57 protein-coding genes and 1 tRNA gene (2 of these 58 cut by a window edge) are annotated in these 55,213 nt (G+C 68.5%); 29 read left to right on the forward strand and 29 right to left on the reverse strand.

All coding sequences use genetic code 11. From position 1 onward, the window contains the following. Positions 1–814 carry the 3' portion of a MocR-like pyridoxine biosynthesis transcription factor PdxR gene (gene pdxR, locus ABFT43_RS10770; protein ID WP_347960343.1) on the forward strand. The gene continues 692 nt to the left of window position 1, outside the view, so the window shows 814 of its 1,506 coding nt (coding positions 693–1,506); the start codon falls outside the window, past its left edge; its stop codon occupies positions 812–814. Here pdxR and ABFT43_RS10775 read toward each other — a convergent pair. Further along, the gene (locus ABFT43_RS10775; protein ID WP_347960344.1) at positions 773–1,555 is read right to left on the reverse strand and encodes an isoprenyl transferase; all 783 of its coding nucleotides are present in this window, start codon (positions 1,553–1,555) and stop codon (positions 773–775) included. The genes pdxR and ABFT43_RS10775 overlap by 42 nt on opposite strands. A 145-nt stretch (positions 1,556–1,700) precedes the next feature. Here ABFT43_RS10775 and trhA point away from each other — a divergent pair, with 145 nt between their 5' ends. The 3 genes from trhA (at position 1,701) to ABFT43_RS10790 (ending at position 4,579) form a co-directional block, all read left to right on the forward strand. Further along, positions 1,701–2,369: a PAQR family membrane homeostasis protein TrhA gene (gene trhA, locus ABFT43_RS10780; RefSeq protein WP_347960345.1), complete on the forward strand. Its 669-nt coding sequence runs from the start codon at positions 1,701–1,703 to the stop codon at positions 2,367–2,369. A gap of 20 nt (positions 2,370–2,389) precedes the next feature. Then, a complete protein-coding gene (locus ABFT43_RS10785; RefSeq protein ID WP_347960346.1) occupies positions 2,390–2,932 on the forward strand; it encodes a hypothetical protein in 543 nt (180 codons plus the stop codon). Positions 2,933–3,127: 195 nt separating this feature from the next. Then, the gene (locus ABFT43_RS10790; RefSeq protein ID WP_457590136.1) at positions 3,128–4,579 is read left to right on the forward strand and encodes a PepSY-associated TM helix domain-containing protein; all 1,452 of its coding nucleotides are present in this window, start codon (positions 3,128–3,130) and stop codon (positions 4,577–4,579) included. Positions 4,580–4,637: 58 nt separating this feature from the next. Here the strand turns inward: ABFT43_RS10790 and ABFT43_RS10795 are convergent, their stop codons facing one another. After that, complete coding sequence (locus ABFT43_RS10795) at positions 4,638–5,726, reverse strand: 3-deoxy-7-phosphoheptulonate synthase (RefSeq protein WP_347960347.1); 1,089 nt, start codon at positions 5,724–5,726, stop codon at positions 4,638–4,640. Positions 5,727–6,000: 274 nt separating this feature from the next. Further along, positions 6,001–6,447, reverse strand: coding sequence for an Lrp/AsnC family transcriptional regulator (locus ABFT43_RS10800; protein WP_347960348.1), 447 nt, complete (start codon positions 6,445–6,447; stop codon positions 6,001–6,003). A 97-nt stretch (positions 6,448–6,544) separates the two neighbouring features. Between ABFT43_RS10800 and rocD the strand changes: the two genes are divergently transcribed. Beyond that, positions 6,545–8,623 (forward strand): ornithine--oxo-acid transaminase, encoded by a 2,079-nt coding sequence (rocD, locus tag ABFT43_RS10805; protein ID WP_347960349.1) that lies wholly within the window; start codon positions 6,545–6,547, stop codon positions 8,621–8,623. A gap of 35 nt (positions 8,624–8,658) precedes the next feature. Here rocD and ABFT43_RS10810 read toward each other — a convergent pair whose 3' ends face one another. The 3 genes from ABFT43_RS10810 to mca all read right to left on the reverse strand — a co-directional run bounded on the left by ABFT43_RS10810 (position 8,659) and on the right by mca (position 10,475). Then, complete coding sequence (locus ABFT43_RS10810) at positions 8,659–9,111, reverse strand: TspO/MBR family protein (protein ID WP_347960350.1); 453 nt, start codon at positions 9,109–9,111, stop codon at positions 8,659–8,661. 93 nt (positions 9,112–9,204) lie between these two features. Then, positions 9,205–9,579: a hypothetical protein gene (locus ABFT43_RS10815; protein ID WP_347960351.1), complete on the reverse strand. Its 375-nt coding sequence runs from the start codon at positions 9,577–9,579 to the stop codon at positions 9,205–9,207. Continuing rightward, the gene (gene mca / locus ABFT43_RS10820) at positions 9,579–10,475 is read right to left on the reverse strand and encodes a mycothiol conjugate amidase Mca (RefSeq protein WP_347960352.1); all 897 of its coding nucleotides are present in this window, start codon (positions 10,473–10,475) and stop codon (positions 9,579–9,581) included. The genes ABFT43_RS10815 and mca overlap by 1 nt, the downstream gene beginning before the upstream one ends. A 48-nt stretch (positions 10,476–10,523) precedes the next feature. Between mca and ABFT43_RS10825 the strand changes: the two genes are divergently transcribed. The 3 genes from ABFT43_RS10825 to greA all read left to right on the forward strand — a co-directional run bounded on the left by ABFT43_RS10825 (position 10,524) and on the right by greA (position 12,380). Beyond that, on the forward strand, positions 10,524–10,985 hold the full coding sequence (locus ABFT43_RS10825; protein WP_347960353.1) for a DUF4307 domain-containing protein: 462 nt from the start codon (positions 10,524–10,526) through the stop codon (positions 10,983–10,985). Then, positions 10,982–11,743 carry a queuosine precursor transporter gene (locus tag ABFT43_RS10830; RefSeq protein ID WP_347960354.1) on the forward strand — a complete coding sequence of 254 codons (762 nt, stop codon included), beginning with the start codon at positions 10,982–10,984 and terminating at the stop codon, positions 11,741–11,743. Before ABFT43_RS10825 ends, ABFT43_RS10830 begins: the two co-directional genes overlap by 4 nt. Positions 11,744–11,888: 145 nt before the next feature. Beyond that, entirely contained in the window at positions 11,889–12,380 is a 492-nt protein-coding gene (gene greA / locus ABFT43_RS10835) for a transcription elongation factor GreA (protein WP_347960355.1), read from the forward strand. A gap of 69 nt (positions 12,381–12,449) precedes the next feature. On the opposite strand, the gene ABFT43_RS10840 is transcribed toward greA, so the two are convergent. Beyond that, positions 12,450–13,223 carry a DUF4352 domain-containing protein gene (locus ABFT43_RS10840; protein ID WP_347960356.1) on the reverse strand — a complete coding sequence of 258 codons (774 nt, stop codon included), beginning with the start codon at positions 13,221–13,223 and terminating at the stop codon, positions 12,450–12,452. Between the two features lie 191 nt (positions 13,224–13,414). Further along, a complete protein-coding gene (locus tag ABFT43_RS10845; protein WP_347960357.1) occupies positions 13,415–13,852 on the reverse strand; it encodes an Ltp family lipoprotein in 438 nt (145 codons plus the stop codon). Between the two features lie 241 nt (positions 13,853–14,093). Here ABFT43_RS10845 and ABFT43_RS10850 point away from each other — a divergent pair, with 241 nt between their 5' ends. Next, on the forward strand, positions 14,094–14,228 hold the full coding sequence (locus ABFT43_RS10850) for a hypothetical protein (RefSeq protein WP_347960358.1): 135 nt from the start codon (positions 14,094–14,096) through the stop codon (positions 14,226–14,228). 395 nt (positions 14,229–14,623) lie between these two features. Beyond that, the gene (locus ABFT43_RS10855) at positions 14,624–15,142 is read left to right on the forward strand and encodes an SRPBCC family protein (protein ID WP_347960359.1); all 519 of its coding nucleotides are present in this window, start codon (positions 14,624–14,626) and stop codon (positions 15,140–15,142) included. 9 nt (positions 15,143–15,151) lie between these two features. Here ABFT43_RS10855 and ilvA read toward each other — a convergent pair whose 3' ends face one another. From ilvA to ABFT43_RS10870, 3 genes are read right to left on the reverse strand one after another with little or no spacing between them, the layout of a single operon-like run. Next, the gene (gene ilvA, locus ABFT43_RS10860) at positions 15,152–16,360 is read right to left on the reverse strand and encodes a threonine ammonia-lyase (RefSeq protein ID WP_347960360.1); all 1,209 of its coding nucleotides are present in this window, start codon (positions 16,358–16,360) and stop codon (positions 15,152–15,154) included. Between the two features lie 59 nt (positions 16,361–16,419). Further along, positions 16,420–17,592, reverse strand: coding sequence for a cystathionine gamma-synthase (locus ABFT43_RS10865; protein ID WP_347960361.1), 1,173 nt, complete (start codon positions 17,590–17,592; stop codon positions 16,420–16,422). A 13-nt stretch (positions 17,593–17,605) separates the two neighbouring features. Continuing rightward, positions 17,606–19,000: a cystathionine beta-synthase gene (locus ABFT43_RS10870; protein WP_347960362.1), complete on the reverse strand. Its 1,395-nt coding sequence runs from the start codon at positions 18,998–19,000 to the stop codon at positions 17,606–17,608. Positions 19,001–19,064: 64 nt separating this feature from the next. On the opposite strand from ABFT43_RS10870, the gene ABFT43_RS10875 reads away from it, so the two are divergent. Continuing rightward, positions 19,065–20,012, forward strand: coding sequence for an SGNH/GDSL hydrolase family protein (locus ABFT43_RS10875; RefSeq protein WP_347960363.1), 948 nt, complete (start codon positions 19,065–19,067; stop codon positions 20,010–20,012). Between the two features lie 42 nt (positions 20,013–20,054). Next, positions 20,055–21,278, forward strand: a complete 1,224-nt coding sequence (locus ABFT43_RS10880) for an acetyl-CoA C-acetyltransferase (protein WP_347960364.1) — start codon at positions 20,055–20,057, stop codon at positions 21,276–21,278. On the opposite strand, the gene ABFT43_RS10885 is transcribed toward ABFT43_RS10880, so the two are convergent. From ABFT43_RS10885 to ABFT43_RS10910, 6 genes are all read right to left on the reverse strand, one after another. Next, positions 21,271–21,828 (reverse strand): DUF6790 family protein, encoded by a 558-nt coding sequence (locus ABFT43_RS10885; protein WP_347960365.1) that lies wholly within the window; start codon positions 21,826–21,828, stop codon positions 21,271–21,273. The two genes, ABFT43_RS10880 and ABFT43_RS10885, sit on opposite strands and share 8 nt — an antisense overlap. 141 nt (positions 21,829–21,969) lie before the next feature. Beyond that, complete coding sequence (locus tag ABFT43_RS10890; RefSeq protein ID WP_347960366.1) at positions 21,970–22,791, reverse strand: PaaI family thioesterase; 822 nt, start codon at positions 22,789–22,791, stop codon at positions 21,970–21,972. 114 nt (positions 22,792–22,905) lie between these two features. Continuing rightward, positions 22,906–23,769 (reverse strand): Bax inhibitor-1/YccA family protein, encoded by an 864-nt coding sequence (locus ABFT43_RS10895; RefSeq protein WP_347960367.1) that lies wholly within the window; start codon positions 23,767–23,769, stop codon positions 22,906–22,908. A gap of 98 nt (positions 23,770–23,867) precedes the next feature. Then, positions 23,868–24,608, reverse strand: coding sequence for a TetR/AcrR family transcriptional regulator (locus tag ABFT43_RS10900; protein ID WP_347960368.1), 741 nt, complete (start codon positions 24,606–24,608; stop codon positions 23,868–23,870). After that, positions 24,565–26,922, reverse strand: a complete 2,358-nt coding sequence (locus ABFT43_RS10905) for an MMPL family transporter (RefSeq protein ID WP_347960369.1) — start codon at positions 26,920–26,922, stop codon at positions 24,565–24,567. Before ABFT43_RS10905 ends, ABFT43_RS10900 begins: the two co-directional genes overlap by 44 nt. A gap of 53 nt (positions 26,923–26,975) precedes the next feature. Continuing rightward, positions 26,976–27,389 (reverse strand): oxygenase MpaB family protein, encoded by a 414-nt coding sequence (locus tag ABFT43_RS10910; RefSeq protein WP_347960370.1) that lies wholly within the window; start codon positions 27,387–27,389, stop codon positions 26,976–26,978. A gap of 293 nt (positions 27,390–27,682) precedes the next feature. On the opposite strand from ABFT43_RS10910, the gene ABFT43_RS10915 reads away from it, so the two are divergent. Further along, positions 27,683–27,756, forward strand: a tRNA-Leu gene (locus tag ABFT43_RS10915). A gap of 19 nt (positions 27,757–27,775) precedes the next feature. On the opposite strand, the gene ABFT43_RS10920 is transcribed toward ABFT43_RS10915, so the two are convergent. Next, a complete protein-coding gene (locus tag ABFT43_RS10920) occupies positions 27,776–28,336 on the reverse strand; it encodes a TetR/AcrR family transcriptional regulator (RefSeq protein ID WP_347960371.1) in 561 nt (186 codons plus the stop codon). A 116-nt stretch (positions 28,337–28,452) separates the two neighbouring features. On the opposite strand from ABFT43_RS10920, the gene ABFT43_RS10925 reads away from it, so the two are divergent. Further along, positions 28,453–29,859: an MFS transporter gene (locus ABFT43_RS10925; protein ID WP_347960372.1), complete on the forward strand. Its 1,407-nt coding sequence runs from the start codon at positions 28,453–28,455 to the stop codon at positions 29,857–29,859. Here ABFT43_RS10925 and ABFT43_RS10930 read toward each other — a convergent pair. Next, complete coding sequence (locus tag ABFT43_RS10930; RefSeq protein ID WP_347960373.1) at positions 29,835–30,656, reverse strand: SDR family NAD(P)-dependent oxidoreductase; 822 nt, start codon at positions 30,654–30,656, stop codon at positions 29,835–29,837. The two genes, ABFT43_RS10925 and ABFT43_RS10930, sit on opposite strands and share 25 nt — an antisense overlap. Before the next feature lie 136 nt (positions 30,657–30,792). Here ABFT43_RS10930 and ABFT43_RS10935 point away from each other — a divergent pair, with 136 nt between their 5' ends. After that, the gene (locus ABFT43_RS10935) at positions 30,793–31,029 is read left to right on the forward strand and encodes a hypothetical protein (RefSeq protein WP_347960374.1); all 237 of its coding nucleotides are present in this window, start codon (positions 30,793–30,795) and stop codon (positions 31,027–31,029) included. Between the two features lie 17 nt (positions 31,030–31,046). Here the strand turns inward: ABFT43_RS10935 and ABFT43_RS10940 are convergent, their stop codons facing one another. Then, entirely contained in the window at positions 31,047–31,367 is a 321-nt protein-coding gene (locus ABFT43_RS10940; RefSeq protein WP_347960375.1) for a putative quinol monooxygenase, read from the reverse strand. A gap of 202 nt (positions 31,368–31,569) precedes the next feature. Here ABFT43_RS10940 and ABFT43_RS10945 point away from each other — a divergent pair, with 202 nt between their 5' ends. Beyond that, entirely contained in the window at positions 31,570–32,994 is a 1,425-nt protein-coding gene (locus ABFT43_RS10945; RefSeq protein ID WP_347960376.1) for an aldehyde dehydrogenase family protein, read from the forward strand. Positions 32,995–33,094: 100 nt separating this feature from the next. Here ABFT43_RS10945 and ABFT43_RS10950 read toward each other — a convergent pair whose 3' ends face one another. After that, positions 33,095–34,330, reverse strand: coding sequence for a benzoate/H(+) symporter BenE family transporter (locus ABFT43_RS10950; protein WP_347960377.1), 1,236 nt, complete (start codon positions 34,328–34,330; stop codon positions 33,095–33,097). 140 nt (positions 34,331–34,470) lie between these two features. Between ABFT43_RS10950 and ABFT43_RS10955 the strand changes: the two genes are divergently transcribed. The 3 genes from ABFT43_RS10955 to ABFT43_RS10965 are packed head-to-tail and all read left to right on the forward strand — an operon-like array spanning position 34,471 to position 37,307. Then, the gene (locus ABFT43_RS10955; RefSeq protein WP_347960378.1) at positions 34,471–35,412 is read left to right on the forward strand and encodes an alpha/beta fold hydrolase; all 942 of its coding nucleotides are present in this window, start codon (positions 34,471–34,473) and stop codon (positions 35,410–35,412) included. Beyond that, positions 35,349–36,830: an alpha/beta hydrolase gene (locus ABFT43_RS10960; protein ID WP_347960379.1), complete on the forward strand. Its 1,482-nt coding sequence runs from the start codon at positions 35,349–35,351 to the stop codon at positions 36,828–36,830. The genes ABFT43_RS10955 and ABFT43_RS10960 overlap by 64 nt, the downstream gene beginning before the upstream one ends. 36 nt (positions 36,831–36,866) lie before the next feature. After that, positions 36,867–37,307, forward strand: coding sequence for a hypothetical protein (locus ABFT43_RS10965; protein ID WP_347960380.1), 441 nt, complete (start codon positions 36,867–36,869; stop codon positions 37,305–37,307). Positions 37,308–37,413: 106 nt separating this feature from the next. Here the strand turns inward: ABFT43_RS10965 and ABFT43_RS10970 are convergent, their stop codons facing one another. Both ABFT43_RS10970 and ABFT43_RS10975 read right to left on the reverse strand, forming a co-directional pair. Further along, on the reverse strand, positions 37,414–38,244 hold the full coding sequence (locus ABFT43_RS10970; RefSeq protein ID WP_347960381.1) for an alpha/beta hydrolase: 831 nt from the start codon (positions 38,242–38,244) through the stop codon (positions 37,414–37,416). A gap of 94 nt (positions 38,245–38,338) precedes the next feature. Beyond that, positions 38,339–38,728, reverse strand: coding sequence for a hypothetical protein (locus tag ABFT43_RS10975; RefSeq protein WP_347960382.1), 390 nt, complete (start codon positions 38,726–38,728; stop codon positions 38,339–38,341). Between the two features lie 168 nt (positions 38,729–38,896). On the opposite strand from ABFT43_RS10975, the gene ABFT43_RS10980 reads away from it, so the two are divergent. The 3 genes from ABFT43_RS10980 (at position 38,897) to ABFT43_RS10990 (ending at position 41,014) form a co-directional block, all read left to right on the forward strand. Then, the gene (locus ABFT43_RS10980; RefSeq protein ID WP_347960383.1) at positions 38,897–39,868 is read left to right on the forward strand and encodes a pirin family protein; all 972 of its coding nucleotides are present in this window, start codon (positions 38,897–38,899) and stop codon (positions 39,866–39,868) included. Then, a complete protein-coding gene (locus tag ABFT43_RS10985) occupies positions 39,868–40,446 on the forward strand; it encodes a MarR family winged helix-turn-helix transcriptional regulator (protein ID WP_347960384.1) in 579 nt (192 codons plus the stop codon). Before ABFT43_RS10980 ends, ABFT43_RS10985 begins: the two co-directional genes overlap by 1 nt. A 67-nt stretch (positions 40,447–40,513) precedes the next feature. Beyond that, positions 40,514–41,014, forward strand: a complete 501-nt coding sequence (locus ABFT43_RS10990) for a pirin family protein (protein WP_347960385.1) — start codon at positions 40,514–40,516, stop codon at positions 41,012–41,014. A 22-nt stretch (positions 41,015–41,036) separates the two neighbouring features. On the opposite strand, the gene ABFT43_RS10995 is transcribed toward ABFT43_RS10990, so the two are convergent. From ABFT43_RS10995 to ABFT43_RS11015, 5 genes are all read right to left on the reverse strand, one after another. After that, on the reverse strand, positions 41,037–41,681 hold the full coding sequence (locus tag ABFT43_RS10995; RefSeq protein ID WP_347960386.1) for an HAD family hydrolase: 645 nt from the start codon (positions 41,679–41,681) through the stop codon (positions 41,037–41,039). Then, positions 41,678–43,033 carry an aspartate aminotransferase family protein gene (locus ABFT43_RS11000; RefSeq protein WP_347960387.1) on the reverse strand — a complete coding sequence of 452 codons (1,356 nt, stop codon included), beginning with the start codon at positions 43,031–43,033 and terminating at the stop codon, positions 41,678–41,680. Before ABFT43_RS11000 ends, ABFT43_RS10995 begins: the two co-directional genes overlap by 4 nt. Positions 43,034–43,112: 79 nt before the next feature. Next, positions 43,113–44,084, reverse strand: coding sequence for a choline/ethanolamine kinase family protein (locus ABFT43_RS11005; protein WP_347960388.1), 972 nt, complete (start codon positions 44,082–44,084; stop codon positions 43,113–43,115). Beyond that, positions 44,081–45,001 (reverse strand): phosphotransferase, encoded by a 921-nt coding sequence (locus tag ABFT43_RS11010; protein ID WP_347960389.1) that lies wholly within the window; start codon positions 44,999–45,001, stop codon positions 44,081–44,083. The genes ABFT43_RS11005 and ABFT43_RS11010 overlap by 4 nt, the downstream gene beginning before the upstream one ends. Further along, complete coding sequence (locus ABFT43_RS11015) at positions 45,001–46,434, reverse strand: amidase family protein (RefSeq protein ID WP_347960390.1); 1,434 nt, start codon at positions 46,432–46,434, stop codon at positions 45,001–45,003. The genes ABFT43_RS11010 and ABFT43_RS11015 overlap by 1 nt, the downstream gene beginning before the upstream one ends. Before the next feature lie 185 nt (positions 46,435–46,619). On the opposite strand from ABFT43_RS11015, the gene ABFT43_RS11020 reads away from it, so the two are divergent. The 7 genes from ABFT43_RS11020 to solA all read left to right on the forward strand — a co-directional run bounded on the left by ABFT43_RS11020 (position 46,620) and on the right by solA (position 54,308). Beyond that, the gene (locus ABFT43_RS11020; protein WP_347960391.1) at positions 46,620–47,465 is read left to right on the forward strand and encodes a GntR family transcriptional regulator; all 846 of its coding nucleotides are present in this window, start codon (positions 46,620–46,622) and stop codon (positions 47,463–47,465) included. Positions 47,466–47,672: 207 nt separating this feature from the next. After that, positions 47,673–47,918: a hypothetical protein gene (locus tag ABFT43_RS11025; RefSeq protein WP_347960392.1), complete on the forward strand. Its 246-nt coding sequence runs from the start codon at positions 47,673–47,675 to the stop codon at positions 47,916–47,918. Beyond that, positions 47,918–49,504: a sodium:solute symporter family protein gene (locus ABFT43_RS11030; protein WP_347960393.1), complete on the forward strand. Its 1,587-nt coding sequence runs from the start codon at positions 47,918–47,920 to the stop codon at positions 49,502–49,504. Before ABFT43_RS11025 ends, ABFT43_RS11030 begins: the two co-directional genes overlap by 1 nt. A 219-nt stretch (positions 49,505–49,723) precedes the next feature. Continuing rightward, entirely contained in the window at positions 49,724–51,181 is a 1,458-nt protein-coding gene (locus ABFT43_RS11035; protein WP_347960394.1) for an amidase, read from the forward strand. Beyond that, positions 51,178–51,954 (forward strand): SDR family NAD(P)-dependent oxidoreductase, encoded by a 777-nt coding sequence (locus ABFT43_RS11040; RefSeq protein WP_347960395.1) that lies wholly within the window; start codon positions 51,178–51,180, stop codon positions 51,952–51,954. The genes ABFT43_RS11035 and ABFT43_RS11040 overlap by 4 nt, the downstream gene beginning before the upstream one ends. A gap of 33 nt (positions 51,955–51,987) precedes the next feature. Next, positions 51,988–53,142, forward strand: a complete 1,155-nt coding sequence (locus tag ABFT43_RS11045; RefSeq protein ID WP_347960396.1) for a tyramine oxidase subunit B — start codon at positions 51,988–51,990, stop codon at positions 53,140–53,142. Further along, on the forward strand, positions 53,139–54,308 hold the full coding sequence (solA, locus tag ABFT43_RS11050) for an N-methyl-L-tryptophan oxidase (RefSeq protein WP_347960397.1): 1,170 nt from the start codon (positions 53,139–53,141) through the stop codon (positions 54,306–54,308). Before ABFT43_RS11045 ends, solA begins: the two co-directional genes overlap by 4 nt. A gap of 95 nt (positions 54,309–54,403) precedes the next feature. Here the strand turns inward: solA and ABFT43_RS11055 are convergent, their stop codons facing one another. Further along, positions 54,404–55,213, reverse strand: partial view of an LLM class F420-dependent oxidoreductase gene (locus ABFT43_RS11055; RefSeq protein ID WP_347960398.1) — the 3' portion only. 120 nt of this gene lie beyond the right edge of the window; the window shows 810 of its 930 coding nt (coding positions 121–930); its start codon lies beyond the right edge, outside the window; the stop codon is at positions 54,404–54,406.

Genomic DNA, 55,213 nt, shown 5'->3' on the forward strand with positions numbered 1-55,213 from the left:
CGGTCTGCCGTTCCACTGGCAGGCGGTCGAACGAGGCGGCACCCGCGTGATCCCGATCCGCGTCGACGGCGAGGGCATGGTCGTCGACGACCTCGAACGCAGCGGGGCCTCCGCGGTGTTGCTGACGCCGAGCCATCAGTTCCCCACCGGTGTGGCCCTGTCCCCGGGGCGGCGCATGCAGGTCGTGGACTGGGCCAGGCGCACCGGTGCGGTCATCGTCGAGGACGACTACGACGGCGAGTTCCGCTACGACCGCGAGCCGGTCGGCGCGCTGCAGAGCCTCGGGCCGGACGTCGTGATCCACGCCGGGTCGGTCTCCAAGAGCCTGTCCCCCGCGGTCCGTGCCGGATGGTTGGCCCTGCCCGAGCACCTGGTCGAGAAGGTGGTGCAGGCCAAGGGGTTACGTGAGCCGGATGCGAGCATCGTCGATCAGCTGATCCTGGCCGATCTCATCGAGTCGGGCGCCTACGACCGCCACATCCGGCGCAGCCGCCAGGCGTATCGGGCCCGACGGGACGCCCTCGTCGAGGCCGTCACCGCCGCAGGCCTCGACCTCCCCGGCATCGCAGCCGGACTCCACGCGGTCATCCCCGTCGACCACGAGGACGAGAGCGGGTTGGTGCACCAGGCCTTTCAGCGCGGCATCGGACTCGTCGGGTTGTCGCTGTTCCGCCATCCCGACGCCGAACCCCTCCCGTACGGCGGCCTGGTCGTCGGATTCGGAACGCCGGCGGCGTCGACCTATTCGACCGATCTGGCGGCACTGGCGCGATTACTTGCCGAACCTTCGGCTCCGCGCCGAGTAATCCCGTAGCGCGCGAAGGAAATCCACACGCCGGAACTCCGGCCAGTAGGCGTCGGTGAACCAGATCTCCGAATAGGCGCTCTGCCACAGGAGGAATCCCGACAGCCGCTGCTCGCCGGAGGTCCGGATGACGAGGTCGGGATCGGGCTGGCCCTTGGTGTAGAGGTTGTCGTCGATCGCGTCGACGGTGACGGCCTCGATCATCTCCTCCGGGGTGGCGCCCGCGTGCAGCTTCTCGGCGAGCAGGGCGCGGACCGCGTCGACGATCTCCTGCCGTCCGCCGTAGCCGACGGCGACGTTGACGTTCATCCCGTCGTGGTCGGCGGTCCGAGCGGCCGCAGCCCGCAACCGCTGCGCGACGGGGCCGGGCAGAGCTTCGAGGGTGCCGACGATCCGGATACACCAGTCGGAGTCGGGCGCGGAGATCTCGTCGACGATGTCGGGCACGATCTCGAGCAGCGCGTCGAGCTCCTCCGACGACCGGTTCAGGTTCTCGGTCGACAACAGGTAGATGGTGACGGCCTCGATGCCCAGGTTCGAGCACCAGCCGAGCATGTCGGCGATGCGCTGGGCACCCACGCGATGCCCGTGGCTGACGTCGTCGAAGCCGGCTTCGCGCGCCCACCGTCGGTTCCCGTCGCAGATGATCGCGACGTGCCGCGGGAGACGCTCCGGGTCGAGGAGCTGGATGAGACGGCGTTCGTAGATGTTGAGGACGGGACGGCGAACCCGGTCCGGCAGAAGTTTCATCGTGCCGTCGACTCCATGAGGTCGCCGGGCTCTGCTGGGCTCCGTGTCACGTGGGACACCTTACGCTCCACCGTGCGAGCGAGCCGACCCCACCGATGTCCGAAAGACTCTCCTACCCGCACGTAAGTTACGGTACCGTAACCACATGAGCACGACACTGGGTCCATCCGTGGACGACCGACCGCGCCTGCGCGGTGTCATCCACCACTACTCCGCGTATGTGGCAGGGTTGGCCGGTCTCGCCCTCGTCATCGGAGCCGCGGTGCTCGACGGCGCCCTCGGTGCCGTCACCTGCGCGATCTATGCGGTCACCGTGGTGGGGTTGTTCACCGTCAGCGCGACGTATCACCGCATCCCGTGGAAGACGATGCGCGCCCGCCTGCGCATGAAGCGGGCCGACCATGCGACGATCTTCCTCTTCATCGCCGGGTCCTACACGCCGTTCTGCGCGCTCGGCCTCCCGTCGCCGACGCGGTGGTGGGTGCTCGCGATCGTGTGGACCGGCGCCATCGCCGGCGCGGTCCTCAAGATCGTGTGGCCCGGGGCGCCGCGCTGGTTGGGGGTCACGCTCTACATCGTTCTCGGCTGGGTGATCGTCGCGGTCGCGCCCGCGCTCGTGCGCGAGACCGGGGTGACGGTCATGGTCCTGCTGGCCCTCGGCGGCGTTCTCTACAGCGTGGGCGGCGTGCTGTACGCGGTCCGATGGCCGAACCCATGGCCGAAGACGTTCGGGCACCACGAGGTCTTCCACGTGTGCACCGCGATCGCCGCCCTGCTGCACTACGTCGCGGCCTGGATGGTCGTCGCGGGGTAACCGCTCGCTACGATGCGGCGGTGACCTCGGCCCAGGAGACCGTCCACCGGATGCGCGGATGCGCCATCGGTGTGCTCTCGGCATGCGCGGCCGTGGCCGCGCACGGCACCGCCGGCGGGTCGCTGCCCGATTCCGACTCACTGCTGCTCATGATCGCGGCCTGCGCGGTCCTCGGCGCCGCCATCGGTTCACTACGACGTTCCCCGGGCCCGGCCGTCACCCTCGGGTTGCTGGTGGCCGGACAGTTTCTCGCGCACATGTCTCTCACCGCGCTCGACGGGCCGGCGATGATCCATCACGGCATCGCATCGCCGTCGCCGTCGCCGTCGATGATCGCGATGCACCTCGTCGCGACACTGGTGACCGCCGTCGCGATCCGTGTCGGCGAATCCGTGCTACCGACTCTTCTCACCGCGATCATCGCCCTCGTCCATCCGGTGCTCGTTCCGCCGGCGAACGAGAGTCCTCGCCTCGACCGTCTCGTCCCGGCACGGGACGTGCGTCATGACCGGCACACGATCGCGCCTCTGGGCACGCGTGGCCCGCCACCGATGGCCCGCTGACCATCCCTGCCCTCAACCGACCCGTCGACTCCGCCGGGCCGGTCGGCGCGCGCTTGCGCCGGAACGCTTCTCGATCGCTTCTCGATCGCTTCTGACGATCCCGCTTTCGCGGACCGTGGCTCGCGCGCGCCCTCCTCAGCGAAAGGCGACCTCGTGTCAAGGACTTCCGAAACGACTTCCGAAACGAACTCCGAGTTGTCCACCCCACCCGTCAACCCACCCCACGTCGATCCGCCGTCCGGCTCCGGCGGCCCGCTCCCCCTGTTGCGGCGCCTGCACTTCTACGCCGGCATCCTCATTGCCCCGTTCCTCATCGTCGCCGCCGTGACCGGCGGCGCGTATGCGGTCGCGCCGACGATCGAGGAGATCGTCTACCGCGATCAGCTCCACACCGACAGCACCGGTGAGATGCGGCCGGTCTCCGAACAGGTCGAGGCCGCGCAGCGTGTCCGGCCGGATCTCACCCTGTCCGCCGTGCGGCCGCCCGCCGAACCCGGCGACACCACCCGGGTGCTGTTCGACGACCCGTCGCTCGGCGAGTCCGAGCGGCAGGCGGTGTTCGTCGATCCGGTGACAACGGAGATCAAGGGCGAACTCGTCTCCTATGGAAGCGCGGCCGCCCTTCCGATGCGCGCATGGTTGAGCTCGCTCCACCGCAACCTGCATCTCGGTGAACCCGGCCGCGTCTACAGCGAGCTCGCCGCCTCCTGGCTGTGGGTGGTCGCGCTCGGCGGTGTCGCACTGTGGGTCTCGTACATGCGCCGGCGCCGGTCCGCGAGGCACCTCGTGACCTTCGACGGTTCGGCGACCGGTCGCAACCGGACCCGCAACCGCCATGCCGTGGTCGGTGTGTGGATCGCCGTCGGCCTGGTGTTCCTGTCCGCGACCGGACTGACCTGGTCGAAGTACACCGGCGACAACGTCACCGGGCTGCGCACGGCGCTGCACTGGACGACCCCCGCGGTGAACACGGATCTGCCCTCCGGCGCCTTCTCCGCCGCCGCATCCGGCGCCGGCCACCATCACGGCGCGACTCACGCAGACGCACATGAGGACCCGACGATCTCGACCCGGACCGTCAAAGAACTCGATCGCGTCCTCGACGTGGCCCGCTCCGCGGGAGTCGGCAGCGCGGTCGAGGCGAGCATCCCGTCGGCACCGGACGAGGCGTTCACCGTGACGCAGACGCGCCGGCCGTGGCAGTTCGGTCCCGACAGCGTCGCCGTCGACGGCGCGACCGGCCGGATCGTCGACGAGTCACGGTTCGCCGACTGGCCGGTGGCCGCCCGGCTCACCAACTGGGGCATCTCCTTGCACATGGGCATCCTGCTCGGCTGGGTCAGTCAGGTCGGGCTGCTGCTGCTCGCGGTTGCGCTGGTCGCGATCATCGTCCGCGGCTACCAGATGTGGTGGCAACGGCGCCCGCGGCACTCGGGATCGTTCGGCGTCGACCGGCCTCCGGTGCGCGGCGCTCTCCGCCGGATGTCGAGGCCGTCGGCGCTTGCACTCGTTGCGGTGACCGCAGTCGTGGGCTGGTTCATCCCGCTGCTCGGCATCAGCCTGCTGGCGTTCCTGATCGTCGATGTTGCACTCGGGCTTCGCGCGAATCGTCGTCGGGCACAAGAGAAAACCGCCACCGAGGCCTGACGGCCCGGTGGTGGTCCACTCGGTCCGGGCGCGTCGGCGCGCCCGGACCGTCGGGGTCCTAGCCTCGCGCGAACGCGGCCAGCACCGATGCGGTGGCCTCCCAGCCCATGCACTTGTCGGTCACGGACTTGCCGTAGACGAGCGGGTCGGCATCGGTCGACTGGGCACCGGGCTCGAGGAAGCTCTCGAGCATGACGCCGCTGATGTTCGACTCCTTGCCGGCCTCGCGGGCGGAGCGCACCGCCGCGGCGATCTCCGCGGCGACCTCGGCCTGACGGACGTGGTCCTTGCCCGAGTTGGCGTGCGAGCAGTCGATCATGACGCGCGCGGGCAACCCGGCCTTCTCGAGGGCCGCGGTGGCCGAGGCGACCGACTCGGCATCGTGATTCGGGCCGTGGGTGCCGCCCCGCAGGATGATGTGGCAGTCCTCGTTGCCCGCGGTCTCGACGACCGAGCCGTTGCCGAAGTCGTCGACGCCGAAGAAGACGTGCTCGGCGGCCGCGGCGCGCACGCCGTCGATGGCGACCTGGACGTTGCCGTCGGTGCCGTTCTTGAAGCCGATCGGCATCGACAGACCGGACGCGAGCTGGCGATGGACCTGCGACTCGGTGGTGCGGGCGCCGATGGCACCCCACGCGACCGCGTCGGCGATGTACTGCGGGCTGGTCGGCTCGAGGAACTCGGTGCCCACCGGCAGGCCGAGGTCGATGATGTCGAGCAGCAGCGACCGCGCGGTGCGCAGGCCGCGCTCGACGTCGAACGTGTTGTCCATACCCGGGTCGTTGATGAGGCCCTTCCAGCCGACGGTGGTGCGCGGCTTCTCGAAGTACACGCGCATCACGATCTTCAGGCGGTCGGAGTACGCCTCGGCCAGCGGTGCGAGCCGGCGGGCGTAGTCGATCGCGGCGATCGGGTCGTGCACCGAGCACGGCCCGACGATGACGAGCAGACGGTCGTCGCGGCCGGCGAGGATGTCGGCGATCTCCTCGCGGTCACGCTGCACGGCCAGCGCACGACGGGCGGTGAGCGGCAGTTCGCTGCGGACGGAATCCGGCGACGGGATCGGGCGGAACGCCTTGATCCGTCGATCAGAGGTCGATTCGGCGTGCTCGCCGGTGGTCGTCGGGAGATCCGGGAGAGTGGTCACGTTCGTGCCTTTCGAGGTCATGCCCTGTCGGCGTTACAACCGGGGCACGCCCTTGCAGTGGTGGAGCCCCGCTCAAACGACAAGAGCAGCGACCGTCTGGTCGCTGCTCGGGCTCCGGGTGTTGGCGTGCATACGAAGATCAGCGCTTCATCGTGGCCCCACCCGGAGCCTCGATAAAGCGCCAATATGCGCGCACGGTGCTGATCACGGTGACCACACTAGCACAGGTGGCGCAACATGCTTGTAACCGACATCACCCGAATGACATCGCCGGCTACGGGTGACCGCGGTCGATGAGCTCGCTGAGGACGATGATCGACTCCGACTTGTCCACCGGGCCCGCCCGCCGGATTCGCTCCAGGGCCTGCTCGAGATGCCGCACATCGCGCGCCCGTAACCGCAGGATCGCATCGGCACCGCCGGTGATGGTCGCGGCACTGACCACCTCGGGGATCGGTTCCCACGCCGCCTTGAGCTCCTCGGGGGAGATGTTGCCGCGACAGTAGACCAGCACATACGCCTCGGTCGTCCACTGCATCGCGTGCGGATCGACGATGGCGGTGAACGCGCGGATCACACCGTCGGCGACCAGGCGGTCGACGCGTCGCTTGACCGCCGGGGCCGAGAGCCCGACCTCGTCGCCGATCTGCGCATATGTCGCCCGCGCGTCTCGCGTGAGGCACGCGAGGACCTTCTCGTCGAGATCGTCGATCGTTCGCAACGGATTCTCACTCTCCACCACATTGGCGACGATTCATTGCACATCTGCGCAATCAACGGCGATTGTTTGCGTCGATTTACGACGATACCCTCGAAATATGACGCTGACCAGCCCGGATATCCACACGGCGCCGGTGCGTGTCGCGCGTCCGCGAACCTTTGCGATGACACCGCCGGTTCACTTCACCGTCATCTACGAGATCAACCCGTGGATGGACACCACCATCCCCGTCGACACCGACCGCGCCCTCGCACAGTGGCGGCATCTCCGTGAGATCTACGAATCCCTCGGCCACACAGTGCATCTCGTCGACCCACAGCCGGGTCTGCCCGACATGGTGTACGCCGCCAACGGCGGTCTCAGCGTCGGCGACGTCGTGATCGTCGCCCGGTTCGCCTTCCCCGAACGGGCGCCGGAGGCCGAGGTCTTCGCGGACTGGTTCACGCGCCACGGGTTCGGAGAGATCAAGCGCACCAAGGGAATCCAGGAGGGCGAGGGCGACTTTCTGGTCGTGGGGGACCGCATCCTCGCGGGCACCGGGTTCCGGACGCAGCGGGAGACCCACGACGAGGTCGCCGCGCTGACCGGTCGAGAGGTCATCACCCTCGAGTTGGTCGATCCGCTCTTCTATCACCTCGACACCGCGCTCGGCGTCCTCGACGACGACACCATCGCCTACCACCCGGCCGCGTTCTCCGATTCCTCGCGGCGCCTGCTCGAGGAGCTGTATCCGGACGCGCTCATCGCCTCGGACGAGGATGCCGGTGTGCTCGGCCTGAACTTCGTGTCCGACGGTCGCAACGTCGTGATGACCGACCACGCACCGCATCTCGAGGCGATGATCCGTGACGCGGGGTTCCGGCCGGTCACGGTGGACCTTTCGGAGCTGCTCAAGGGCGGCGGTGGCGTCAAGTGCTGCACACTCGAACTCAGAAGGCGAGGGTTCATGTCCGACACACTCATTCACCACGAGGTGGGGCCGTCCGCCTCGGATTCCGAACCGCATGTGGCGCACAACTACGCACCGATCCCGGTGACCGCGGCGACCGCCGAGGGCGCCTGGGTGACCGACGTCGACGGCCGGCGGTACCTGGACTGCCTGGGCGCCTATTCGGCGGTCAACTTCGGGCACCGGCATCCCCGGCTCGTGGCCGCGGCCCGCGAACAGCTCGACCGCGTCACCCTGACCAGCCGCGCGTTCCGCTCCGATCGGCTCGAGCCGTTCTGCGCGGCACTGGCGAACCTGTGCGGCAAGGACATGGTGCTTCCGATGAACACCGGCGCCGAGGCCGTCGAATCGGGTATCAAGGTGGCCCGCAAGTGGGGCTACGACGTCAAGGGCGTGCCCGACGGCCAGGCGAAGATCATCGTCGCGCAGGGCAACTTCCACGGCCGCACCACCACGATCATCTCGTTCAGCGACGATCCCGAGGCGCGCACCGGGTTCGGACCGTACGCACCGGGTTTCGTGAGCGTCCCCTACGGTGATGCGCGTGCCGTCGCCGACGCCATCGACGAGAACACGGTCGCGGTGCTGATCGAACCCATCCAGGGCGAGGCGGGCATCATCGTTCCGCCCGACGACTACCTCCCGCGCGTTCGCGCGCTGTGCTCCGAGCACGACGTGCTGTTCATGGCCGACGAGATCCAGTCCGGTCTCGGCCGCACCGGTACGACGTTCGCGTGCGAACACTGGGGTGTCGTCCCCGACGTCTATCTGCTCGGCAAGGCCCTCGGCGGCGGAATCGTGCCGGTGAGCGCTGTGGTCGCCGACGCCGACGTGCTCGGGGTCCTGCACCCCGGCCAGCACGGTTCCACCTTCGGCGGCAACCCGCTCGCAGCAGCGATCGGCCGCACGGTCGTCGAGATGCTGTCCGACGGCACCTGGCAGCACCGCGCCACCGAACTCGGCATCCACCTGCACGACCGGTTGCGGGAGTTCGTCGGCCGGGGCGTGACCACGGTCCGAGGCAAGGGTTTGTGGGCCGGTATCGACCTCGAACCGGCCCAGGGCACGGGCAAGGACTTCTGCATCCGGCTGGCCGAGCGCGGCGTACTGGCCAAGGACACCCACGGGTCGACGCTGCGCCTGGCCCCGCCGCTGGTGGTCACCGAGCGGGAGATCGATTGGGCGATGGACCGTTTCGCAGAGGCGCTGGGCCTCCCTCAGGCCTGACCGGCGGTGCGCACCCGACGGCCGCGGTTGAGCCACTACGTCGAGGTCGACAGCACCGTCGCGAACGCGCACCACGCCGGATACGCGGCGAGGGCGATCCCCGCCGCCGGGCTGACGGTCGTGGTGCGCCGGGCGAGGTCGGCGCTGCTCACGGTGAGTGTGGCAGCGGCAACCGAGGCGGCGCCCAGAGCGCCCTTGCCGAAATAGATCCAGCTCCAGGCACCGTTGAGGGCCAGATTGGCGCCGAGTGCGGCGATGTACGCGGTGCGGTCTTCGCCGTCCAGTTCATCGACGGTGGCCGCTGAGGTGACGGCGAGGTCGGCATACAGCGCCGTCCAGGCGACCGGGAACACCCATGCGGGCGGCACGAATCCGGGTTTGCGAAGCTGCGGGTACCAGGTCTTGACCGCCGGTTGCGTGACGATACCGCCGATCGCCCCGGCGGTGGCGGCGGCGAGCGAGGTCCCGGCCAGAGTGGAGATGCGCATGCGCCGGCATTACCCACTCGCGGTCGCGGTCAACCGAACCGCCGAGGCCGCCCGCAGCGCGTCACGACCGGCGAACGCCGCGTCGACCGACCGTCAGGTGTCCGCGGAGCGGCGCTCGCCTGCGCCGTTCGCTCCGCCGCCGTTCGCGGTGCCGTTCGCGTCGCGGTCGGGAGTGGCTGCGCTCGTGGTGGCAGTGCTCGTGGTGGCAGTGCTCGCATCATCTGCCGTCGGCTCCGCCGCCACCGAATCGGTGCCCTCGTCGAAGGCCTGGTCGGCCTCGGGGTGCTCGGTGTCGAACGACTCCGGGAGTTTCTTCAGCTGGCGGCTCATCGACCAGATCAAGAACCCGGTGCCGACCAGCAGCACCAGGATCACCAGCAGACCGAGCGGGGACGACTTGCCGAATTCGGGTCCCTGCGGCTCCTCGGCCAGGACCATCACGGAGTTGACGATGTCGACGGTGTTCATCACGCCTCGATTCCGGAGAACAGATCGGTTTCCGGGATGGCGGTCTTCACCCGCGTCTTGGCGAGCTCGAACTCCTCCGTCGGCCACAGCCGCTGCTGCCATTCCAGCGGCACGGCGAAGAACATGCCGTTCGGGTCGATCTGTGTCGCATGCGCCCGCAGCGCGTCGTCACGCTGCGGGAAGTACTCGGCGCACTCGATCTGGGTGGTCACCCGGCCCATGAGGTCGTTGCGGCTGGGGTCCCACTTCTCGAGCCACTCCTTGAACGGGCTCTCCTGGCCGTGGCGCTCGAACTCGTCGGAGAACAGCACCATGCGGTCCCGGATGAATCCATGCGTGTAGTACAGCTTCAGCGGGGTCCACGGTTCGCCGGTGCCCGGGTACGCATCGGGGTCGCCGGCCTTGTCGAAGGCCTCGACCGACACCTCATGGCAGCGGATATGGTCCGGATGCGGGTAACCGCCGTGCTCGTCGTACGTGATCATCACGTGCGGACGGAACTCGCGGACCACCTTGATCAGGGCCTCGGCGGCCTCCTGAAGTGGCACCGTGGCGAAGGAGCCCTCCGGCAGCGGCGGGCGCGGGTCGCCCTCGGGCAGGCCCGAGTCGACGAAGCCGAGCCACCGATGCCGGACACCGAGCGCCTCGGCCGCCTTCGCCATCTCCTCCCGACGGACCTCGTGGATCCGCTCCTTGATGCCGGGCAGGTCCATCGCCGGGTTGAGGATGTCGCCGCGCTCACCGCCGGTCAGGGTGACGACGAGGACCTCGTGGCCCTCCGCGGCGTACTTGGCGGTTGTGGCCGCCCCCTTGCTCGACTCATCGTCGGGATGCGCGTGGACCGCCATCAGACGGAACACACCCGGCTGCGGGTCGTCGGCATGGGTTTCGGTCACAGTTCCTCACCTTCGGATCGCTACTGGTCCCATGGTAGGTATTGACAAGTGAACAGTTCGGACGGGGGCGCCGCGGAGCGCCCACGCAGCGGCCCGCGTGCCCACTACCCCGAGCAATCGGGCTCTGCGCTGACCCGGCGTCGCTGGGCCGTCGGACTCACCATTCTCGTCGTCGTCGCCGGCGTTGTCCTGGCGGTGATCGGTTTCAGCAAGTTCGGCACCTCCGATGTGTCCGGCGAGGCCACCGGCTACGAGATCCTCGACGACCGGACGGTCGCGGTCCTGTTCACCGTCGACCGCGACGATCCGGGCAAACCCGCAGCGTGCGTGGTGCGCGGCCGCTCCAAGGACGGGTCCGAGACGGGCCGTCGGGAGATCCTGATCCCGGCCGCCGAGAACGGACGCATCGGCGTGCGCACCGAGGTCAAGACCTCCAAGCCACCGGTGATCGGCGAGGTCTTCGGCTGCACCATCGACGTCCCGCCCTACCTCCAGCCCGAGCAGTCGTGACCGCGTCGCCGACCGAAGACCACGCAACTCCCACTCCCCGGGCCGCGTTCGCCTCGATCGGCAGTCGCTTCTTCCCGCTGCTCGTGGCGCTGTTCGTCGGTGTGATGTTGATCAGCAACGTCACGGGCACCAAGGGCGTAGTCCTCTTCGGCGACTGGCTCACCGTCGACCTCGGACCGATTCACCTCGACGGCCTGGTCACCGACGGCGCGTTCTTCCTCTTCCCTCTCGCCTACGTCCTCGGCGACGTCATCAGCGAGGTGTACGGGTTCAAGGCGATGCGCCGCACGATCCTCGCCGGCTTCGCCGTGCTGATCCTGGCGTCGCTGTGTTTCTGGCTCACCATCCACCTACCCGCCGCCGAGTTCTACGACGGCCAGGAGGCCTTCGAGACGGTCGCCGGCGTGGTCCCGCAGTTCCTGCTCGCCGGACTCGCCGGATACGTCGTGGGCGAGTTCCTCAATTCGTTCGTGCTGGTGAAAATGAAGGAACGCGCCGGCGAACGGCATCTGTGGGCGCGGCTGCTCGGCTCGACGGTCGTCGGCGAGCTGGCCGACACGATGGTCTTCTGTTCGATCGCCGCGTCCGCGCTCGGCATCTCCACCTGGGGAGACTTCGTCAACTACACGGTGGTCGGCTTCATCTGGAAGACATTGGTGGAGATCGTGATCATGCCGGTCACATATCTCGTCGTGGCGTGGCTCAAACGAGCCGAGCCCACATATCAGGACGCTCTCGCATCGGCCACCGCGGGGTAAAGGATGTGCCAGGCGTCTCATCGGCTGGTACCATCGATGCATACACGGCTCCGCGAGGGGTCGTGTTGCTGCATTTATAGCAGTCCATATGCCGTGCAGTGCAACAAGGCCGCTGCGCGGCGCGGACAACACGAAGGAGTGACCGATGACCGACACCCAGGTGACCTGGTTGACCCAAGAGTCGCACGACCGCCTGAAGGCCGAGCTCGACTCATTGATCGCCAATCGTCCGGTCATTGCCGCCGAGATCAATGAACGACGCGAAGAGGGCGACCTCAAGGAGAACGGCGGTTACCACGCCGCGCGTGAGGAGCAGGGTCAGCAGGAGGCTCGCATCCGCCAGCTGCAGGAGCTGCTGAACAACGCCAAGGTCGGCGAGGCGCCGACCCAGTCCGGCGTCGCTCTCCCGGGTTCCGTCGTGACCGTCTACTACGACGGTGACGAGAACGACAAGGAGACCTTCCTGATCGCCACCCGCGAGGAGGGCGCCGCAGGCGAGATCGAGACCTACTCCCCCAGCTCACCCCTGGGTGCCGCGCTGATCGACGCCAAGGTCGGCGAAACCCGTGAGTACACCGTGCCGAGCGGCGCCACCGTCAAGGTGACCCTCGTCAGCGCGGAGCCCTACCACGGCTGATCCACAGCGACCGACGAAAAAGACCCACGGCCCGGACGGGTCGTGGGTCTTCTTCGTTGGTGGCGAAGATCAGGACAGGTTGACCTTCACACCGCCGGAGAACATCGAATCGTGCAGCTCGATGCTGGCCGGCTTCGCGTCGGCGGGCATGTCGTAGATGACCTTGACCTCGACCGTGTTGCCCGGGTTGATGTTGTCCCACACCGGGATGTCGCTGCCGCCCAGTGCGATCTGAGCGGTGGTGTCGGGCTCGAAGCTGCGACCGTCGGTGTCGTAGAGCTTCTGATTGGTGGGCGAGAAGTCCTTCGGCTCCTTGCTGGTGTTCATGACCGTCATGGTGACGACCACGAACTGCCCCTGGGCCTCCTCGGTGAGGAACGGGTTGTCGCCGACGGAGGTCAGCCCCGACTCGACATTGGTGACGACGAACTCGAACTTGCCGTCGCGCACCGGCGTGTTCAGCCCCGGAGCCTTCTCGTCGCCCTTGTCGTCGCCCTTCTCGTCACCGCCCGAGCCGGCCTGGTCTGCGGAGCTCGAGTTGTTCGACGACGCGCTGTTGTCGGAATCGTCACCGCCACCACTCGTGGCGACGGCGATGATCACGATCAGCACCACGAGGATTCCGAGGATCCACGGCCACTTCTTTTTCTTCTTCGGCGGGGCGGCCGGCGGCTGGGCCGGCGGCACACCGTACGCGCCGGGGGTCCCGTACTGGGGCTGCTGACCGTAGGGCTGCTGACCGTACGGCTGGCCATAGGGTTGTCCCGCGTACGGGGCCTGGCCGGCCTGCGGCACCTGTCCCGGGTTCGGCTGCCCGGGCTGGGGGTTCTGGGGGTCGGTCATCCATCTTCCTTTGTTCGTGCACATCATCATGCGCGGACCCGATCGTTCGGGCACTCGTAATTGCATTCTGCACAACGGCTTTCGCCGCTCCTACATGTCCTTCGAACGGGCCAATCCGGCTCGGATCCGAGACGCGACCGACCATTTCCGGGACAAACGGGTAACGCCGTCGGAGTTCGATGGGGGCGAACTCAGCTGTGGTCGGCGCCGTAGACGGCCTGCTGGTAGGTGAATCCCTCGTACTCCAGCTGCTCGATCAGACCCTTCCGGGAAAACGGGGAGATCTCACGGTAGGAACGCGCCGACCGGGCGGCCTGTTCATACCAGTTGACCTCCCCGTTTGCTTCCAGCTGGTGCACCGCCGCGGTTGCGTCGGAGGTCGAAAAGCCCTCGTACTCCAGCTGCGAGATCAGGCCGGACTTCGAGAAGCCCGAGATCTCCAGGTAGTCCCGCGCCATCTCGACGGCGTCGGACACCTCGGACACCAGCGTGATCGCCGGCGCCGGCGCAGCGACGGTCTGCTGCGACGTCGTGTTTGCGAGCGCAAGGCTTCCGATGCCGATCATCATCGCGAGCACTGCCAGGGCGCCTGCCGCCCATGACACTTTCTTCTTCTGGGGGTCGCTCATCGTACTTCCTTCCCTGCGAGCGGCTCCGGGAAGTAGAGCCGCGTCTGAGAGCAAAATGTCACGAGGGTCCGACAAAAACGTTGCCGCACAGTGTCATCCGATCAGACGATTGTGCACAGCCCGACAGGACCGGAAGTCCTGCGGCCGTCGCCGCAGCGTTCCGCGGACCGCTGCGGCGGCCGGCGTCGCCGCTATCGCCTGGCGTTCTTCCAGCCCCACATCGCGTGGTCACCTCGGTCGTATGACCGAGGCCGAGCCGGGCGCCCACCCCCGGCACCGTGCCATCGGCAGCAACCCGCTCGTCGGCCATCACCCGCCCGGCGCCCTCGCCGCCGGACTCATCCGGATTTCCGAACGTGCGACGTATGAAATGTGAATCGCTGTCCGCCAAGGGCTTTGATCGCCAACTCACCCCGGCGCGACACCCGATCACACGACCCACACAACAGAATCGGTTGCTGTCCGACCAGGTCTCACCACCGCGGGACCAGAACACCACATGATGCCCATGGCCGCCGGCACAGCGCGCTGGGTACAGGCCTCCGGTCGTTCTGCGCCAGCGTCGCCGACAAACCGCTGACCGAAACCACCCCTGAAGAACCCCTCGACGGACACGCGCGTACCGATGTGTCGCCGGCTGCGCCCTGGAGGGTCGATCTCACGAGCGGTTCTCGACCAGTGCACCCCGGGTGGGGAAGCAGTCCGCGGAACCCTCCCGTCGCCTCGGCCGAACCACCCATGGGACGGCCGTGCCGGTGTTTCAATGGGCACATGCCACGTTCCCACGCACTGGAGACCTTCGAGCTCGACTTCTTCGACGCAGCGCCCGTGCGCCACGTGATCGACGTCCGGCTTCCGGTCACGCCGCAGCGCGCCTGGGCCGAGTTCACCCGTCAGGGGACGCTCGACTGGTGTCGGGCAATCAAGTCGATCACGTTCACCTCCCCGCCGCCCTACGGCGCCGGGGCGACCCGCCGGGCCGTGCTCGGCCCGGGTTACGTCACGCTCGAGGAGGATTTCTTCCATTGGACGGAGGATCCGGAATCGGGCAAGTACCACAACGCATTCCGGGTGAAGAGCGCGAATGTTCCCGGGATCAGACGGTTCGGCGAGGCCACGCAGATCGATCCGGAGGAAGTCGGCTGCCGACTGCGCTGGACGTTCGCACTCGAACTGCCGACCACGTCCAGGGCGGTCACGGCGTTCTCGGGCCCCGCGTCATCTACGGTGTACAAGACCATCGAGACGGACACCCTGAAGTATTTCGCGCATCTGCCGTCGGCGACCTAGGTGCCCGCCTCAGCGCGAATCCGGGCGTAGGAATCCCGCGTCCGACAGTGCGCGCCGCACTTCCAGCTGATGGTCCGGCGAACGCGTCTCGACGCTGACGGTCACCTGAACCTCGCCGAGATACAGGTCGTCGGCGACGCGCGAGTGCACGATGTCGATGACGCTCGCACCCTGGTCCCGCAGCAGTTCCAGCAACGCGAGCAGCCCGCCCGGCCGGTCGGAGACCGTTGCGGTGAACGTCAGGAATCTTCCCGCGGCGGTGAGACCGTGGGTCGTGACGTGACGCAGCAGCAGCGGGTCGATGTTGCCGCCGGACAACACGACACACACCCTGCCCGACACCTCGAGCAGCCCACCCATCGTCGCCGCGACCCCGGCCGCACCCGCCGGCTCGACGACCATCTTCGCCCGCTCCAGCATCAGCAACAGGCCCGTGCTGATCTCCTCTTCGCTGACGGTGACGACCCGGTCCACGTACTTCGCGACGTGCTCGAACGGAACGTCCCCGGGCCGGGCGACGGCGATGCCGTCGGCCACGGTGTTCATCGACGTCGCCGGAACCGGGTGGCGCGCGGCAAGTGATGCCGGCCAGGCCGCGGCCTGCGCCGCCTGCACCCCGATCACCTCGACCTCGGGTCGCTTGGCCCGCATCGCGGCCGCGACCCCGGCGAGCAGGCCGCCGCCACCGAGCGGCACGACGACGGTCGAGACGTCCGGCAACTGGTCGACGATCTCGACGCCGACCGTCGACTGCCCCGCCACGACATCGGGATGGTCGAAGGGATGGATCAGCACCGCACCGGTCCGATCCGCGAACCGCTGCGCCTCGACGAGGGCTTCGTCGACGGTCTCACCGGCCAGGATCACCTCGGCGCCATAGGCTTTCGTCGCCGCGATCTTCGGCAGCGACGCGCCGACGGGCATGTAGACGCGGGATGCGATGCCCAGCTCGGTCGCCGACCATGCCACACCCTGCGCGTGGTTTCCGGCGCTGGCCGCGACGACGCCGCGCGCACGCTCCGACCCCGACAGCCGCGAGATCCGCAGGTACGCACCGCGTGGCTTGAACGACCCCGTGCGCTGTAGGTTCTCGCACTTGAGCCAGACCTCGGCGCCGCTCCGCTCGGACAGCACCCGCGACGCGATCGTCGGCGTCCGCCGGATCACCCCGACGAGCTCGGCGGTCGCCTTGTCGATGTCGGCACCGGTCAGCATCATGACGCCCAGTATCCACGGGGCCGGGCGTCACGCCGCCGACATTCGATTCACCGCGCGGTTCAGCGCAGTGCGTTCTCCAGGTCGCCCAGGATGTCGTCGATGTCCTCGATACCGACCGACAGGCGAACCAGGTTCGCCGGGACCTCCAGCAGCGAGCCCGCGGTCGACGCGTGCGTCATCGCACCAGGGTGCTCGATGAGCGACTCGATGCCGCCCAGCGACTCGGCGAGCGTGAACACCTCGGTCCGACCGCAGAACGCCTTGGCCTCCTCGATACCGCCCTTGACCAGTACCGACACCATTCCGCCGAAGCGCCGCATCTGCTTGGCCGCGGTCGCGTGGCCGGGGTGGTCCTCCAGACCCGGGTAGAGAACCTTCTCGATCTTGTCGTGCCCGTCGAGGAACTCCACGACCTTCTCGGCGTTGTCGCAGTGACGATCCATGCGCACGGCGAGGGTCTTGATGCCGCGCATGGTCAGGTAGCCGTCGAACGGCCCCGGCACCGCGCCCGCACCGTTCTGCAGGAACGCGAACTTCTCGTCGAGCTCCTCGCTGTCGGTGACCAGCGCACCGCCGACGACATCGGAGTGACCGCCGAGGTACTTGGTCGTCGAATGCAGCACCACGTCGGCTCCGAGGGTGAGCGGCCGCTGCAGGTACGGCGAGGCAAACGTGTTGTCCACCACCAGCTTTGCGCCGGCCTCGTGCGCCACCGCGGAGATCGCCTCGATGTCGCCGACGTTGAGCAGCGGGTTGGTCGGGGTCTCGATCCAGACCAGCTTGGTCTCCGGGCGGATCGCTGCGCGCACCGCGTCGACGTCGGTCACCGGCGCCACCGAGTAGGTGATGCCCCACTGGGTGAACACCTTGTCGATGAGCCGGAAGGTGCCGCCGTACGCGTCGTTCGGGATCACCAGGTGATCGCCGGGACGCAACGTGGCGCGCAGCAGGCAGTCGGTCGCGGCCATGCCGGACGCGAACGCGCGTCCGTAGGCGCCGTGCTCGAGTGCCGCGATGTTGGCCTCGAGCGCGCGGCGGGTCGGGTTGCCGGTGCGGGCGTACTCGAACCCGTCACGCAGGCCGCCGACGCCGTCCTGGGCGAAGGTCGAGCTCGCGTAGATCGGCACGTTCACCGCGCCGGTCTGCGGATCCGGGTCGTAACCGGCATGGATGGCGCGGGTGGAAAAGCCCTGCCAGCGAACCGAATCCGCGGCGCTGCGTCGTTCACTCACGGTGGGGATGCTCCTATCCGACGATCGGGTGGCTCGACACGTACGCGAGCAGGTCGTGGCGCGTGATGACGCCGATGGGCTTGCCGTCCTCGACGACCATGAGGGCGTCGCAGTCGCCGAGCGCCTTGGTGGCGGCGCTGATCGGCTCACCGGAGCCGATGAGCGGGAACGGCTCCCCCATGTGCGCCGACACCGGGTCGGCGAGGCTGGCGCGGCCCTCGAAGACCGCGCTGAGCAGGTCGCGCTCGGTGACGGCACCGGCGACCTCGCCGGCCATGACCGGCGGTTCGGCGCCGACGACGGGCATCTGCGAGACGCCGTACTCGCGCATGATCTCGATGGCGTCGCGCAGCGTCTCCTGCGGATGGGTGTGGACCAGATCGGGCAGGGCGCCGGTCTTGCCGCGCAGCACGTCTCCGACGAGCGGCTCCTTGGCGTTGCCGTCGAGCGGCGTGCGCAGGAAGCCGTAGCTGCTCATCCACTTGTCGTTGAAGATCTTCGACATGTAGCCGCGGCCACCGTCGGGCAGCAGCACGACGACGACGGCATCGGGGCCCTCGCGCTCGGCGACCTGCAGGGCCGCGACCACGGCCATGCCGCACGAGCCACCGACGAGCAGGCCCTCCTCGCGGGCGAGACGACGGGTCATGTCGAAGGAGTCGGCGTCGGAGACGGCGATGATCTCGTCGGGCACGCTCGGGTCGTAGGCGTCCGGCCAGAAGTCCTCACCCACGCCCTCGACGAGGTACGGACGGCCGGTGCCGCCGGAGTAGACCGAACCTTCCGGGTCGACGCCCACGACCTTCACCGCACCGTTGGAGACCTCCTTGAGGTAACGGCCCGTGCCGGTGATGGTGCCGCCGGTGCCGACACCGGCGACGAAGTGCGTCACCTTGCCCTCGGTGTCCCGCCAGATCTCGGGACCGGTGGTCTCGTAGTGGCTCTGCGGGCCGGCCGGGTTGGAGTACTGGTTCGGCTTCCACGCGCCCGGGATCTCCCGGGTCAGGCGGTCGGAGACGCTGTAGTAGCTGTCCGGGTGCTCCGGGGGCACCGCGGTCGGGCACACGACGACCTCGGCGCCGTAGGCGCGCAGCACGTTGCGCTTGTCCTCGCCGACCTTGTCCGGGCAGACGAACACACACTTGTACCCGCGCTGCTGGGCGACCAGTGCGAGACCGACGCCGGTGTTGCCCGAGGTCGGCTCGACGATCGTGCCGCCGGGCTTCAGCTCGCCGGACTTCTCGGCGGCCTCGACCATGCGAAGCGCGATCCGGTCCTTGCTGCTGCCACCGGGGTTGAGGTATTCCACCTTGGCCGCGACGAGGCCCGATCCGGGCTTGGTCACGGAGTTCAGCTTGACCAGCGGGGTGTTGCCCACCAGGTCGACGACGTGATTGGCGATGCGCATGTCTCCATGGTCCCAGAGTCGTACCGACGACCGACACCCGGCCGTTCCCTCTAGACTGGCGGCCGTGTCCGGTTCCAGTCGCAGCGCGCTGACCGACGGTCGACTCTGGGCGCGGATCGGCCGCGACGTGGGCGCCACCGCAGCGGCCACGGCGGCGGGTGCCGGCGCCGGGTGGGCGGTCTGGAACTACCTGAACTCGCAGGCCGCGACCGCGCGGACGGTCATCCCCCATCGCACCGACAATGCTCCCGACGGCGACGGCGTCTACCACCCCGACGGCTCGGTGACCCGCTACACCCGGGACACCCCCGTGGACCTGTTCCTCGCGGTGTTCGGCGACTCGACGGCCGCGGGCCTCGGCGTCGACACCGCCGACGAGACACCCGGCGTACAGGTGGCCCGTCGGGTGGCCGCCGCGACGGGCAAGACGGTGCGCTACGCCAACAAGGCGATCGTGGGCGCGACCTCCAAGGGGCTCCCCGCCCAGATCGACGCCATGTTCATCGCCCGTGAGCGACCCGACGTCGCGATCGTCCTCATCGGCGCCAACGACGTGACCTCCCGCAACGGCATCCGTTCCTCGGCCCGTCGGCTCGGCGACGCGGTGCGGTTGCTCGTCGGCGGGGGCGCGAAGGTCGTCGTGGGCACCTGCCCGGACTTCGGGGTCATCACCGCGATCCCCCAGCCCCTGCGGACCGTGTTGCGGCACTGGGGTCTTCGCCTCGCCGCGGCACAGCGATCGGCCGTGCGGGCCGCGGGCGGGCACCCGGTTCCCCTCGCCGACCTGCTGGCCGCGGAGTTCCGCGCGAAACGCGAGTACATGCTCTCGCCGGACCGGTACCACCCGTCCGCGGCGGGGTACGCGCTCGCCGCCGACATCCTGCTCCCGCCGGTCCTCGACGCGATCGGTGAATGGGGTTCCGCGCCGCTCCCGCAGCCGCCGGAACAGTCTCCCGCCGTGGAGGAGTCGAAGGCGGTCACGGGCCTGCGCCACATCCTGCGCCCGGCGTGACCGGCGTCTCGTCCGCGCTGGCCCATGGAGTAGCGTGTCCTCATGGCTGAAGCAGTTATCGTCTCCACCGCCCGCTCCCCCATCGGCCGCGCCGGCAAGGGCTCGCTCAAGGACGTCCGCCCGGACGAGTTGTCGCGCCAGATGGTCGCCGCCGCCCTCGCGAAGGTCCCCGAGCTCGACCCCGCCGACATCGAGGACATCCACTGGGGCATCGGACAACCCGGCGGTCAGGGTGCCTACAACATCGCCCGCGTCATCGCCGTCGAACTCGGCTACGACCACATCCCCGGCGTGACGGTGAACAGGTATTGCTCGTCGTCGCTGCAGACCACCCGCATGGCGATGCACGCGATCAAGGCCGGCGAGGCCGACGTCATCATCTCCGGCGGCGTGGAGAGCGTGTCCAGCTTCGGGATCTCCGGCGGCGCCGACGGTGCACCCAACTCCAAGAACCCCATCTTCGACGACGCGCAGGCACGTACCGAGAAGGCCGCACAGGGTGGCGCCGGTGTCTGGCACGATCCCCGCCAGGACGGCCGGCTCCCCGACATCTACATCGCGATGGGCCAGACCGCCGAGAACGTCGCCACCCTCACCGGGATCTCCCGCGAGGACCAGGACCGCTGGGGCGTGCTGAGCCAGAACCGTGCCGAGGAGGCGATCAAGTCCGGCTTCTTCGAGCGGGAGATCGACCCGGTCACACTGCCCGACGGCACCCAGGTCACCACCGACGACGGTCCGCGTCCCGGCACCACCTACGAGAAGGTCTCGCAGCTGAAGCCGGTGTTCCGTCCCGACGGCACCATCACCGCCGGCAACGCCTGCCCGCTCAACGACGGCGCCGCGGCCCTCGTCGTCATGAGCGACACCAAGGCCAAGGAACTGGGACTGACGCCGCTGGCGCGCGTGGTCGCGACCGCGGCCACCGGCCTGTCGCCGGAGATCATGGGCCTCGGCCCGATCGAGGCGATCCGCAAGGTGCTGCGCGTCGCCGGGATGTCGTTGTCGGACATCGATCTCGTCGAGATCAACGAGGCGTTCGCCGTTCAGGTGCTCGGCTCGGCGAACGAACTCGGCATCGACCACGACAAGCTGAACGTGTCCGGCGGCGCCATCGCGCTGGGCCACCCGTTCGGCATGACGGGCGCGCGCATCACCACGACCCTGCTCAACAACCTCCGCACCCACGACAAGACGTTCGGCATCGAGTCGATGTGCGTCGGCGGCGGTCAGGGCATGGCGATGATCCTCGAGCGCCTCAGCTGACGCTCACCTCCGCCTCTTCGACGCCCCTCGCGGCATTCGGTCCCTGGATCGCAATGCCGCGAGGGGTTGTCTTTCGGAAGACCGCCCACGCGATGACGGCCACGCCGACGATGTAGATCTCGACGGGGATCGCCCACGCGTTGTTGGTCGCGTGGTTGTCGTGGATGTAGTACTGCGAGATGTGGCCCGCGAGGTCGCCGCCGTAGCTGACCGCGAGGGCCCACACCGCCGCGTCGAGCCAGCCGCCCCGGTTGCGGACCAGGAAGGTCAGTACGCAGAGGATGCCGACCGCGATGTCGTTCCAGCCTAGCTCCCACTGGAACATGCCCGGGACGAAGTCCGGTCCGATCTCCTTCGCGATCTCTGCCGCGTCGGGCCCGACATGGCCGATGCCCCCGAGGATGCCGAACACGCCGGCCGGAACGAGGACCCAGAGCAGGACGAGTTCTGCCACGCGGCCGGTGGTGCGGCGACGCGCCGAACGGTCCACCAGGATGTGCACGATGGCGCCGACGATCATCAGCGCGAACTGAGTCAGGAAGAACACCATCTCAGCACGATGACACCGTTTCCCGGTCCGCTCGGGGATAAGGGTGCCCATGTGTCACAAGTTCACACTTTCGCAGCATTTCTGCGATCGGCATCGCTGTATTCGACATCGCAGCAATCGGCGGAATGGGAGGTCGACGCCTTACTTCGTGCGGCCGCGCACCTGCGCGACGCACGCGGTGAAACCGCTCGCGGAGTCGACGATCCTGATGCGGGAGTGGGCGGCCGGTCCGTTGGTGACGAACTGTTCGACGATCGCGTGTGCGGGCCCGGTCTCGAGTGTGCGCAGGAATCGGATCGTCATCGACGCGATGTCGGTCATGCCCGCGTCGCCGGCCGCCGCGGTCGCCAGGTGGCTCAGGACCGCTCCGTGCATGACACCCCACGGGTTCACCGTGTGGTCGGTCATGGGAAGCGACAGCCCCGCAACCATCCCCGGTCCGACCAGTGCGTCGTCGGTCAGCGGGGCGGGCCGATAGAGCTCGGCGGCCGCACACTCCGCCTGGTCCGGCACGTCGGGTGACCGCGACTCCCCGACCGCCATGTCGACCCAGGGCAGTTTCTCGTCGAGCGGGATTGGGACGAGTGCGTGGTTCGCCGTGGCGATCGCCAGGGGGGTGCCGTGACCGTCGTCGACGGTCACCTCGGCGAGACCGGTCCGCCCGCCGAGGTGAATGGCACGCCCGCTCGCACACAGTTCGGCGGGTGCGGCGGCCGGCAGGAAGTCGACGCTGATGTCGGTGGTCAGCACCCATCGGGGCAGCGACGCATATCCGACCGACAGACCGGCGGCCATGTCGAGCAGGAGGAACAGCGCGGCCGGGTGGAGGTCTCCGTCGTCGGTGACGAGGCGGTCGTCGACCGGAGCGGTCACGCGCACGTCGGTGTCGCTGATGCGCGACGCCGTGATCCCGACATAGCCGGAGATCCAGTCGAGGGCCTGTGACAGGCGCTGGGGACTCACCGACGTGTGTCTCCTCCGTTCTGCGGAATCCTCACTCTGCGAACACGCCGACGCGATCGCCCGGGAAGGGGCGACCGCGCCGGCGGTGTCGGTTTCTGGTTGCTGAACCGGGTGCTAGTCCTGATTGAAGTAGCTCAGCAGGCGCAGGATCTCGACGTACAGCCAGACCAGGGTGACGGTCAGGCCGAGCGCGATGCCCCAGGCCGCACGGTCGGGGGCGCCGGCGCGGATCAGGCGATCCGCGGCGTCGAAGTCCAGCAGGAAGCTGAACGCGGCGAGCGCGATGCAGACCAGCGAGAAGATGATCGCGATCGGACCGCCGTCGCGTAGCGGTGTGGAGACTCCGAAGAGCCCCAGGAGGAGGTTGCCGACCATGAGGACGAGCACGCCGATCATGCCGGCGAACAGCATGCGGGTGAATCGCGGCGTGACGCGGATCGCGCCGATCTTGTACACGAACAGCATGCCGAAGAAGACACCGAAGGTGCCCAGCACCGCCTGTCCGATCAGAGCTCCCGCCGAGACGTCGCCGGCGACGGCCCAGTTGCCGAAGACGAACGAGATCGAGCCGACGAACAGACCCTCGAGCGCTGCGTAGGCCAGGACGATCGCCGGGTTGTCCTGCTTGCGTCCGAACGACGCGATGAGGACGAGGACCAGACCACCGATGGCGCCGACCAGCATCAGCGGCATCGCCATCGCGGCCTGTGCCGACTCGGTGGCCCGGCCGGCGATCGCGAAGTACGCGCCGATGGCCACGACCGTCAGGACGCCGAGGGTGATCGCGGTCTTGGTGACCACGTCGTCGATGGTCAGCTGACGGGTGGTCGGGGGTGCCGGGCGTGTGTACTGGTCAGCAGGCTGACCGAACTGGTTCATCGCGGCGCCGGCGCCGGCCATGCCGGCCCCGAATCCCGCGTATCCGGGCTGATTGTCGCGGACCACGCCGCGCATCACCGGATTGCTGCTCTCTCGCACGAAGCGCTCCTTAATAAGTTCGGATCTACACCGACTCAACGTGTGGCCGATCTGGTGAGTTCCTGAGAATCCATGAAACGGCCGTGTCGAATCCGACTTTACCGGCCCTTGACCGAGTTGTCGTTCTCCCTGCTCGCGGAAGTGTCGGGTGTGGAGATGGAGTCGCCCAGCGTCGTCGCCCACTCCCGGGCCGCATGGGGGTCGGCGCACTCGGGCCGTCGCGTCATCACGGCCCGGCCGAGGCACACCGCCTTCAGCACGGCCTCCGCGCGCTCGAGGTCGTCACCCCAGTTCAGGCCGCTCTTGGACAGCATCAGCGATGCGACGCCGTGGGCCGCGGCCCACAGTTCGAGGACCACGTCGTCCACCTCGTCGGGCCGGAACAGCCCCTGCTCGGCGAGCTCGGCGATCGTGCCGGCGAACCGGGTGTAGGCGCTGGCGACCAGCACCTCGTCGACCCTGGACGGCGGCCGCCCGTCGGGCCGGTTGCGGAAGGCGACCCGATAGAGCACAGGTGTGGCGAGCGCGAACCGCACATACGCGAGCCCGAGCCGCAGCGCCCGTTCGAGCGGGTCGTCGATGCCCGCGGTGGCGGCGGCGAGCTGGTCGTCGAGGCGCTCGAAGTAGCGGGCGCACACGGCGTCGAGCAGGGCGTCCTTGTCGGCGAAGTGCAGGTAGATCGACGGTGGGGTCACCCCGACGCGCGTGGCGACGGCGCGGATCGAGACCGCGGTGTCGTCGCCGTGTTCGACGAGCAGTTCGCCGGCGGCCTCGATGATCTCCTCGGCGAGGATCTCACCGGCGCCGCGCGGGGACCTCGCCCGTCTGTGTGTCCTCACTGTCCTCCTGGATGTCTGGGCTGTCCTGGATACCCGGGCTGCTGCCTGGCCGCGACGGTGCTTGCACACCTGTCCGCGGACCTCCACCGCCCGGGTCGTCCGGCACCTCCTCGGAGAGGCCGAAGCGGTCGTGGAGTCTCCGCAGGGGCGCCGGAGCCCACCAGTTGGCGCGCCCGGCGATGCGCATGAACGCGGGGACCAGGAACATCCGGACCAGGGTCGCGTCCATGAGCACCGCGAGCGTCAGTCCCACCCCGAACATACGCATGAACGACACCTGCGAGGCGGCGATCGCCGCGAACACGATGCTCATGAGCAATGCCGCCGCGGTGATGACCCGGCCGGTGCGGGCGAGGCCGAGGGCGACCGCGTGGTCGTTGTCCGCGCGGGTGCGGCCCGAGTGCAGCCATTCTTCGCGGACACGGCCGAGGAGGAACACCTCGTAGTCCATCGACAGGCCGAAGGCGACGCAGAACAGCAGCACCGGCATGGTCGCGTTCAGCGTGCCGGTCGCGGTCGTGCCCAGGCCGCCGAGGTGACCCTCCTGGAAGATCCACACCATCGCGCCGAAGGTCGCCGACAGCGACAGGACGTTGAGCACCAGCGCCTTCAGCGGGAGCACGACGCTGCCGGTGAACAGGAACAGCAGGATGAACGTCGCGACCGCGATCAGGCCGAGCACCCACGGCAGGTGCGAGTAGATCGAGGCGACGGTGTCATCGGTGGCCGCGGTCAGGCCGGTGAACAGCACCTCTGCCCCGTCCGGTCCGGGCACCGCGCGCATCTCGTCGAGTTGCGCGGAGGCCGACTCGCTCATCGCCTCCCGGTCGGTGGAGACGTTGAGGACGTGGATGTCGCCGCGGGTGTCGTCTGGGCTGCCCGGGGCGACGAGCCGACCGTTCACGAACGTGCCCGCCGACGAGCCCGCCGAATTGACGTCGTCGATCTCCGACAGCCCCCTGGTGTAGGCGGCGAGCTCCTCGGTGCCCACCTCTCCGCGCACGACGACGGTGACCGCCGACGACAGGTCGTCGTCGAAGCCGGCGCGGATCTCCTCCTGGATCTGCCGTGCGCTCGCCGTGTCCGGCAGCACCCGGTCGTCGGGGAAGCCCATCTTCAGTGACAGGAACGGCGCACCGAGGACGAGCAGGAACACGATGACCGCGGCCGCGACGAGGAATGCGTGGCGCATCACCCCCTGCACGAGGCGGTACCACCAGGTCTCCTCCGGATCCTTGATCCGGGTCGGCGGCAGACGGAGGAGACGACGCAACGGTTTCCGTGCGTCGAGGGAGTCGATGCGCGCGCCGAGCACCATCAGCACGGCCGGTGTGATGATGAGCGCGGCGAGCGCCGCCAGGGCGACGACGCCGAGTCCCGCGAAGGCGAACGACCGCAGGAAGTACTGCGGAAACAGCGCCAGCGCGCTCAACGAGAGCGCGACGGTCACCGCGGAGAAGGCGACGGTGCGGCCGGCGGTCGCGAGCGTTCGGACGATGGCATCGGGCCGGGCCAGGCCCCGGTCGACCTCCTCGCGGTAGCGGGTCAGCAGCAGCAGCGTGTAGTCGATCGCGAGCGCCAGGCCCATCGCGGTGGTCAGGTTGAGCGCGAACACCGAGACGTCGGTGACCGAGCCGATGATCCGCAGCAGCGCGAAGGTCAGGATGATCGACACGATTCCGATGCCCACCGGGATCGCCGCGGCGAGCAGGCCACCGAAGATGAAGATCAGGACGATGAACGTGATCGGGATGGCGATCGCCTCGGCCATCAGCAGATCCGCCGAGGTCTGCTCGTTGACCTGCGAATAGACCAGTGACTGACCGCCGACGCGGATGTCGATGCCGTCGCGTTCGCCGGTGAACTCCTCCTCGAGTTGCGCGGCGCGGGCCGGGGCGAGATCCTCGCCGCCCTCGAGCGAGACGATGACGAGCGCCGACGTGCGGTCGCGGCTGACGAGCGCCGAGTCGAGCGCGGGTTGCGTCCACACCGACAGGATCTGGTCTTGAACGTGGTCGTCGGCGCTCAGCTCCCGGATGATGTTGTCCGCCACCGCTTTCGACGTCGGGTCGGTGGTGATGTCGACACCGGCGGGGCCGTCGAGTTTCAGCACGACCTGCAGACCACCCCGATTGAACGCCTCGTCGAGCACCTCGTCGGCCTTCGCCGACGCCGAGTTCGGATCGCTGTAGCCGCCGGCGAGGAGTTTCTCCGCGGCCCCGGCACCGTATGCGCCGCACACCACCAGGAGGATGAGCGCTCCGAGAAGGACTCGTCGCGGCATCGAGATGATCAGCCGTGTCAATCGAACCATGATGCGTCCCCCTCGCCCGGTCGACTTTACGGCGTTAAGTTATCAGTAGTATGTTACGTGGTCAACGGCCGTTTCCCTGCGTGAACGGGTTCGGGACACATGCCGATCCCGCGGGGGATGCGAGCAGTTGCCACGCGACCGGGCGTTGCACCCACGGGTGGAGATCGCAGGGAACGACGCCGCAGGATCGGACCGGCCAGGGCGTCGAGGGCGGAGACAATGACGGCGGCACCGGTAGCGGCGCGGCATCTCGCACGACGCCGGGAACGACGGCCATCACGCAGGAGCGCGTCCACCGGAACGTGCGACGCGGCGTCGGATTCGGGTTCGAATTCGGCTGCGACCCGGAAGAATTCGACTGCCTGCGCGTGATCGGCGGGCAGCAGGTCGTCGTCGACGCCGACGACCCGGCCTCGCCACCGCCACAGGTGCGCGATCGCCTCGCTCTCGGCACGGCGGTAGCGCATCCCGAAGTCGGCAGGAGGTCATCGTCGACACCCGTGAACCCGGGCTCTCGTCCGCGACCCTCGCCGAACTGCTCGAGACGTCCGACGACGGCGGGCGGATCGCCCTGGGGCAGACCCGGTTCCAGCCGCGCGGCGAGGTCGGGGTGCCGCTCCCGCACGGCGTCCCGGTTGCGCGCACCGGTCACCGTTGCCGCGTCCATGTCCTCGATGATCACCCGGTCGCCTGACCCGGTCAAGGGACCTGACTATGCTCACCGGGGACGGCCGACGGCCTCCGATCGAGCAGCGGCCCCGCCCCCATAGCCCAATTGGCAGAGGCAGCCGACTTAAAATCGGCACAGTGTCGGTTCGAGTCCGACTGGGGGCACCGACAGACCGGCGGCGCGCTACCTCGCTCGAATCCCCTCCACCACCAACTCCAGCAGCCGACGCGCCTGCACGCACCCGCTCCCCATCGCGACCATGTTCGCCAGCGTCGACACCTCCTCGCCCGTGAGGTCTTCCCGAACGTCACCGGATTCCTTTGCCGCGGCGAGGATTTCGGCGGTGGCCTGCCGGAGCTCGGCACACGCGGTATACAGCGGGCCGTCCGGTTCGCGCCCCGCGGAGGTCAGAACCTCGGGCAGCCCCTGGTATGCCCCCACATGTCGCGCGAGCTTCTCGATCCAGTCCACCAGCCGCCGCGTCGGGTCGGTGTGGTCGACCGCCCGCGCCGAATCGACGAGCTCGGCGGTGTCCTGGCGCATCGCGGCGGCGATGAGCGCCTCGCGGGTCGGGAAATGCCGGTAGAGGGTGCCCGGACCCACGCCCGCGCGCCTCGCGATGTCGTCGAGCGGCGTGTCGATACCGGATTCCCGGAACGCCTTCGACGCGGTGGCGACCACCTTCTCGTAGTTGCGGCGCGCGTCGGCGCGCATCGGTTTCGCCGGCGCGGATGAGCTGGTCATGACACCTCCTGACCACAACACTTGTAACCGGAGGAAATCTCCGCTTCAATCTAAAGCGGAGACATCCTCCGAATGGAGGGGTTCTCCTCTTCGAGGTTACTGGACGGGAGGCATCCATGACGCAGACTTCTTCGGAGGCCGTCGACGACGGGCCGGCCACCGCCCGCCGGGCGTGGGCCGGACTGGCCGTCGTGGTCCTCGGTCAGTTGATGGTCATCCTCGACGGCACGATCGTCACCGTCGCGCTACCCCGTATCCGCGACGACCTCGGCTTCGGCGAGGTGTCCCAGGCGTGGGTGATGAACGCCTACGTCCTCGCCGTCGGCGGTCTGCTGTTGCTCGGCGGACGCCTCGGCGACCTCTACGGCCGGCGACGCGCCCTCCTGATCGGCATCGCACTGTTCACCGGGGCGTCGCTGCTGGGCGGTCTCGCGGGTTCGGCGGCCGTACTGCTCGTTGCCCGCGTGCTCCAGGGAATGGGTGCCGCACTCGCCGCGCCCACCGCGCTCGGCCTGATCGTCGCGAACTTCCCACCGGGCCCCGACCGCGCCCGCGCGCTCAGCTGGTTCTCCATCGGCGCCGCGTCGGGCGGAGCACTCGGCCTGTTGCTCGGCGGCGTCCTCACCGAACAGCTGTCGTGGCACTGGGTGATGCTGGTCAACGTGCCCATCGGCCTCGTCATACTGATCGCCGCGCCCTTCACCGTGGACGAGACACCCAGGCAGCCAGGACATCTCGGAGTAGCCGACACGATCCTGTCGGCAGTCGGCGTCAGCGCGATCGTCTTCGGGTTCATCCGCGCCTCGGAGATCGCGTGGACCGATCCGGGCGCTCTCGTGTCGCTGGGCGTCGGCGTCGTCACCCTCGCCGCCTTCACCGTCCTCGAACGACGCACCAGGCACCCGTTGTTGCCTCCCCGCCTGGTGAATTCACTCCAGAGGTCCGCGCCGTTCGTCGTGATGCTCCTGCTGCCGGGCGCCATGATGGGCATGTTCACCCTGATGACACTGCACATGCAGGACATCATGGGCTACAGCGTGATCGCCTCGGGCTTCGCCTTCCTGCCGTTCATGACCCTGAACATCGCATTGACCATCGTCGGCACCCCACGGCTCGCAGCACGGTTCGGCGCCGTACCGGTGCTCATGACCGGCCTGCTGATGGTCGTCGCCGGCCTGCTCTGGCTGTCCGCGATTGGTCCCGAATCCACCTATGCCGCATCGATTCTCGCGCCGTCGATGATCATGGGTGCAGGCATCGGCCTGGCAGTGGTCCCGGTCAACATGCTCGTCGTCGACAACTCGCCCGCCGCCGACGCCGGCGCGGCGTCGGGTCTACTTCAGGCGCTGCTGCAGATCGGCGGGGCGCTCGGCCTGGCCACCCTGATGACCGTCTTCGGACCGTTGCAGCGCAACGACCCGTCGGGAACCGCGACCGGCACGACGATTCTCGTCGCCGCGATGTTCGCGGTGGCGGCGCTCGTGGTGCTCGCCGCCGCCTACCTGCCGCGGCGCGCGCGATAGACGAAGCGACCCACCTGGGCGTACGCCATCCGCTCGCTCAACCGCGAACTGAGCCGGCGCGCGCCGTTGAACACGTGCGCGTCCTTGCCGATCACCGCGCGCACCCGACCGGACAGGGCCGCGTCGATGATCTTGCTCGCGGCTTTCTCCGGCGCCATCGCGAAGTTCTTCGCAAGCGCCTCCGGGGTTCCGAGCGACTTGGACGTCTGCCGCACGAGGTCGGTCCAGATCGTGCCGGGGAGGACGGTCGTGACGGTCACCTTCGACTTCTTGCCGCGCAGGTCCTGGGCGAGGCCGTATCCGAAGAACGCAACCGCGGCCTTGCTGGCTCCGTAGAAGGCCGCTCCCGGGAACGGCGCCAGCCCCGACAGGCTCGAGGTGATCAGCACGACGCCTCCGTCGGGACGCTTCTCGAGGTGCGGGAGGAACGCGCGGGTGAGCCACACCGTACCGAAGTAGTTCACCCGGGTCAGCAACTCGATACGGTCGTCGGTCACCTCCGCGATCGGTTGCGTGTCCTGCGGGATGCCGGCGATGTTGAACAGGCCGTCGACCCGGCCGACGTCGGCGAGGACGAGGTCGGGGAACCCCTCCACCGCGTCCTTGTCGGAGATGTCGAGCGCGTACGACCGGAACCGCTCGGGATCGGCGACGAGACGCCCGGTCTCGGCCAGGCCGATCTCGTTGACATCCGCGCCGACCACCGTCGCACCCCGGGACACGAGGTCCACGGCGACGCAGCGCCCGATTCCGTTCGCCGCACCGGTCACCACGAAGACCTTGCCCGTGACGTCCACTCGACCTCCTCGTCAGTGCCTCGGACCCGTGTCCGATTCGACGGGATCAACCTAGCAACTGCTTGGTTCGGAGGACAGGGGGCATCACCGGTGGCCGGTGCCGGCGGGAGATCGAAGTGGTGATGTACTCGTGGACATGTCCACCCGGGTTCTCGCCGCAGATTCCCTGGCCGCGGGTTCGTCTTCCTCGGCCGCGCTTCTCACCCTCGGCATCTCGCTGTATGCGATCGCCATCCTCGTGTGCCTGGGCATCGCGATCAACGCCGCCCGTTTCCGGCGACGCCGCCTGGCGATCACCATGGCCTGGGTGGTCGGCATCCTGACGATTGCCGGCGTGGTCGTCGCGATCCTGTCCGCGGTCTACGGGGGCTGATCGCCCCGGCCCGGAGGTCACTCGACGGGGAACTCCCCGAGCTCGAACCAGCCGTCCGCGTCGAGTGTGGTGTTGATGACGTCCGGGGTGCGCTGCAGGTACTTGGGCAGTTCCTGCTGGGCCTGCTTGAAGTGCGCCGAGGTCACGTGCGCCTCGGCCGCGTCGTCGTCGAACGCCTCGACCAGGACGTAGGTGTTCGGGTCGTCGATCGACCGGGACCACTCGAACCACCTGTTGCCCGGTTCGGCCCGGGTGGCCTCGGTGAACTCACGCGACAGCTCGGGCCATTCATCTCCGTATTCGGGCTTGATCGGCCACTTCACGACAATGAGGATCATGCCTCGACCCTAGTCCCCGGCCGCCCTCCCGGAGCCGTGACCCGCGACCTGGACGCCTGTGCCAGAAGGCGCCTCCGACGGCCCCGTCCGACCGATCCGTTTTCGGTGTCCCGGATCGCCCGAGGGCATAGAGTGTGAAATCGACAACAATTGTCCTCACATCCCAGTGCGACAACGGACCAGTGCGACAACGGAGGCTTCCATGCCGGACATCACCAAGTTCTACATCGACGGCCAGTGGGTGGATCCCGTCGAGCTCGACCTCATCGACGTGATCAACCCGGCGACGGAGAAGGCCGCCGGCCAGGTCGCGATCGGCAGCGCGGCCGACGTCGATGCCGCCGTGGACGCCGCCCGCCGCGCCTTCGAGACCTGGGGCCGGACCACCGTCGAGGAGCGACTCGATGTCCTCAACCGGGTCATCGCCGAGTACCAGAACCGCATGGGCGATCTCGCCGCCGCGGTCACCGAGGAGATGGGCTCGCCCGTCGGCCTCGCCAACGCCGCCCAGGTACCCATCGGGCTCGGCCACCTGATGACCGCCGCCGCCCAGCTGCCCGGCTTCTCCTTCAGCGAGGACCGCAACGGACACCGCATCGTCAAGGAGCCGATCGGCGTCTGCGGCTTCATCACCCCGTGGAACTGGCCGCTCAACCAGGTCATGTGCAAGGTGGCTCCCGCCCTGGCGACCGGCTGCACCATGGTCCTCAAGCCGAGTGAGCTCGCACCGTTCTCTGCGGCCATCGTCGCCGAGATCTTCGACGCCGCAGGCGTTCCCGCGGGCGTGTTCAACCTGGTCAACGGTGACGGGCCGGGCGTCGGCGCCGCGCTGGCCGCCCATCCCGACATCGACATGGTCTCGTTCACCGGCTCGACCCGCGCCGGCATCGAGGTCGCCAAGACCGCCGCGCCGACGGTCAAGCGCGTCGCACAGGAACTCGGCGGCAAGAGCCCGAACATCATCCTCGACGACGAGGACTTCGCGAAGAACGTCGCCGGCGGCATCGCCGCGATGATGATGAACTCGGGACAGTCCTGCAACGCCCCGAGCCGCATGCTGGTGCCGTCCTCGCGCCTCGACGAGGTGGCCGAGATCGCCAAGTCGGTCGAGCCGAACCTCACCGTCGGCGACCCGACCACCAGCGTCCAGCTCGGCCCGGTGGTCTCCGAGGCGCAGTTCGACAAGATCCAGGGCCTGATCGAGCGCGCCATCGCCGACGGCGCGACCCCGGTCATCGGCGGCCCCGGCCGCCCGGAGGGCCTCGAGACCGGCTACTACGTCAAGCCGACGGTCTTCACCAATGTCACCAACGACATGGAGATCGCCCGCACCGAGGTGTTCGGCCCGGTGCTCGTCGTCATCGGGTACGACTCGATCGACGAGGCGATCAAGATCGCCAACGACACCGAGTACGGACTCGCCGGCTACGTCTCCGGCAAGGACATCGACGAGGTCCGCCGCATCGGTTCGCGGATCCGCGCCGGCTCGATCGGCCTCAACGGCGCCACCGTCGACCCGGTCGCACCGTTCGGCGGCTACAAGAAGAGCGGCAACGGCCGCGAATGGAGCGACTACGCCTTCGACGAGTACCTCGAGGTCAAGTCGCTGCTCGGCTACGGCGCCTGATGTCGCCCCTGTTGTCTGGACCGGCGGGCACATCCACCGTGGAGGTGCCCGCCGGTTCGTCGCCTCGGGCTCACGCTGATGCGGCCGGGGTCCGCTGCGCTCAGGTCTGGTCCTGAGCGCCGAAGTCGCCGCGCTCGACCAGCCACGACACCGCGATCCCGGCGAGAAGTCCCCAGAACGCCGACCCGATGTTCAACACCGTCAGGTCCGACACGGAGACCAGGAAGGTGACCAGCGCGCCCATCGTGAACCGTGAGCCGAATGCTCCGCGGAACGCTCCCTGCAGCGCACCGAGCAGAGCCAGACCGCCGACCGTCGCGATGAAGGCCGACGGCATCGCCTGCATGAGCACTACGAACACCGGGGCGAACACGCCGACCGCGATCGCGAGGACACCGAAGGTCAACGCCGCGATGTACTGACGGTCGCGGCGTCCGCCGGCGACCAGCAGCGCGTTGGTGGGACCGGTCAGGCACGACGAGATGGCTCCGACGGACGCCGCGAGTGCCGACCACACCCCGCTCGCCACGGTGATTACGTTGACCGGCGGATGGTGTCCCGCGCCGCGCAACACCGCGACCCCCTGTCCGTTCTGCACGACGATCACGGTCACGGCCAGCGGTACCACCAGCTCCAACGCCGCGCGAACGGTGAACTCGGGGACCGTGAACACCGGCACCGCCACGATCGACGATGCCGGGGCGTCGAGGCGGAAGGAGCCGGTCGTGACCACCGCGATCACACCCACCACGAACGCGCCGATGATCGGCGGCACCCGCCTGCTGACCGTGTGATGGCAGTGCAGCGCGAAGAAGGCGACGACGATGGGGACCGCGACCCGCGGGTCGGCCCCGACCGCAGCCACGATGTCGAGACCGAACTGCAGGAAGACACCGGCGACCATGCCCATCACGATCGGCATCGGTATCGCCGACATCGCCTGTCGCACAAGGCCGGTCATACCCACCACGACGATCAGCGCACCGGTCAGGAAGAACGCCCCGACGACCTCGGCCCACCTCAGGTGCGTCAACGCCGAACCGACGAGCACCGTGCCCGGGATCGTCCACGCGAATCCCAACGGCATCTGGTACATCCAGCCGGCGACCACCGTCAGGATCCCGTTGAGCACGAAGACCCCGAAGATCCACGAGGTCAGCTGCGCGGTGGTGAGATCGCCCGCCGCACCCGCTGCGAGGATCACCGCAACCGGTCCCGACGCGGCGAAGATCAGCCCGATCAGTCCGTTCGCCAGGTAGGTCCCACGCGCGTCACGCAGCATCGACGATGGGCTCGGCCGGGTACCGGTCGGCCGTTCGAAGCCGGTTGCGTACATTCGTCTCCTCGCGTCTGGTGTCCTGGCCGAGGCTAGTTACGCATCCGGCGAGAACAAGGACACATGTTCCCGCGATTGATCGCCGGTGTTTATCGCACGACGCCCACGCGCCGCAGGCACCCTGGGTACGATCCACCTTCATGCTGATCCCGACCGATTCCGGCGCCACCCTCGACGTGGAGGTGTACGGCGACGGTGAGCCGCTGCTCCTCATCGCAGGGATGTCGGCGCACCGCGAGATGTGGGGCGACGAGCTCCTCGACGCCCTCACCCCGCACTTCGCGGTGGCGACCTACGATCATCGCGGCATCGGCGGGAGCAGCCGCGCCGCGGGTGAGTTCACCATCGCCGACCTGGCCGACGACGCACGCGGTGTTCTCGACGGGCTCGGCTGGGACACCGCACACGTCCTGGGGACGTCGATGGGCGGCATGGTCGCGCAGGAGCTGGTCCTGTCGGCGCCGGCTCGCGTACGCAGCGTGGTCCTCGGCTGCACCACCGCGGGCGGTCCGGGCGCGGTCGACGCACCGGGCGCCCGACGCCTTGTGGAAGCGATCGCCGGTCGCGACCCCGCCCGGGTCGCACGCACCGCCTTCGAGGTCAATCTCTCTCCCGAATTCTGTTCCCGTCCGGGCGAATTCGAACGCTTCACCACGTGGTCGACGCGACGCAAGGTGCCGTCGGCGGTGGTCGCGTATCAGGCGCTCGCGTGCGCGGGGCACGACACCCGCGACCGTCTCGCCTCCATCTCGACGCCGACAACCGTCGTCCACGGCGACGCGGACGAGGTGATCGGGGTCGCCGAGGGCGAGAAGCTGGCCGCGGCCATCCCGGGTGCGACGCTGGCACGGTGTCCGGGCGTCGGCCACATGTTCTGGTGGGAACGCCCCGGGAGACCGCCGAGGTCGTCCTCCGCGCGGCGAAGACCGCATCCGGGTAACGTTCGTCGGTCCCCCGGACGACATCACCGACATCGGCGCCGTTTCCCGTCGCGGCCGCCGCGAATGTCAGGAGCCTCATGTCGCACGCCGCCGGAAGCGCAGACACACCACCCCGCCTCTCGCCCCGGCAGCGACTGTTGACCGGGATCTCGGTGGTCACGGTCCTCACGCTCGGACTCTTCGGCGCGGGCATGCTGCTCAACTCGTCGAACACGGCGCAGGCCCTGCGCGGGCACCCCGAGATCCTCCGTCCCGGGTGCGAGTGGGATTCCTCGAAGTACTACGTCCAGAACTGCAAGGTCTGGTCGGAGTCACAGCAGAAGGACGTCATCGTCCAGATCCGCGCGTCGAACGGCAGCGACAGCTCGATCTACCTGCTCGACGGCATGCGCGCCGGCGAGACCCGCTCCGCCTGGACCACCGATGTCCACGCCGCCCGCGTCTACGACACCTCCACCGACGTCACCCTGGTCATGCCGGTGGGTGGTGCATCGTCGTTCTACACCGACTGGGACGGCGGGGCCGGCGCGGAGAACGCCGTCATCAAGCAGGAGACGTTCCTGACCTCCGAGCTACCGGCCTATCTCGAGGAACAGTTCGGGGTGGCCCGCGACAACAACGCGGTCGTCGGTCTGTCGATGTCCGGTGGTCCCGCGGTCACCCTGGCCGAACGCCACCCCGACCAGTTCAAGGTCGTGCAGGCGATGTCGGGCTACTACCAGACCGACAACCCGCTCGGCGCCCTCGGCATCTTCGCGACACAGACGCTGGTGTCCAACTACGCCAACGGCATCGTCAACATGTGGGGCTCACCCGGCGGCACGCGCTGGACCGACAACGACCCGTCGAAGAACGTCGGCCGGCTCGCCGAGAACGGCCAGGTCCTGATCATCTCGTCCGGCAACGGCTTCCCGACCAACACCGAGATGGCGAAACTGTCGCAGCAGGACCAGATCTCGGCGATCGCGCTGGAGATCCTGTCCGCGGTGTCGACGGTGCTGATGCAGCTGCAGGCCAAGCAGTCCGGCGCGTCGGTGATCTCGCTGCCCAACTACGGCGGACACACCTGGGAGAACTGGGGCCGCGCCCTGAACGATGGCAAGCCGCACGTCCTCGAGGCGTTGCGCAACAACCCGCCGGTGACCGACAAGACGACCGTCGTCGACGCCTCGGGTAGCCCCGACCCTGAGGCCGGGGAGAAGGTCGTGCTCGCCGCCGAGAAGGCGGCCGCGGCCTCCCCCGCGCTGGATGCCTCGGTCCTCGCCGCACTCGAGTCGAGCGACGCATCGAGTTCTGATTCGGCCACGTCGTCGGAGAGCTCTGAATCCGAGGGTTCGGCAACGGAGCGCTCGGCAACCGAGCGCTCGGCAACCGAGGGTTCCCTGCCGGACAGCTCGGTGCCCGAATCCGCACCGGCGCGGGAGAACCCGGCCGGGCCTGCCTCGTCCACAACCGACACCACGATCCCGCAGGTGGCGCCGGCAGAAAACGGACCGGCCGACGCGTCGTCGCCGGCCACCACGACGATCACGACTCCGCAGCAGTCCAGAACACGCTAGCCCGGCGACGGCCGGCACCCCGCTAGGGTGCTGGACATGAGCTCCGAGACGGCCGATCTCGTCGGCACCGACACCATCGCGTTCGTCCTCGTCGCCGGCGTCATCCTGGCGTGGGCCCTGGCGCTCGGTGTGTGGAAATACCACGGCATCCGGACCTCGCCCGATCGCAGCGCCCATGTGTATGTCGACATCGCGCACCGCGCGGCGCTGATGTATTCGTTCGCGACGCTGGTCCTCGCGGCCCTGGTCGAGCTCAGCGCGTTCCCGACCCGGGTGAACGTCGTCGCCGCGACGGTGCCGATCGTGTTCTTCGTCGCCGCGATCGTGTCCTATTGCGTACACGGCGCGCTGCGCGACACCGACAACCAGTTCCTCGATCCGACGCCGGGCACGTACGCGTTCATGATCGCGCTCATCATCGGCGAGATCGGGGGCGTACTCGTCCTCCTCGCGGGAGTCGTCGCCCGCCTGGCGTGAACCACCACCGGCACCCGAGTACCCGCAAAATCGCGGGTTGGCGACGAATCGCATGCCAGAGAGTGGGCAGGTCTTCGCCGAACCCGCGATCTTGGCGGCGTTCGGGTCACCCCGCGTGTTGCTCCAGCCAGCTCACGACCTCCTCGAGCACCACGTCCTGCTCCGGTTCGTTGAAGATCTCGTGGTACAGGTCGTCGTAGATGACGAGGGTCTTGTCCTCCGAGCCCGCGAGCTCGTCGACGAGCTCGCTGCCCTTCGGGTCGGTCAGCGCGTCGGCGCCGCCGTGCATCACCAGCAACGGCAAGTGCAGCGAGGGCAGGCGTTCCGGGAAGGACTGCATCGTCGAGATCATCGCCCCGCCCAACCCGGCGGGGATCTTGCCCCGCGTGACGAGCGGATCGGCGTCGTAGGCCGCGACGACGGCGGGATCGCGGGAGATGCTGGACGAACTCAACGCGGTCGTCGGCAGCCACGGCGCGATCCTGCCGATGATCGGCGCCAGCTTCACCGCCACGGGCGGGAGGTCGTTGCCGGGCAGTACCGCGGCGCCCGACAGGATGAGGCCGTCGAGCTTGTCCTGATGGTCGAGCGCGTAGTCGAGGGCGATGCAGCCACCCATGCTGTGTCCGATCAGGAAGGTCGGCAGCCCGTCGTCGCCGACGTGCGAGATGACCGTGTCGAGGTCGTCGGTGAACTCGCCGAACCGGTGCACCTGCAACCGTTTTCCGCCCGACCGGCCGTGCCCGACGTGATCGGGGATGGCGACCAGGTAACCGGCGTCGACGAGTCGTTGCGCCACGTGGCCGTAGCGCCGACCGTGCTCGGCGAGCCCGTGCGCGATCACCACGACTCCCTGAGGCCGATCCTCGGGCCGGTGGACGTCGTAGACGATGGTGTGTCCGTGCGGACCGCGAAAACTGTGTTCTTCCGGTGGCATTCCCTGTTCTTCCGTCGATCGGCAACCCTGTGCCGAAATCCTCTTCAGCCCAACGGGCTCGTCAGCGTGAAACCCTCGTCGGCCGAAACCCTCGTCACCGCAGCCCCAGCCGCGCGGCGACCGACCTGCCGGCGGACTCGATCGCGCCGAGCGGCCGCAGCGCCGCCTCACCGATTCCGACGAGCACCTCGACCCGGGCCACGACCCGTTCCAGACGCGCGACGACATCGGACATGCGGTCCACGGTCGCATCGACCTGGTCGAGGGTGCCCGACATCCGCACCAGTGTCGCGTCGAGCTTCTCGATCGTCGCGTCCATCTTGGTCATGGTCGGGCCCAGGCCCTCGAGCGTCTCCCCCATGTCGGTGAGGATTCCCTCGAGCTGTTCGACCGTTACGTCGGCGTTGAGCGCGGCCTGCGCCAGCTTCTTGATGCGCTGACGTTCCGGCGGCTTCGATGACGTGGTGTCGCCCCTATCGGCCATGCCCGGATTATCACCCAGATCACAGCCCGGGGAGCCCGAACGCGCCAGGCGCACACCCCGGAATAGATCTGCGTGCGCGTCGGTTGAGCGGGACAGAATTGCTCAAATTTGAGTGATTTCCGCCCGGAGCGGTCACCGCCCGAGCGGGTACCGACCGAAGGAGTCATCATGCCTGCCGTCACCGCCGACACGCTGACCTTGTCGCGCCTGTCCGCCCCCGGTGTCGACGCCGTCGAACGCCCGGTCAAGTCCGTCACCCGCGGCCCGCGCGGCTACGAGGGCGAGGGCTTCCCGGTCGTGCGCGCGTTCGCCGGAGTGCCGAAGGCCGATCTCGACCCGTTCGTCCACATGGACCAGATGGGCGAGGTCGACTATGAACCCGGCGAGCCCCGCGGAACCTCGTGGCACCCGCACCGCGGCTTCGAGACCGTGACCTACATGATCGAGGGCCGCTTCGCCCACCAGGATTCCGCCGGTGGCGGCGGCCTGATCCAGGACGGCGCGACGCAGTGGATGACCGCGGGTGCGGGCATCCTGCACATCGAGACCCCGCCCGCCGAGCTCGTGGAGTCCGGCGGCCTCTTCCACGGCATCCAGCTGTGGGTCAACCTGCCCGCCAGGGACAAGTTCCTGCCGCCCAACTACCAGAATCTCGAGGGTGGCCAGGTGGGCCTGGTGACCTCCCCCGACGCCGGTTCGCTCATCCGGATCATCGCCGGTGAGATCGAGGGCCATCGAGGCCCGGGCTCGACGCACACGCCGATCACGCTGGCGCACGCCACCGTGCAGCCCGGCGCCGCGGTGTCCGTGCCGTGGCGTCAGGACTTCAACGCGTTGGTCTACGTGCTGTCGGGTCGTGGACGCGTCGGCGCCGAGGGCCGTCCCGTCGAGCAGGGCACGCTGGTGGTGCTGGGCAAGGGCGATCGGATCACCGTCGCCGCCGAGGACTCGCAGGACGGCAACCGCCCCGCACTCGAGGTCCTGCTGCTGGGAGGCAAGCCCATCCGTGAGCCCGTCGCACAGTACGGTCCGTTCGTGATGAACACTCGCCGGCAACTGATCGAGGCGATCGAGGACTTCCAGGCCGGACGCCTGGGCGTCGTCCCGCCGGACGCACTGATGCCGCACACCGCCCGCTGATGTCCGAACGGCCCCACCCGGCACCGTCGGTCCCACCGCAGTCGGTTCCACCGCGATCGGCCCTACCCCGATCGGCCCTACCCCGGTCGGACCTACCTCTGTCTGCCACCGACACCGACCTGCAGGCCGCGTGGCGCGTCTTCATCGAGACCGCCGCGCGGCTGCAGACCGAACTCGACGACGACCTGCGTGCGAAGGCCGGTATGACACTGGCCGACTACAGCGTGCTGCTGATCCTGCACGAGAGCCCCGACGGCCGGTTGCGCATGCGGGATCTGGCCGCGCGCATGATCTTCTCGACGTCCCGGCTGTCATACCAGGTCGACGGGATGTGCCGACGCGGGTGGCTGTGTCGGGAACGCGCGACCGAGGACCGTCGCGGCAGTTACGCCGTCCTCACCGACGAGGGCCGCGCCGTCTTCCGGTCGGCTGCTGCCGATCACGCCAGGTGCGTCGACGACCTGTTCTTCTCGGCCCTCACCCCCGCCGACGGCCGTGACCTGCGGGCCGTGATGGCCAAACTTGCCGCGCACCTCGCCGAGCGCGACGCGCAGGCAGCCGAGACAAGAAGCAGCTGAGATGAAAGACAGCCGGGACGAAAGACAGCTGAGACGAAGGCAGCCGGACGGAAGGAGAGCTGAACCGATGTCGGTCACCGTCATCCGCGCCGCCGAGCGCGACCACTGGCGAAGCGAGTGGCTCGAGTCGTGGCAGTCGTTCCCCGCCACCGGCCGGCTCGACGGAACCGACCTGCGCGTGGTCCAGATGTGGGTCGCCCCGGACGAGACCGACCTCGAACCCGGCTACGACGAGGCCGACGTCACCGCGGCGCTCGCAGCCGGTGACCTCGTCGTCGTGGCCTCGGGACGTCCCGAACACGCCGGCGCCGCACCGGTCTCGATCCACAGTTCCGCCGCCGCATTGCATGTCGCGCGAATGGTGCCGGGCAGGCCGGTCCTGCTTCCCGACGCCCCGTTCGGCCACCTCTACGTCGCGCGGGGCGAGGTGACCATCGACCACGGCGGTCGTACCGTCACGCTCTCGACCGGCGACGCCGTCCGGACGACCGACGCCGGCGCGATCCCCCTGGCCGGCCCGGGCGGAGCCGAGATCCTGTTCTGGGAGATGCACGCCGGCGTGCGGTGAGCGCGCGACCTGGACTGCGGTGTCAGACGGCCATCATGTGTTCGACGGTGCGGCCGTCGAGGCCGTCCCACCGGGTGAACCCGGATTGCTCGAGTTCAAGATGTTCCAGCGGCACCCCGACCACCCGCGCCCCCGACGCCACGGCGGCCGCGATCCCGGGGGGCGAGTCCTCGACGGCGATGCACTCGCGGATGTCGACGCCCAGCTTCGCCGCGGCCAGTTCGTAGGCATCCGGGGCGGGCTTGGCCCGTTCCACGTCATCGGCGGTCACCACGATGTCGAACGCCTCGAACGGAATCGCGTCCACGACCATTTCGGCGAGGACCCGGGGTGACATGGTCACCAGTGCGGTCGGGATGCCCAGTGTCCTCAACTCACGGAGCAGCGATTCGGCGCCCGGCTTCCACGGCATCGCGACCCGGAGCCGGGACGCCACGTCGAGGATGAACCGGCGCTCGATCTCGTCGACCGTCAGCCCTGCGCCCGCGTCGATCAGCACCCGAGCCATGTCGGGAAGGCTGCAGCCGTTCAGGGCCAGACCGATCTCCTCGGTCCACGGGACGTCGTGTGCGACCAGGATGCCACGCGCCGAATCGTTGTAATACTCCTCGGTGTCCAGGATCGTTCCGTCCATGTCCCACAGGACGGCCGCGGGTCTCCGCCTCATCCGACGGTCGCCTTCGCCTGCTGCCGAGCGACCTTCAGCGCGGCCCCGAGCCGCTCGACGAGCAGCTCTGCGTCCTCGCGGGTGTAGGTGAGCATCGGCCGGATCTTCAGGGTGCTACTGGTGGGGCCGCACACCGACAGGAGCAGTCCCCCGTCGCGGCAGGCGTTGACGAGGTCGGCGGCGAACTCGGTGGCCGGCTCCCTCGTCTCCGGATCGTTCACCAGCTCAACCCCGAAATACAGTCCGGCGCTGCGGATGTCACCGATCTCCGGGAACTCCGCGGCCAGCTCGGTCATACCCGCCCGCACGATTCCGCCGATGGTCTCCGCGTTCTCGAACAGGCGACGCCCGCAGATCTCGTCCAGGACCGCGGCGGCCGCCGCGACCGGCACACTCGATCCGCCGAAGGTGTTGAAGTACGGGACATCCCGCCCGAACGCCTCGAGGATCTCGGTGTTGGCGACCATACCCGCGACCGGGACACCGTTGCCCATCGGCTTGCCGAGGGTGACCAGATCGGGCAGCGCATGGTCACGGGCGAAACCCCAGAACGGGGTTCCCACCCGGGCGAAACCGGGCTGGACCTCGTCGGCGATCACCAGCGCGCCGGCCGCGCGCGCCGCGGCGAAGGCGGCCTGCAGGGCACCGTCGACCGGGAACACGCCGTCCGAGGAGAAGATGCTGTCGACGAGCAGCGCCGCCGGCTTGTGGCCGCGTTCGCGCAGGGTCTCGAACGCCTGGGTGATGCGCGCGGCGAATGCCTCGGCCACCGACGAATCATCCTCGTGCCGATACGAATTCGGTGGCTCGACGGCGATGACGTGGGAGGGTGGATCCCCTCCTCCGTCGGAAGGCGACACCTCGGCGCACGACGCGGTGGTGCCGTGGTAGGCCTCTGTGGTCACGACGATGCCGGTGCCCCCGGTGTGGTGCCGGGCGACGCGCAGGGCGAGATCGTTCGACTCCGACCCGGAGTTGGTGTACATCACGCGGTTCAGCGGATCCGGGAAGGTCTGCAGGAGCCGTTCGGAGTACTCGACGATGCCGTCCTGCAGGTATCGGGAATGGGTGGCGAGCGTGTTGAGCTGCTTGGTCACCGCCTCCACGACAGCCGGATTGCAGTGGCCGACGCTCGCGACGTTGTTGTATGCGTCCAGGTACTCACGGCCGTCGGCGTCGTACAGCCGGGTGCCGAGGCCCCGGACCACCTGGACCGGATTCCGGTAGAACAGCCGGTAACTGGTTCCGAGGGTGTTCATTCTCCGCTCGACGAGCGCACGGGACGCGGAATCCAGTGCATCGAGCCGGCCGGTGTCGAACCGGTTTCCGTCCAGGATCGAGGAAGTGCCCAATGGTCGGCCTTTCTGAGGTTGAGAGCCGTCGCCGATCCCTGGACGGGAGCGGCGCTGCTCGGTGAGACGACGAGAGGCGTCAGATGCTGCCGATCCAGGCGCCCCAGCGCTGATCGGAGGTACGGGAGAGTGCCCGACGGAGTTTCCACACCCCGTACTTGTGGTAGTCGTAGTCCCACCCGTCGTTGAGCTGGGCGTAGACGACGGCCCACAGACCCCACTTGATGTCGGCGAGAAAGCCGCAGACCTGAACGCGCGCAAAGAGTTCCGGCGTGTACGAACCATAGAACTGTTCGACGCACTCGGCGGTGCGGACGTCATCGTAGAAGAACTCGGTGGTCATCACGGCGAGTTCGAAGGCCCGTTCGTTGTTCGACGAGAACTCGAAGTCGACCAGACGCATCGGCTTGCCCTCGGCGATGAGGAAGTTGCCGGGCATCGGGTCGTTGTGACATGGCACCAGGTCGATTCCGCCGGCCAGCAACGCGTCCCGCGCGGTGTGGTATTCGACCTCCAGCTGCGGCCAGAACCGAGGCAACCGGACCCCGATCTCCATCCCCTGGCTGTGGTGTTCGTCGATCATGTCGAAGACCGTCTTGGTCGACGGCAGCTTCTCGATGCTGTTGAAGACCCGGTACAACCCGATGATCTCGCTCGCGATCTCCGGACGCTTCATGTCGCCGTTGGTACAGGCGCGGTAGTCCTCGAGGAACTCGATGATCTCGATGCCCGTGGACGGGTCGAAGTGCACGATCCTCGGGCTGATCCCGAGGGCGCTTGCCTGCTCGGCGGCGAAGTGCGAGTTGCCGCGATCGATGAAGGCCTCCGATCCCGCACCCGGGATCTTCAGGAAGTACGGGGACTCCTCCCCGTCGACGTCGAGCCGCCAGTTCTCGTTCTGCAGGCCGCCGTGCACCGGCTGGTAGCGGATCGCACGGCCGGACCAGTCGGCGACGGCGTCGAGGGCGGCCTCGACCGCACGTTCGGGCGCGGTGCGCGCACCGCCACGCAGCACGCCGACCGCGTTCTGTTCGTCGGACAGTGTCGTCATCGGTCGATCCTCCTCAACAGTTCACCGGAACGTGTGCCCGACAGGGCCAGTCGTGCGCGCAGGAGCTGCCAGTCGCCGAACTTCGAGTACTCGTAGGAGCCCGGGTCCAGTGCGTCGACCAGGATTCCCAGGAGGCCCTGGCGCACATGGTCGGCATATCCGTAGAACAGGCTGCGCGCCAGCAGGGCCTCGTCACAGCAGCCGTGCGCGATCTCGAACAGTTCGCGGGCATGGGTCTCGTCCTCGGCGAGCTCGACGAGTGCGACACCGAGGTCCTGGAAGGGATCCATCACCGCGGCGAGATCCCAGTCCAGCAGGAGGAGCGAGCCGTCGGCGCGAGCGGCCATCACATTCGACAGGTTTCCGTCGCCATGCCGGAACTCCCGGTCGACACCGACTGCGGCGATCCGCTTCTCGGCGTCGTCGAGAATCCGCCGGAAATAGGTCAGCTCGGCGGGAATGGTCGCCCCCGCCTCCTGGAGGCGATGCGCGAGTTCACGGATGTCGTCGAAGACGGTCGCCTCCCGCACCGTTGCCGGGGCCAGTTCGGCGACCCGCGAACGGATCGCGAAGTAGGCCGACACGAAGTCGGCGGAGTTCGCGTCGGCGAGGGTCGCCGTCCGGTGTGTGTCGGTCAGGTCCGCGAGGACGATCTCACCGTTGTCGACGTCCGACGCCACGACCGCGGGACCGATCCCCGCCGCGCCGGCGGCCTCTGTCGCGGCAACCGCGGCCGGAACGTCCACGTACTTCTTCGCGGCATCGGTGTAGCGACGCACGTGGACCGCCACGTCGTCGAGCCGACCGCGCAACCTCACGGTGTCCGCGCCCCACCAGCTGGGGCTGGCCATGGTGGGGGTCCCGTCCGACCGGTCGGACAGGACCCGCCCTCCGGAGAGTTCGAGGGCTGCCGTCATCACGCCTCCTTCCATACGTTCGCCGGGGTCGTCCGTGGTTCCAGCGGCCAGTCCTGCTCCGTGCCGCGACGGGCTTCGAGCCAGGCGGCCAGCGCGAGCACCCGGCGGTCGGAGAACCGCGGCCCGGCGAGCTGGATCGCCACCGGGTGCCCGCCGTCCTCCCCGAACGGCATCGACACCGCGGGCTGTCCGCTCTGGTTGAACCAGGCGGTGAAGCTGCAGTGCTCGAGCGGACGATCCTGGTTCATGCCCAGGTGCTCGGCCGGGAACGCCGCCGACGGGAGCACCGGCGACAGCACGACGTCGACGTCGCGCTGCAGCGCCGCGAAGCCCATCTGGTCGGCGGTCACGCGACCCAGGGCCCGTTCGTAGTCGGTGGCGCTCAGCGGTCCGGCGGCCTCGATCCAGCGGACGAGACCTTCGAGCACGTCGCCACCGCGGTCGCCGTGCGACTCGAGTTCGGCGCGGGCGCGCACCACGTACAACAGGTCGAGGGCGTCATAGGCGTCGGGACCGAACGGTGTGGGCAGTTCGACGATCTCGGCCCCGGCGTCGGCCAGTACGTCGGCGGCCGCGCGGAGGGTGCGCAGGGTCGCCTCGTCGGCGGGGAATCCGTATCCCATCTCCGAGAGGACGCCGACGCGCAGTCCCTTGACGTCGTCGAGCGGGCGAATCGGTTCGCCGCAGTCGGTTTCGTCGGCCAGTGCCAGGGTGTCCCGGGCGTCGAAGCGCCCGACGACGCGGTACAGCTCGATGACGTCGGCGACCGTCCGCCCCATCGGGCCCGCGCTGCGCACGGTGCTCGGTGCGAGGTGCGGGACACGACCCTGGGTGGGCTTGATCGCGACGATGCCGCAATGGGCGGCGGGCAGACGGACCGAACCGGCGATGTCGGTGCCGATGGCGCCCCAGGTGAGGCCGGCGGCGAGCGAGGCCCCGGCACCCGAGCTCGACCCACCCGGCGTGACCGACAGGTCCCACGGGTTTCGCACGATCCCGTAGAGCGAGGAGACACCGGAGGCGAGCATGCCGAAGTCGGGCATCGTGGTCTTGCCCACGATCACGGCACCGGCCTCGCGCAGGCGGGCCGACGGCGGTGCGTCGACCTCCGCGTTGGGCAGACCGTCATTCGGTTTGGTGCCGTGCCGCCAGGGCAGGCCGACCGCGTTCACACTGTCCTTCACCGTGACGGGGACGCCGTCCAACGGTCCGAGGGCCGCACCCTCCGCCCACCGTCGGGTCGCCGCGGCCGCGGCCTCGCGTGCCGCGTCGAGGTCGGTGGCGGCGATCGCATTGATCGCCGGCTGGACCGATTCCATGTGCGCGATGGTCAGTTCCAGCACGTCGGAGGGTGTGGTACTCCCGTCGGCGAAGCCGCTGCGGAGCTGCTCGATTGTCGTTCCCAGAACGGGAACCTGCGTCTGCTGAGGCATGACCGAAAGGTTCCACGTGAACCATTTCTGGTCCCTGGCCCAAATGTAAATTCTGCATTTCCTGGGTTCGCATGGCCCGAGATTTGGTGCAACTCTTGAGAACACACGCCGTTCGCGCTGCTCACGAGCACGCCGTGCACACGGCGTCGAAGACCATTCCGCAAGCCAAAAGAGCACGGTGAGCAGTGACATACGAAGAGACCTTTGCCACCATTTCCCGCCTCGCCGACGACCTGGCGCGCCGCGGGTTCACGAAGCTGCCCGCTGAACGTGAACTCGCGGAGCGACTGAACGTGTCCAGGTCGTCGGTGCGTCGCGCGCTCGCCGACCTGGAGGACAACGGCGTCGTCTATCGCAAACGCGGCCGTACCGGTGGCGCCTACCTCACCGCCGCGGAGTCGCGACCCGACACCACGTTCGCCGACGAGGTGGACCCGGCCGAGGGCCGGCGCGTCGAACGTCCGCTCGGCACCGTCGTCGGTGTACCGCAGATGCTGCGGTCGCAGGGCTTCGAGTCGGGTACCCGACTGGTGTCGGCATCCTACGAGCACCCCACCGAGGAGGAGCGCGAACACTTCGGCATCGGGCCCGACGACCTGATCGCCGCCATCGTCCGGATCCGTTTCGCCGACGGGGACTCGCTGTCACTCGAGTCGTTCCGCGTCTCGGCCAACCGTTTCCCGCAGCTGCTCGAACGCTCCCTCATCGGCTCCCTCTACGAACTGCTCGTCGAGACCTACGGCGTGCGCCCCACCACCGCCGACGAGCAGATCCGCGTGGTCTGCGCGTCCCCGCGGGTCGCCGCCGCGCTCGCCGTCGACGTGGGTACACCCCTGCTGAAGGTCACCCGCAACACCTATGACCAATCCGGCGGCCCGGTGGAGATGTCGGTCGACTATTTCCGCGCGGACCGCACGGTCCTGCACGTGCCGGCCCATCCCGGCAATGGTCAGGAGCCAGGTGCGCACCGGTTGCAGCACCGTCTGGAAATGGCCCACGACGCCACCCGCAGCACCTCGTCCGACGCGTAACAGGTCCGTTACGACCCGAAACGTGACCAGTAATGGTCCACTCGCATGCTTTGGCTGCACACACCGAAACGGGTACGTAGACGATCTAGCTCGTATCACGTTCGGACCGAAGCCTTTTGGTGCATCGAGTCACTCCGCCAACCCATCGCCGCGCCCGACCCGCGTCTGCCGCCGGGGCGATTGATCTTCAGGAAAGGAGCCGAATCCTTGACTCAGTTCATAAAGAGCCTGGATCGCAAGGTAATCAACACCACATTCGGCATCATCTACGGATTCGCTCTGTTGATGGCGCTGTTCCCGCCGCTCTATCTCAGCGCCAGCGGCGCCCGGGGTCCGGTGATCCTCGGCATCCCGTGGTCCGTCATGTACTGGATCGTCAATGCCGCACTCGTCGGGGTCGCCCTGAGCGCGCTGTACATCGTGGAAAACATTCGTGGAGAGGGTGACGACTGATGGCGATCATGCTCGGCATGCTGCTCGCGTTCTACGCGATCGTGGTGGGAATCCTCTACGCCACCAAGCAGAAATCGGATCCGACCTTCGAGGAGTACTCGGTCGGCGGCCGGTCGTACGGCACCTGGTTCGTCGCGATGTCCTACGTGAACTCGTGGTGGCCCGGCTCGACCTTCATCGCGTTCTTCGGTCTCGCCGCCGGCGCCGGCGTGTTCGGCATGTACGCCCTGGCGTACTCGACCCTCGGCGTCGCCTTCATGTACCTGATGGCGACCCGCGCTTGGCGCTGGGGCAAGGTCTACGACCTGCGCACCCAGCCCGACCTGTTGCGCGTCCGCTACCGGTCCGACGCGGTCCGCGTCATCGCCAGCATCATCGGCGTGATCTCGCTGTTCCCCTGGGTAGTCCTGGGCATGCAGGCCCTCGGCACCCTGTTCGAGATCGCCAGCGACGGCGCGTGGTCGGTCATCGCGTCCCTGTGCGTGGGTCTCGCGGTCATCCTCATCCGTCAGTTCTGGACGGTTCAGATGGGCATGCGCGGCCTGATCATGACCGACATGTTCCAGGGTTTCGTCGCCTACATCGTGGCCGGCATCGTCGGCGTCATCATGCTGACCGGCGCCATGGGCAGCCCGATCAGCTGGGGTGATCTGCAGGCGATCGGCGACAAGTTCCTCGTCCTGCCCGGCGGCGGTGACTCCTACGGCCCGTGGTACATCTTCGCGCTCGTCTTCACCGGCGTGATCGGTTCGCTGAGCTGGCCCACCAGCTTCCAGCGCATCTACACCGCGTCGAGCGTCCGCACCGTCAAGAAGGGCACTCTCGCAACCATTCTCATCTCGGCGACCTTCTACACCATCCTGATGCTGGTGGGCCTCGCGGCCGTCAACATCCCCGCGGTCATGGAGAATCCGCAGGGTGCCTGGTTCACCCTGCTCGACCAGTGGGGTGGCACGTGGATGCTGGGCCTCGCGGTGGTGATCGTTTTCGCCGCGCAGATGGGCCACACCGACGCCAGTGTCCAGGTGGCCGGCCTGCAGGTGTCGAACGACATCGTCGCGACCCTGGTGCGCCGTCCGCTGTCGGACCATCAGCTGACCGTGATCGCCAAGGCGAGCATGGTGGTCTACATGCTCCTCGCCGGCGTGATCGCCTTCGCGACATTCAACTTCGACCGTCTCCAGCTGCTGGCCCAGATCTCCTACCAGGGCATCATCCAGCTGTCCGTCCCGCTGTTCCTCGGCATCTTCTGGAAGGGCGGCAACAAGTACGGCGCGATCTGGGGCATGGTGAGCGGCTTCGTCATCGCGGCGGCCCTGACCGGTGTCTACAACGACGACATCCGCGCCCTGGGCAGCCTGACCTCGGGCATCGTCGGCCTCGCAGTGAACCTGGCGGTGTTCCTGATCGTCTCGGCGGTCACCGGCCACTCCGCTGAGGACCGCGCACACGTCGAGGAGATGTTTGCGGCCGCGAAGGGCGAATCCGCCCTCGCCGCACTGAAGGCCGGCCGGACCGACGACATCGAGGTCGTCGCCACCGGCGACGGGGTGAGCACCGCATCTGCTCACGCTCCCGCGGAGTAGGAGACACCGACCTCCTCATCCCCTACTCGGCACGAAAGTGGGCACGACCTCCACGGTCGTGCCCACTTTCGTTGTGTCACACGCCATTTGATTCGTAACCTCGGCGTTACGACGGTATTGGTGACCAGTAATGGTTCGGACGGACAGTTGATTCGCGCCGAGAACAACCCACGCCGAACCATTCTCATCCCCCTTCCACCCATTCCAGGAGAAGAGTCCATGGACGCCGAACAGTATGCATGGATGTCCGCGACGGAGATCGCTGCCAAGGTCGCCGCAGGCGAACTGACCGCGCTGGAGGTCGCCGAGGCCGCCTGCGCACGGATCGAGGCGATCAACCCGCTGATCAACGCCTACGTCCACTACGACCGGGAACAGGCCCTGGCCGACGCCCGTGAACTCGACGCCAAGCAGGCCGCCGGCGAGCCGCTCGGACCGCTGCACGGCGTGCCGTTCGCCATCAAGTGCCTCACCGAGGTCGCCGGCCTCCCCAACACCCACTCCATGACGCCGTTCGCGGACGAGATCGGCAAGGAGGACGCCGTCGTCGTCACCCGCCTCAAGGCGGCCGGCGGTCTCTTCACCGGCCTGACCAACGCCCCGGAGGCCGGCTACTACGGCGGCACCGACAGCCACCTCTACGGCCCCACCCACAACCCGTTCAAACACGGCCACACCGCGGGCGGTTCGTCCGGCGGCTCGGCGGCCGCGGTCGCCGCCGGCATGGTGCCGATCGCCGAGGGCGCCGACGGCGCCGGTTCGGTCCGCATCCCGTCGGCCATGTGCGGTGTCGTCGGCCTGAAGCCGTCCCTCGGCCGCATCCCGCATGCGTTGCTGCAGACCAGGTTCGAGACCTGGGTGTTCCACGGTCCGATCACCCGCACCGTCGAGGACGCGGCGCTGATGTTCGACGTCATGACCGGCTTCGACCCCAGCGACCCGATGAGCCTGCCGCGCGACGTCGAGTCCTACACCGCCGAGCTGGACAGGGCCCGAACCGACACGTCGCTCAGCGGTCTGCGCGTCGCCTACTCCCCCGACCTCAACGTCGGCCCCGTCGATCCGGAGGTCGCGGCGATCTGTCGCGAGGCCGTCGCCGCGTTCGAGCAGCTGGGCGCCACCGTCACCGAGGCCACCCCGAACTGGGGCGAGCCGGAACAGGCGATGTGGGAGGGCATCTGGGTGCCCGGCTTCGCCGCCGACAACGACCTGTTCCCGGACTGGAAGGAGCTCAGCGGGCAGCTCGACGACCAGCTGATCGAGATCCACGAGCTGTCCAAGACCCTCACCGCCGAAGAGGTCGGCCGCGCGCAGGCGTTCCGGTCGCGCATGTACGACACCTTCACCGAGTTCATGGAGCACTACGACCTGCTGGTGTCGCCGACCCTCGCCTCCGCGGCGTTCCCGCTCGACCGGTTCGCGCCGGAGTGGCTGGCCGACAAGCCGCTGCGGACCCAACTGCTCGGCTGGCTGCTGACCTACCCGTACAACATGCTCACCTCCCCGGCGATCACCGTCCCCGCCGGCTTCACCGAGGACGGACGACCGGTGGGCCTGCAGATCGCGGCCCGTCACCGCGCCGACGCCGACGTCCTCGCCGCGGCCGCCGCGTACTCCACCGTCCGTCCCTGGGCGGATCGCTATCAGGCCAACGTGATCGAGGGAGTGACCAAGTGATCGACCTGACCGGCAAGACCGCCGTCGTCACCGGCGGCTCCCGCGGAATCGGCCGCGCCTCGGCCCTCCGCCTCGCCGAGGCGGGGGCGTCGGTGGTGATCTGCGACCGCTCCGACTTCAAGGCCGGCGACGAGTCGTGCTCGGCCGCGATCCGCCGCGCCGGGGGTGACGCCGAGTCCCGCGAACTCGACGTCTCCGATTCGGCCGAGGTCGATCGGGTCTTCGGTGAGATCGCCGCCGATCGCGGGATCGACATCCTGGTCAACAACGCCGGCGTGTTGTTCGCCGGCACCGCCACGGAGACCACCGACGAGGTCTGGCGCCGGCAGTTCGCGGTGAACGTCGACGGGACGTTCTTCTGCACGCGTGCGGCACTGCGGGCGATGCTCGCCGCCGGCAAGGGTGGCAAGATCGTCAACGTCGCCTCGATCAGCGGACTGCGCGCCAACCCCGGTTTCGCCGCGTATTGCGCCAGCAAGGCGGCGATGGTGAATTTCACCCGCCAGGCCGGAATCGACTATGCCGCAGCCGGGATCAACGTCAACGGCGTCGCACCGGGATTCGTCGAGACCGACATGACCTCCCTCTACTCCCCGGAGATCCGGGCCGCACTCGAGGGGCAGACGCCCAACGGCAAGTGGGCGACCTCCGAGCAGATCGCCGACTCGGTGCTGTTCCTCGCCTCGCCGCTGTCCGACCACATCTGCGGCGAGATCCTCACCGTCGACGGCGGCTGGATGGTCGGCACCCCGGTGGTCGTCCAATCCTCCTGAGTCACCGCACAACACACACGAAGGGATCACCCGATGACCGAGACCACGGTCGAGACCACGACCACCGACACCGCGATCGACTTCCTGTACCTGTCCGAACCCGACATGGTCGCCGCAGGCGTCACCGACATGGCCGCCTGCGTGGACACGATGGAGGAGATGTTCGATCTCCTCGGCCGCGGCGACTACCGCATGGCGGGCAAGAACAGCGACTCCCACGGGTCGATGATCTCCTTCCCGGAGGAGCCGGAGTTCCCCGGCATGCCCCGCCACACCGAGGACCGCCGTTTCATGGCGATGCCCGCCTACCTGGGCGGTTCCTTCCACGCCGCGGGCGTGAAGTGGTACGGATCGAACATCGAGAACAAGCTCTCCGGTCTTCCCCGGTCCATCCACCTGTTCGTGCTCAACGACGTGGAGACCGGCGCCCCGCGCGCGGTGATGTCGGCGAACCTGCTGTCGGCCATGCGGACCGGCGCGATCCCCGGCGTCGGCGCCCGTCTGTTCGCCCCCGAGGACTCCAAGGTCGTCGGCATCGTCGGTCCCGGCGTGATGGCACGCACCGCGCTGCAGTCGTTCGTGGTCGCCCGGCCGGGCATCGAGCTCGTCAAGGTCAAGGGCCGCAGCGAGCGCGGGCTGAACATCTTCCGCGAGTGGATGGAACGCGAGTTCCCCGCCATCCGCGTCGAATTCGTCGAGGACAACGAGAGCGCGGTGCGCGACTCCGACATCGTGACCTACTGCACCACCAGCGGTGGATCCCCGGAGAACTACCCGGTCCTCAAGCGCGAGTGGGTCAAGCCCGGCGCCTATCTCGCGATGCCGTCGTCGGTGAGCCTCGACGACGGCCTCGTGGCCGACGACGTGCGGATCGTCGTCGACAACCTCGGTCTCTACGAGGCATGGGCCGACGAGTTCCCCTACCCCACCTACGACTCGATCCCGATCGTGGGCTGCTACTTCACCGACCGGGTGCACGAGGGCAAGATGTCCATGGACCGGATCGAGGACATCGGCCGTATCATCGCCGAGGGCCGGACGAAGCGCGACGACGACCAGATCGTCATCTTCTCCATCGGCGGCATGCCGGTCGAAGACGTCGCGTGGGCGACCCGTGTCTACGAGCGTGCCCGCACCCTGGGCATCGGCACCTCGCTGAACCTCTGGAACACCCCGGTGTTGGCATGAGTTCGACGCCCATCCCGGAGGAACAGGTCGACGTCGCCGTCATCGGCGCCGGTAGCGTCGGCGCGATGGCCCTGTGGCACCTCTCCAAGGTGCCCGGGCTGTCGGTCCTCGGCATCGAACAGTACGGCCGCGCACACGGTCTCGGCTCCTTTGCCGGCGAGTCCCGGTTGTTCCGGATGGCCTACAAGGAGGGCGGGCTCTACCTGCCGCTGCTGACCGACGCACGACGTCGCTGGCTCGAGCTCGAGCAGGAAGCCGGAGCGGAGATCCTGTTGCAGGTCGGTGCGTTGAGCATCGGCGTCGAGGAGCAGCCGGAGATGATCGCCACCAGGACGACGATCGACACCTACGATCTCCCCCACCGCTACCTCGACACCGAAGAACTTCGAAAGGAGTACCCCCAGCACGACATCCACGACGGCGACGTCGGCATCCTCGACCCGCAGGGGGCGGGGCTGCGACCCGAGGTCGCGGTTCTCAGTGCGCTGCGGCTCGCCGAGGCCAACGGCGCCCGCATGCGCTACCGCTGCCCGGTGGAGGCGATCGAACCCGGTGACAACGGCGTCACCATCCGCACGGCGCACGGCGTGGTGCGCGCGCGGACCGCGATCGTGTCGACCGGTTCCTGGGCGACGGACCTGCTGCCCGGCGTCGGCGAGCTGGTCCACGTGCAGCGTCTCGCGCTCTCGTGGTTCATGCCCACCGACATCAGCCGGTACCTCCCCGAGCGGTTCCCGGTGTTCATGCGCGACATCGGCGACGTGCACTTCTTCGGCGCGCCGTCGCTCGACGGCTACAGCGTCAAGGTGAGTCCCGGTCACCTCGACCTCCCGGCCGCACCCACGCTGGCCGAACTCCCGGATCTGCCCGAGGATTTCGGGGCGCACCTCGCCGCACAGGTGACGGACTTCTTCCCGGACATGAACCCGGAACCGGTCCGGCTCACCGCGCACCACGAGATGTTCACCGAGGACCGGGTGCCGATCGTCGACCGGGATCCCACGGGCAGTGTCGTCGTCGCCGCCGGCCTCTCCGGACACGGCTTCAAGCTCGCCCCGACATTCGGCAAGATCGCACGCGACCTCGCCGTCGACGGGACCAGCGAGCTGTGTCCGCGCGAGTTCACGCTGGCCGCTCACCGGGAACGTGCCGCCGCGCTCGCCTGAGTGAACCTCCCCAGACCTGGCCTCCGCGTCAAGCTGCCCCGTGGCCTTGGCGCGGAGGCCATTCCAAATCCGCGGTCCTGCCGGGGCGCCTTCGTTCAGCGCAGCTGGGGCGCGACCTTCGACGACACCAGTTCCAGGTGGTCGAGGTCGTCGAGGTCGAGCGTCTGCAGGTAGATGCGTTCGATGCCGAGTTCGCGGTAGGTCGCGATCTTGGCGACGACCTCGTCGGGCGTGCCGGCGGCGCCGTTCTCGCGCAACTCGTCCGGCTCCCGGCGGATCGCCTCGGCGCGCCGCCGGAACTCGGCTTCGTCACGGCCGCAACACAACACGAGTGCCGCCGAGTAGGTCATCGTCTCCGGACGGCGCCCGGCCGCCACACAGGCCGCGTTCACCCGCCCGATGAGCTCCCGTGCGGTCTCGACCGGCTGGAACACGATGTTGAACTCGTCGGCGAACCGCGCCGCGATCGCCGGGGTCCGCTTCTTGCCGTTGCCGCCCACGATGATCGGAGGACGTGGCTTCTGCACCGGCTTCGGCAGGGCCGGCGAGTCGGTGAGCTGCCAGTGTTCGCCCTGGTGGTCGAAGGTCTCCCCCTCCGGGGTGGCCCACAGCCCGGTGATGATCTCGAAGGTCTCCTCGAGCCGGTCGAAACGCTCCTTCACCGGTGGGAACGGGATGCCGTAGCCGGTGTGCTCGGCCTCGAACCATCCCGCGCCCAGGCCGAGTTCGATTCGGCCGCCGCTCATCTGGTCGACGTTGGCGACGGATATCGCGAACGGGCCGGGCAGGCGGAACGTCGCCGAGGACACCAGGGTGCCCAGCCGGATGCGCGAGGTCTCGCGCGCCAGACCGGCAAGCGTGATCCATGCGTCCGTCGGTCCGGGCAGGCCGTCGGTGTTCATCCC

The organism is Gordonia aurantiaca, assembly GCF_039939235.1.
Taxonomy (GTDB): Bacteria; Actinomycetota; Actinomycetes; order Mycobacteriales; family Mycobacteriaceae; genus Gordonia.

Excerpts from the sequence above, each read along its gene's own strand:
- ABFT43_RS10960 (WP_347960379.1), top strand. The coding sequence starts at position 35,349 with ATGTCGCACGCCGCCGGAAGCGCAGACACACCACCCCGCCTCTCGCCC.
- ABFT43_RS10965 (WP_347960380.1), top strand. The coding sequence starts at position 36,867 with ATGAGCTCCGAGACGGCCGATCTCGTCGGCACCGACACCATCGCGTTC.
- ABFT43_RS10845 (WP_347960357.1), bottom strand. The coding sequence starts at position 13,852 with ATGAGCGACCCCCAGAAGAAGAAAGTGTCATGGGCGGCAGGCGCCCTG.
- ABFT43_RS10905 (WP_347960369.1), bottom strand. The coding sequence starts at position 26,922 with ATGGTTCGATTGACACGGCTGATCATCTCGATGCCGCGACGAGTCCTT.
- ABFT43_RS10980 (WP_347960383.1), top strand. The coding sequence starts at position 38,897 with ATGCCTGCCGTCACCGCCGACACGCTGACCTTGTCGCGCCTGTCCGCC.
- ABFT43_RS10990 (WP_347960385.1), top strand. The coding sequence starts at position 40,514 with ATGTCGGTCACCGTCATCCGCGCCGCCGAGCGCGACCACTGGCGAAGC.
- ilvA (WP_347960360.1), bottom strand. The coding sequence starts at position 16,360 with ATGATGCTGACCGGTGCCGACATCGACAAGGCGACCGCCGAGCTCGTC.
- greA (WP_347960355.1), top strand. The coding sequence starts at position 11,889 with ATGACCGACACCCAGGTGACCTGGTTGACCCAAGAGTCGCACGACCGC.
- ABFT43_RS10970 (WP_347960381.1), bottom strand. The coding sequence starts at position 38,244 with ATGCCACCGGAAGAACACAGTTTTCGCGGTCCGCACGGACACACCATC.
- ABFT43_RS10910 (WP_347960370.1), bottom strand. The coding sequence starts at position 27,389 with ATGCGCTACCGCCGTGCCGAGAGCGAGGCGATCGCGCACCTGTGGCGG.
- ABFT43_RS11035 (WP_347960394.1), top strand. The coding sequence starts at position 49,724 with ATGGACGCCGAACAGTATGCATGGATGTCCGCGACGGAGATCGCTGCC.
- ABFT43_RS10920 (WP_347960371.1), bottom strand. The coding sequence starts at position 28,336 with ATGACCAGCTCATCCGCGCCGGCGAAACCGATGCGCGCCGACGCGCGC.
- solA (WP_347960397.1), top strand. The coding sequence starts at position 53,139 with ATGAGTTCGACGCCCATCCCGGAGGAACAGGTCGACGTCGCCGTCATC.
- ABFT43_RS10945 (WP_347960376.1), top strand. The coding sequence starts at position 31,570 with ATGCCGGACATCACCAAGTTCTACATCGACGGCCAGTGGGTGGATCCC.
- ABFT43_RS10985 (WP_347960384.1), top strand. The coding sequence starts at position 39,868 with ATGTCCGAACGGCCCCACCCGGCACCGTCGGTCCCACCGCAGTCGGTT.
- ABFT43_RS10940 (WP_347960375.1), bottom strand. The coding sequence starts at position 31,367 with ATGATCCTCATTGTCGTGAAGTGGCCGATCAAGCCCGAATACGGAGAT.
- ABFT43_RS10810 (WP_347960350.1), bottom strand. The coding sequence starts at position 9,111 with ATGCGCATCTCCACTCTGGCCGGGACCTCGCTCGCCGCCGCCACCGCC.
- ABFT43_RS10870 (WP_347960362.1), bottom strand. The coding sequence starts at position 19,000 with ATGCGCATCGCCAATCACGTCGTCGACCTGGTGGGCAACACCCCGCTG.
- ABFT43_RS11015 (WP_347960390.1), bottom strand. The coding sequence starts at position 46,434 with ATGCCTCAGCAGACGCAGGTTCCCGTTCTGGGAACGACAATCGAGCAG.
- ABFT43_RS10955 (WP_347960378.1), top strand. The coding sequence starts at position 34,471 with ATGCTGATCCCGACCGATTCCGGCGCCACCCTCGACGTGGAGGTGTAC.
- ABFT43_RS10850 (WP_347960358.1), top strand. The coding sequence starts at position 14,094 with ATGACCGAGGCCGAGCCGGGCGCCCACCCCCGGCACCGTGCCATCGGC.
- ABFT43_RS10775 (WP_347960344.1), bottom strand. The coding sequence starts at position 1,555 with ATGAAACTTCTGCCGGACCGGGTTCGCCGTCCCGTCCTCAACATCTAC.
- ABFT43_RS10975 (WP_347960382.1), bottom strand. The coding sequence starts at position 38,728 with ATGGCCGATAGGGGCGACACCACGTCATCGAAGCCGCCGGAACGTCAG.
- ABFT43_RS11005 (WP_347960388.1), bottom strand. The coding sequence starts at position 44,084 with ATGACGACACTGTCCGACGAACAGAACGCGGTCGGCGTGCTGCGTGGC.
- ABFT43_RS10855 (WP_347960359.1), top strand. The coding sequence starts at position 14,624 with ATGCCACGTTCCCACGCACTGGAGACCTTCGAGCTCGACTTCTTCGAC.
- ABFT43_RS10880 (WP_347960364.1), top strand. The coding sequence starts at position 20,055 with ATGGCTGAAGCAGTTATCGTCTCCACCGCCCGCTCCCCCATCGGCCGC.
- ABFT43_RS10815 (WP_347960351.1), bottom strand. The coding sequence starts at position 9,579 with ATGAACACCGTCGACATCGTCAACTCCGTGATGGTCCTGGCCGAGGAG.
- ABFT43_RS10950 (WP_347960377.1), bottom strand. The coding sequence starts at position 34,330 with ATGTACGCAACCGGCTTCGAACGGCCGACCGGTACCCGGCCGAGCCCA.
- ABFT43_RS10935 (WP_347960374.1), top strand. The coding sequence starts at position 30,793 with ATGTCCACCCGGGTTCTCGCCGCAGATTCCCTGGCCGCGGGTTCGTCT.
- trhA (WP_347960345.1), top strand. The coding sequence starts at position 1,701 with ATGAGCACGACACTGGGTCCATCCGTGGACGACCGACCGCGCCTGCGC.
- ABFT43_RS10840 (WP_347960356.1), bottom strand. The coding sequence starts at position 13,223 with ATGACCGACCCCCAGAACCCCCAGCCCGGGCAGCCGAACCCGGGACAG.
- ABFT43_RS11045 (WP_347960396.1), top strand. The coding sequence starts at position 51,988 with ATGACCGAGACCACGGTCGAGACCACGACCACCGACACCGCGATCGAC.
- ABFT43_RS11030 (WP_347960393.1), top strand. The coding sequence starts at position 47,918 with ATGGCGATCATGCTCGGCATGCTGCTCGCGTTCTACGCGATCGTGGTG.
- ABFT43_RS10885 (WP_347960365.1), bottom strand. The coding sequence starts at position 21,828 with ATGGTGTTCTTCCTGACTCAGTTCGCGCTGATGATCGTCGGCGCCATC.
- ABFT43_RS10995 (WP_347960386.1), bottom strand. The coding sequence starts at position 41,681 with ATGAGGCGGAGACCCGCGGCCGTCCTGTGGGACATGGACGGAACGATC.
- rocD (WP_347960349.1), top strand. The coding sequence starts at position 6,545 with ATGACGCTGACCAGCCCGGATATCCACACGGCGCCGGTGCGTGTCGCG.
- ABFT43_RS11010 (WP_347960389.1), bottom strand. The coding sequence starts at position 45,001 with ATGACGGCAGCCCTCGAACTCTCCGGAGGGCGGGTCCTGTCCGACCGG.
- ABFT43_RS10925 (WP_347960372.1), top strand. The coding sequence starts at position 28,453 with ATGACGCAGACTTCTTCGGAGGCCGTCGACGACGGGCCGGCCACCGCC.